Raw genomic sequence first — 57,671 nt, forward strand, 5'->3', positions numbered from 1 at the left:
AAATGGCTATTTAAATCCTGAAACCATATTGTTAAATCAGAAATGTCCATATCACATAATTCAGTGATATTTTTTTCGTTAACTCTAAAAAACAGCGCTTCTTTTTTAAGACGTGAACCTTCGCAAACCGGACAATTTATTTCATCCATAAAATCTTTTGCCCAACGTTTTAAAGCTGTAGAGGAACTTTCATCATATTGATTTTTAATGAAATTTGAAATTCCTTCAAAATCTATTTTATAATCTCTGGCTACGCCAAGATCTTTTGAGCTAATTGTAAATTTATCTTTTCCGCCATGTAAAATCATAGTCATGGCTTCTTCTGGAATTTTTTCAATTGGATCGGTAATTTTAAACCCGAATTTTTCACCAATAGTTTCTAATTGCTTGAAAATCCATGAAGATTTGTATTCACCTAGCGGAGCAAAACCGCCTGCTTTGATCGATAATTTAGGGTTTGGAATTATTTTCTTTACGTTGATTTCGTGAACAGTTCCCAATCCATTACAATGTGGACAAGCACCTTTTGGAGAGTTGAATGAAAATAAATTTGGCTCCGGATTTTGATAAGATATTCCAGTTGAAGGACACATTAAGTTTCTACTGAAATAACGCACTTCATTAGTATCCTGATCTAGAATCATCAGTACATTTTCGCCATGATGCATGGCAGTATTAATACTTTCAGCCAATCTTTTTTGATTGTCGGCAGTATCTTCAATTTGCATTCGGTCTACTACAATTTCGATATCATGGGTTTTGTAACGATCCAGTTTCATGCCTGAAACTAAATCCTGGACGTCGCCATTTACTCGAACCTTCAGAAATCCCTGTTTGGTAATTTGTTGAAATAATTCTGCATAATGTCCTTTTCTGGCTTTAATAACTGGAGCAAGAATGTTGATTCGTTTTCCGTTATAATCCTGAATGATTAGATCTTTGATTTGTTCATCAGAATAAGAAACCATTTTTTCGCCTGTATTATAACTATATGCATCTGCACCACGGGCATATAAAAGACGAAGGAAATCGTATATTTCAGTAATCGTTCCTACGGTAGAACGCGGGCTTTTACTGGTTGTTTTTTGCTCAATTGCAATTACTGGCGAAAGTCCGTCAATTTTGTCTACATCAGGACGTTCTAGACCACCAAGGAATTGTCTGGCATAAGCCGAAAAAGTTTCAACATAACGACGCTGACCTTCGGCATAAATCGTATCAAAAGCCAAAGAAGATTTTCCCGAACCTGATAAACCAGTAATTACAACCAGTTTTTCACGCGGAATAGAAATGTCGATATTTTTTAGATTATGAACTCTTGCACCAAGAACTTCAATAGTATTGTCTTTATCTAGCATAATTTTGAGCAAAACGCAAAGTTACCACTTTGATTTGTTCTTTTTGTGCTCGAATGCAAAAGTTTATGTTACAAATAGTAACAAAAAACGCTGATGATTATCAGCGTTTTCTTTTTCGGGTTGCCATATATTCTTCGATAGCTTCTTTGGTTGTAAACCAGTTTCGGCCTTCTTTGTAAGCGTCTATTTTTCCGGTTCGTGCAAGCAAACTAACATATTCCTGACTATATGGTGATTCTGGTTCGCTCACAATATTAATTATTGGCTTATAATCATAGGTACTTCCCGGCATCGCATTTAGATAAATATTTAGGGTACGTTCTAAAGCCTGACACATCAAAAGGGTTAATTTTTGATAATTGCCATTGTTTGCCTGATTAAGCGCTTCGTAATATTTTTTCCTGTCGTTTTTAAGGATAATCGCCGGCGGAAACCCGCATCGCATTAATAACAAATTCATGCTCAAACGAACTGTACGGCCATTCCCATCAAAAAAAGGGTGTATCCATACGAGTTTATGATGATAAATAGTAGCTAATTCTATATCATTTAAACCTAACGGGTTTGTATTGATAAAGTCAATTAATTCGTCTAAATAATCTGAAACTTTATTGGCATTGGGAGGCATAAAATTGGCTCCTGAAATTCGTACACCACCGTTTCTTAACCGTCCTGCAAAATCATCTTCAATGGAACGTAACACCAAACCATGAATAGATAGTATATCAATGCTTCGAAGTTTATAGTTGTCGTCTACAATTGAATATAAATAGTCAATTGCTTTGTCATGATTATGGGTTTCAAAATGCTCACGAAGGGATTTTCCTTTAATAGTAATTCCTTCCTGAATTACCATTTGTGTCTCACGCAGGCTCATAGTATTACCCTCAATACTATTTGAATTATAGGTCCATTCCAGAGATAAACTTTCACGGATTTTATGCAGAGCAATATTGGGCAATGGTCTGCTGTTTTGCAAATCAAGCCTTTTTTGGTACAATCGGTCAAATGTTGATTGAAATTCGGGTCTGTATGTTAGGTCTATCTTCCACATATGCCCCAAAGGTATTTCTTAATATCGGATAATAAAAATTTTTAACTTATCCGATATTAGTTATTCTATTGTCATGGAGCGTAATTTCATTCTGTAGGCTTCTAATGCTATTGATTTGGAAATAAAGCCATAATATTTTTCGTTTCGTAAGACAGGCAGAAAAGCTGTTTTAGACTTTTCAAATTTACTCATTACAATTTCCATACTATCATCAGTTGTGATGGTTGCAGGTGGAGTTTTCATTACATCCTTAATCAATGTATACTTTACACGGTATGCGTTGAAAATAATCTCACGGATATCATTAAAGTGAACTACACCAACGAGATCTTTTTCATTATTAACGACTGCAAAAACCACCTGATTGGAATGTGAAATAAGATCAACTAATTTGCTTAGGTTTTCTTCGGGATGAACTGTTAAGTAATCGCATTGAATTATAGAATCAATATCTAAAGTAGATAAAATATTAGAATCTTTATTGCTGGTAAAGGCATGACCTTTTTTGGCAAGGTTTTTAACATCAAGAGAGTATTTTTCAAAACGTTTTGAGATTGCAAAACTTATTGAAGATACAATCATAAGAGGAATCATAAGTCCGTAACCTCCTGTAATTTCTGCGATTAAGAAAATAGCAGTTAGAGGCGCATGAAATAATCCGCTCAAAATTCCAGCCATTCCAACCATAGTGAAATTACTGATTGGTAATTTTGATAAACCGATCATGCTGATGAATTTAGAGAAAAAGAAGCCTAAATATGAACCCAAAAATAAAGAAGGTGCAAAGTTTCCTCCATTTCCACCACTTCCAATAGTTAATCCTGATGCAAAGACTTTCACCATCATGGTACAACCTACAAATAGAAGTAAAACCCACTGATTGTTTCTGAAATTACCAAATAAAGTATTATCAAGTATTTGCCCCGGGTCTGACTCAGATAGTGTTTTAATACTTTCATATCCCTCACCAAAAAGCGTTGGAAAAACAAAAATAAGAAGTGCAAGCAGGGAGGAACCAATTAATGCTTTTTTATAAGGACCAATTTTTAGTTTAGCAAAATAATGCTCAACTCTTTGAAAATTTCGAGAGTAGTAAACCGCTATAAAGCCTGTTAATATTCCTAAAAGCACATAAAAAGGAATGTTATGATAATTAAAAGTTTCCTGTTTTTTAAAAGACAATAAAATCGTTTCGTCTAAAACAATAGCCGAAACCAAGGCTCCGGTCGCTGCCGAGATCATGATTGGAGTAAAGGCAGAAATACTTACATCAACCAGTAAAACTTCAATCGCAAAAAGAACTCCGGCAATCGGAGCATTAAATGCAGCTGCAATTCCGGCAGCAACACCACACCCAATAAGTAAAGTTCGGTCTTTGTAAGGTAATTTATAATTTTGAGCAAAATTAGATCCAAACGCTGCACCGGTAACTACAATTGGGCTTTCAAGACCTGCAGAACCTCCTAAACCAACAGTTAGTGAGCTCGTTACAATTTGCGCATACATTTGTTTTCTCGGGATAATACTGGCTTTTTTTGCAACTGCATACAAAATTTGCGAAGTCCCTTTCTCAATAGTTCCGTTAAGTACCCTGTCAATAACAAAAACGGTCAGTACAATACCAATAATCGGCAAAATACTGTTGATGAAACTTAATTTTAAAATTCCGTTTATATAAGTTGCGAAAGAAAAAACACTGTGGGCAAAAGTTTTTAGAACAATTACCGCCAATGAGCATGAAATTCCGATAAGAACGCTTGATAAAAAAATAAACTGCTTTGGAGTCATTAATGACTGAGCCAAAGCGATAATGCTTTCCAGTTTTCTAAAATATTTTTTTAGCATTCTGTTTGTAAAAAGTTAGGGATAATGCAAATTTAGGTTTTAACATTCGAAATTGTATAATTTTCTGTACAAATCTTTACTAAAAATTAAAAACCGGCAGCAGTGTCATCACCTCTAAAGTCGGCACCTCCCTCAAGCGTTTTGTTGGGCAGGACTAAAATACAGTCTAATTTGCCAATTACAGGAGTTGTTTTTTCATTTATTAAATAACCTTTAGCTTTAAGTTTATCGATAGTAACATTATCAAAAGCATAAGGCTCAAAAGTAATTAAATCAGGTAACCACTGATGATGAAAGCGTGGTGCGTTTACAGCTTCCTGCATACTCAGATTATATTCGTAAACATTTAAAATAGCTTGTAAAACCGACGTAATAATTGTAGAACCGCCTGGTGAACCAACAACCATATACAATTCGCCTTTTTTCTCCACAATAGTTGGAGTCATAGAACTAAGCATTCTTTTTTGCGGTGCAATACTATTAGCTTCATTTCCTACTAATCCAAACATATTTGGAGATCCTGGTTTGGCACTAAAATCGTCCATTTCATTATTCAGAAAAAAGCCTAACTCATCACAGTAATATTTTGATCCAAAACCGTCATTAATGGTTGTAGTTGCTGCAACGGCATTTCCAAATTGATCTACAATAGAGTAATGGGTTGTTTCAGTACTCTCGTTATAAGTTACTTTTCCCTCTTTGATTTCTGATGAAAGACTGGCTTTTTCAGAATTAAAATTTGACATTCTGTCTTTTAAATAGGCGTCTGATAAAAGCCCGTTTATTGGGATTTTTACAAAATCAGGATCTCCCAAAAACTGGCTTCTGTCGGCATAAGCTCTTCTTTCGGCTTCAACAATTACCTGAATTGATTGTTCTGAGTTATGTCCCATTTTTGAAAGATAAAATGGTGATATCATTTTCATTATCTGTGCTAAACAGATTCCGCCACTACTTGGCGGTGCCATTGATGTAACTTTTAAATCCTTATAGTCAAACTGTAGCGGTTTTCTCCATTTGGCTTCATAAGTGGCCAAATCTTTAAGAGTGATAATTCCGCCTTTTTTTTGAAGATAAGCAACTAAAGTTTTTGCAGTTTGACCTTTATAAAACTCATCTTTTCCATTTTTAAGAATTCGTTTTAAAGTTTGAGCAAGTGCAGGATATTTAATAGTATCATTTTCTTTAAATCTTCCCGCCATCAAAGTATTTGGACCATTTACTTTTACAATAGCATCATGATACGATTCAAGTTGTTTTTGTTGTTTTTGAGTTACAATTACACCTTTTTCGGCAAGAGCAATAACAGGTTTCAGAATTTCTGACATTGGCAGAGAACCTAGTTTTTTATGAACCGCAAAAACACCGGCAATTGTCCCCGGAACTCCAATTGCTAAGGCTGTCTCGGTACTTTTTCCTTTTATTACATTTCCGTCTTTATCCAAAAACATATCTTTTGTTGCAGCTAGAGGTGCTTTTTCGCGATAATCAAGAGAACCAACCTCTCCATTGGCTTTTCTATACACCATAAAACCACCTCCGCCAATATTTCCTGCGTATGGATAAGCAACAGCAAGAGCTAATTCGGTTGCCACCATTGCATCAAATGCATTTCCGCCTTTTTTCATGATTTCAACTCCTATTTTTGATGCTTCAGCTCTGGCCGAAACTACCATAGCTTTTGAAGCAACTAATCCTGTTGGGTTTGCAGATTGTTGTGCAAAACCTGAAATAGTGATAAATGCAAATAATAAGGTAATTTTCTTCATAGTACACAATATTTGGTTCGATAAAATCAAGTAGACTCTAAAGAGTAAGTCGTTTTTGGTTAGCTTGTTCCTGAATATCCTCAAAAAAGGCGGTGAATTCCTGTTCAAACTCAGTATAAAATTCTTTGAGTTCTGCTGTTGCAAACTGCATTTTTGAAATATTTTTTGACCGTCGGTCCATTTGAGTCAGAATATGTTGAATTCCATCAATTGTTCTATAGCTCAAAAGCCAGTTTTCTCTGGTCATAACAGGTAGTAAACCTTGTATTTTTTCAGTTAAAACAGCATGATTTTCATGTAAAGAGTTATAGAATCTATCAACGAAATCTTCCAGATTTTCGTCTGAATATTTAGACCAGTTCTTGGCCAAAAAATGATCATAAACAATATCTACAATGACACCTGCATAATGATGGTACTTTTCGTGTAAACGTTTGGTACTTTGTCTGAAAACATCGTGAGAATCTGTATAAGTATCAATAAAGCGATGTAAGAGTATCCCTTTTTGTACATCTTTTGGGAAATGTTCAAATTGCTTTCCACGAATGCCATCAGCCATAAAATTGCCAATTTTTATTAAATCATTATCACCTGAAAGATATATGTGGGCTAAGAAATTCATTTTTTTATTATTCTAAGTTACTAAGGAACTAAGTTGTTTTAGTAAAAGTATGAAAACTTTTTCAGAACATTTTAAAATTAATGGATACTTCAAAAGTTGCTGTTTAAGCGTTTTGAAAATCTTAGCCCCTGTAGGTATCGGGGTAGCATCTTGGAACCGGAGTAACTTTTTTATAAAATTCTTAGTGTCTTTGTATCTTAGAAGCTTAGTAACTTTTCTATATTTGTAACTCAAATAACCATAACTCAAAAAAATGACTTTAATAAAATCTATTTCAGGTATAAGAGGTACAATTGGAGGTAAAGTAGGAGATAACCTGACTCCTGTAGATGCAGTAAAATTTGCATCGGCGTACGGAACTTTTATGAAAAGCAATAGTAAAAAAGAAAAATTAACGGTTGTAATTGGTCGTGATGCGAGGATTTCCGGGCCAATGATTCATAATCTGGTGGTTAATACTTTAATTGGTTTAGGAATTAATGTAATTGATCTGGGACTTTCTACAACTCCAACGGTAGAAGTTGCCGTTCCATTGGAGAAAGCAGACGGAGGTATTATTTTAACAGCTTCTCATAATCCAAAACAATGGAACGCTTTAAAATTACTAAATGAAAAAGGAGAATTTTTAAGTGGTGCCGATGGTGCAAAAATTCTGGAAATTGCAGATGCTGAAGCTTTTGATTTTTCTGATGTTGACAGTTTAGGCGAAATTACTTTGAATGATGCCTATATGGATATTCATATCGACGAGGTTTTAAATTTACCTTTAGTAGATGTTGAAGCGGTAAAAGCAGCTAAATTTAAAGTAGTTGTTGATGGAGTAAATTCATCAGGAGGAATTATTATTCCTAAACTATTAGAATTAATGGGCGTTGAAGTAGTAAAATTATACTGTGAACCAAACGGACATTTCCCTCATAATCCGGAACCATTAAAAGAGCATTTAACTGATATTTCTGAATTGGTCGTTAAAGAAAAAGCGCATTTAGGAGTTGTTGTTGATCCGGATGTTGATCGTTTGGCATTCATTAGCGAAGACGGAGAAATGTTTGGTGAGGAATACACTTTGGTTGCTTGTGCGGACTACGTTTTAAGTAAAACTCCTGGGAATACAGTTTCAAACATGTCATCATCACGTGCTTTGCGTGATGTAACTGTGGGACATAAAGGAAACTACGAAGCAAGTGCAGTTGGAGAAGTAAATGTGGTTGAATTAATGAAGAAGAATAATGCTGTTATTGGAGGAGAAGGTAATGGTGGAATTATTTACCCAGAGTTGCATTACGGAAGAGATAGTTTGGTTGGAGTTGCTTTATTCTTAACGCATTTAGCGAATAAAAAAATGTCGGTTTCTGCATTGAGAGCTTCTTATCCGGAATATTATATGAGCAAAAATAAAATTGAATTGACACCACAAATTGATGTTGATGCAATTTTAACAGCAATGACAGATAAATATAAAAATGAAGATATTTCGACAATTGATGGTGTAAAGATCGATTTTGCTACAGAATGGGTACATTTAAGAAAATCGAATACAGAACCAATTATTCGTATTTATACTGAAGCACCTTCACAAGATGCTGCAGACAAATTGGCTCTTCGAATCATTGATGAAATAAAAGTAATTGCAGGAATTTAATTTCTGAATTCTAAATATAAAAGCCTCTTTTGAACTATTCAAAAGAGGCTTTTTTTTATATCTTATTTTAAAAGATTATTGAACTCGGTGTTTCCATCTTTTATGTGTCCATAAATAATATTCCGGGGCTTCAAGAATTTGTTTTTCGACCTCTTTTAAATACATTTCTGTAATTTCAAAATCGTCATATTCTTTTGGATTATCAGCAAGAGAAAGAAATGTAGCCTCGTAATACCCTCTTTTTATTTTTTTTACTTTTACCATTGTAACAGCCAGATCATATTTTTTTGCCAGCATTTCTGCTCCTGTATGAACAGGGACCTCAATACCCATAAATTTTCCCGAATGAAAAATTCGATCCAGTTTTGGAGATTGATCACTGGCTAAACCATACATGCTCAAAACGCCGTCGCGCTGGTTTTGAGCCATTGTTGGAATTGCTTTTTTAGTCTCAATCATTTCGGTCTTGTATTTTGATCGAATTTTTCGAACCAATTTATCAAAATAGGGATTTGCAACTTTTTTGTAAACCGCAACTCCCTGAAAGCCAATTTTAGGATTAACAGTCATAAGCCATTCATAACTTGCATAGTGAGAAGCCATAAGAATAACACTCTTTTCTCTTTGTGCATAATTTAATACCAAATCGATATTTGTGACATGGAATCTTTTTTCCATTTCTTCCGGAGAAATACTCATAGTCTTGATCATCTCTAAAAACATATCGCACATATGGCTATAGAATTTTTTCTCAATAACTTTTCTTTCCTGATCACTTAAATGTGGCAGTGCAAGCGCAAGATTTTCGCGAACAACTTTTTTGCGATAACCCACAACATGATACACCAGAAAATAGACACAATCTGAAAACCAGTAAAATATTCTAAATGGAAGTATGGAGATAAGCCAAAGAAAAGGGTAGGCTAAAATATAAACGAGAAATTGCATGTAATTTTTTTTACAAATATAAAGTAAAAATGAATAACCAGCGATATTTTGGCTTCTTGCTAACTTGTGTTTAAGAATGACTATATTTACATTTCACAATAAATATTTTTTATGAATACCATTTTAATTGGGATTATAGTTGCCAACGCTCTTATAAGTTACAAAGGGTTTAATGATTATGCATTTTTCAGAAAATACGAATTCCACATTGGAAGCATTCGTTCCGGAGAGCAGATAAGAATGCTTTCTTCTGGATTTTTACACGTCGATATTATGCACTTAGTGTTTAATATGTTTACGCTTTGGTGTTTTGCGCCTGTGGTTACACAATGGTTAGGAAATTTTTCTTTTGTTTTGGTTTATTTTGGAAGCTTAATTTTTGGAAATCTATTAACCATGTTGTTTCATAAAAACGATTATAGTTATCGTGCAGTTGGAGCCTCCGGTGCTGTGACAGGAGTTTTGTATTCTGCCATTTTACTCGAACCTGGCATGACGTTGGGAATTTTTGGTGTGATTCCAATACCGGCATATCTTTTTGGAATTTTATATTTATTGTATTCTATATATGGAATGAAAGCTAAAAATGACAATATTGGTCATACGGCACATTTTGGAGGCGCTATAGGTGGTTATTTGATCACTTTAATAAAAGAACCATCATTAATTGTAGATCATAGCTCGATGGTAATTTTATTAGCGATTCCTATTATTGTACTTTTTGTTATGGCTAAATTGGGCAAATTATAAGGTTGGCACAACTTTTGAAAGGTCCTTATCAAATAACTTAAATATAACAAAAATGAAGAAAGTAGTATTATTTTTAACAATCATGTTTATGACTATGTCTTACGGCCAGGAAACCAAACAAATACCTCTAATTAATGTTAATGGAGAAGGAAAAGTAAAAGTAGCACCTGATCAGGTTTGTATTTCAGCTACAGTTGAAACAAAAGGTAATATTGCTAAAGACGTCAAAAAGCAAAACGACGAAAAAATGGATGCAGTTTTAAAATTCATTAAAAAGATGAATATTCCAACAGCAGACTTTAGAACGAAACAAGTTGCTTTGAATCCGCAATACGATTATGAGAAAAAGAAAACTTCTTATAATGCTACCCAAACAGTAGAAATTGTAGTAAAAGATTTGTCTAAATATGATGAATTAATGGAAGGCTTAGTACAACAAGGTATTAATCGTATTGACAGAGTATCTTTTGAATCTTCAAAAGAATTACAATTACAGGCTGAAGCCAGAAAATTAGCAATGAAAGACGCTAAAGCTAAGGCTGAAGATTATGTTTCTGTATTAGGTCAAAAAGTTGGTAAAGCTTATACCATTTCTGATAATACTCAGGTTTACCGTCCGCAACCAATGTATGCTATGAAATCTATGGCAATGGATAGTAACGGTGGTGCTGCAAATGAAACATTAGCAATTGGAGAAATTGAAATTACTGCAAATGTTAGCGTAAGTTTTGTTTTAGACTAAGCAATATAAAATTTAAATAATAAAAAATCCAAATTCCGGTTTAATCAGGAATTTGGATTTTTTGTTTTAAGAACAAACCATTTATTTAATGATCACTTCGTTTATTAGGTCAAAAAAGCAAGTCCTTTAGCTTTAAAATAACTAAACAAAACTTGTTTAGCACTACTTACCGTTTCTTCTGTTTTATAAATACTGCACCAAAACTTGATTTGCAACTTAAATTTACCTTCAGAAATAGAGTTGTAATATATTTGTGGCGTTTTTGTATTGTTTACAAGAGACATACTTTCTAAGGCCGATAATATAATTGTATTAATTTCATCTGGCGTTACATCGCCATTGATTTCGATGTTAATATCCACAAGTTTAAAATTATCAGTGTAAGTCCAGTTGGTAATATTTTGAGATAATAAGTTACCATTCGGAATAATAATTTCTGCGCCATTTGGAGCATTGATTTTTGTGGTACGCAATCCCATAGTTTTTACGCGTCCCGATTCTGAACTGATATCAATCACGTCTCCAATTTGAATAGGTTTGTCAAAAATCAGAATAATTCCTGAAACAAAATTATTTACTACATTTTGAAGACCAAGTCCAACACCCACACCTAAAGCTCCCAGTAATATACTTAATTTATCTAAAGGCATTCCAGAAGCTGAAACCGCTAAAAGATATCCTACTATTAATACAAGAAGCCTTGTGATTAGTAATTTAGAATGTTGCCTTTTGTTAATGTTTTCTTCATTTTCGTCGTCGATTTCTCCAAAAAAGTAAGCAACATATTTTTGTAACAAATGGGCAGCCCAAATAATTATAAAAAATAAAACAATATTACCCAAAGTAAAGGTTATGCTTCCCACAGTATTCGGACGATCTAGTAAAGTGGTCAGGGAAGTTCTTAATGATTCCCATATATTAAGATTCGATGCGATTACAACCAGCCACATATAGCTAATGATAATGATGAAAGGTTTTTTTAGGGTATCGGACAAACTCTCGTAATCAAATATTTTTTCTATACCACGTTTTACTCTGGTGGTATAGATTTGTAATAATATAATCTCTAAAATTATTTTAAGAAGGACACTTAATGCTACTATCTGAGTAAGAGATATAAAAGCAGTTAAAGTTAACATGTTTGAAAGGGAAACTCTTCCAAAAATGTTATAGAGTATGGAGAGAACATTTAATAGGATAAAAATGTTGCTTGCCCATTTAAAAAAAGCTTTAATGTATAATTGGTCTTTCATACTCTTAATCTGAACCAAACCATAGCGTATTCCAAAAAGATTAATTACAATAAAAGAACAACGCTGAAGGAGTCCAACTCCAATAAAAAGATCCAGAAAACAAAGAGTAGTAAACAATCCTAAAAGCAAAATCCAATTTCGCATTGAATTTCCTGACCAGTCCTTTTTAAATATTACAGTTAATACACCAAGAAGCAATAGTTGTAGTAACTCTAAAAATAAAGCTGGCGCATATAAATTTGTGACAACCGCTATGTTTAAACCGATTACAGCAACGGGTAAAATTACTCCTCTGTTTAAATATTTAAAGTTAAAGAGCGAAAGATTTTCGATATGACCATTATTCTTTAAATATTTTAAATTACGAAAGATGTACCAGGCTAACAATCCCATAAAAAATAGCAGCGTAATAAGGCCTCCGGATTTATAACTTAAATAATATGCGGCAATATTTTCTTCAATAATGATTTTTGACTTAATGTTTTGCGAAACTACTTTTTTAGTAGCAGTATCAGCATTCCATATTGATGGATATTCTTTCTTTAAAATACTAATTCCCGATTTTTCAAGCTTTGTTTCTACAGTTGCTAATGCATTAGAAACGTCAATTTTGTGTTCAACAGTCAATCTTTTTTTGTCATTTAAGATACCCTGATTTTTGGTCATCAGACTGTCTGTTTTTAAATAGGTTTTCTTGAGATTGGCTAATTCTGTTTTAAATTGCTTTCTGCGAATAGTATCTTTTAATAGCGTAAATAAAGTTTTGTCTTTGCGCAGGTCAATAATACGGCTTTTAATTTTTTCAAGATTTTCATTATGAGAATTTATGGCTGTATTTTGCTCGTTTAATTCCTGCTCAATTTCTTTTAGAACAACACGATACATTTGTTGGTTACGCACATTTGGATTAGCTCCTTTTAAACTTGCTAGTATCAGATCAAGTTTGCTTTGAGTTCTTTTAATATCACCAAACAGATGAAATGTAGTTCCGTCAAAATCGGCATCGTTCGCAGCCGATTCCAATACTTCAGCTACTTTTTCAATAGCGATTAGATATTCGCTGTCTGTGGTACTTTCCTCAAAAAGTTTAGCACGGTTTTCTGCTTTATTGGTTGGTGTTTGAGAATAAGAAATCGATGCATGAAATAGCATCATTAGTAGGGCGAATAAGTGAAGATAACTTCTGTTTACATTCATAACTTGGGGTGATTTAAGGTCTGCAAATTTACTTGTTTTTTCTGTAGAATACATTCAAAACTGGAATGTTAAAAATTAATGGGTATTCAGTTTATGCACAGAATAGATTTAGTTTTTTTTGAAAAGTATCAGAGTATAATTCTGTAATAACCTCGCGATTTTTTTGCGAGTTATGAAATTTAAAAGTAGTTTGTTTTCTAATCTGGTCTTTCAAATTTAGAAAAATTCTTACATCTTTATAAAAAAGCTTAGAAGAGTTAACTGTCTTAATTTTAGAAATTTATAGTTATCTAAAAATTTTAGTTAACATTTTTTTTGCAAAAAAAATAATTAAAATTTTTGAGTTCACATTTTTAATATACTTTTGTTCTATCAAATTAGTAGAATTTAAAAATATAAAAACTTGAATACTTAAAATTAAGCCCGGCCTTTAAAATTTCCAACTTATGAGTTGTTACAGCTCAAAATCTTCACTCTTTAATTCTTGAAAAATTTTGCTTAGTCGAATCCTTAAAGCATTAGGAGGGAAATCCGATGAAGACCAAATCAAATAATAATAATCCAAAATAAATGATATGATAAAACGAATGTGTTGCAGATAAAAACCATTTCTGCGGGAACAGAAATGGTGAAGCTTAAAGAAATTGTACATCTCTGAAAGGAAAGCAAAAGTGGATTAAATCTGTTTTCGGCTTACCTTATTTATTAAACTAAAACAAAGTAATGAAAAAAAAAATAGAAAGATATGCATGGTTGTGTGTTTTGTTAATTTCCATAGGAGTTAGCGCGCAAGAGACGAAACCATTAATCCAGTCCAAACTAGAGGGAACAGTAATCGATGCGATAACAAAAGAGCCAGTTATAGGTGCTTCTGTAAATATCAAAGGAACAACACACGGGGTTGTAACAAATTTAGATGGAAAATTCTTTTTCCAGACAGGACAAAAATTTCCTTATACTTTAATAGTAAGTTATCTGGGATATAAAAAAGCAGAAATTGTAGTAAATGAAAATCCAATTAGAATTAGTCTTACGCAAGAACAGAATGCACTTTCAGAAGTAGTAGTTACAGCATTAGGCATTTCAAAAGAAAAAAAATCTTTAGGGTATACTACACAGTCACTTAAAAACAAGGATTTAGTAAATACAAAAGAATCAAATTTTTTGAATAGCCTTACAGGTAAACTGGCAGGAGTACGTATAACTAATTCGCAGGGAGATATGGGATCTTCACGTATCATTATTCGTGGTGAAACCTCTATTGCTGGAAATAACCAGCCTCTATTTGTGGTAGATGGTGTTCCGGTAGATAACTCGCAATTAGGAAGTACTGGTGGAGCCACTCGTGATTTTCGAAATGCAATCGCCGATTTGAATCCACAAGATATTGAAACATTGACTGTATTGAAAGGTCCTAATGCGGCCGCTCTTTATGGATCACGTGCTGCGCATGGTGTTGTTCTTATTACTACAAAATCAGGAAAAGGTCAAAAAGGGCTTGGTATTAGCTTTAGTTCTGGTATAACCCTTTCTCAGGTAGCTACTTTACCTTCTTTTCAAAATTCATTCGGACAAGGATCGAACGGAAAATTTAGCTACGTTGATGGTAAAGGAGGAGGAGTCAATGACGGAGTTGATGAAAGCTGGGGTCCAAAACTAGATGGTCGCCTTATTCCTCAATTTTATTCGAATGGTCAGGCAGTACCTTTTGTAGCTCATCCTGATAATGTAAAAAACTTTTTTAATACAGGTCTTACTTTTGATAATAGTATTTCGGTGGCTAAATCAGATGAAAAATCAGATTTTCGTTTAGGAGTAAATAATCAAAAACAAACAGGAACTGTACCTAATAGTGAGATAAACAAAACAAATTTTACTATTAGTACTAATTATGAATTATCTAAAAGTATAAAAGTAGGTGTAAATGCTAATTATATAGTTACTAATGCTCCGGCTCTTCCAGGTGGTCCTTCAGGAGGGCGTGCTGCGGGAGTAATGCTTCAGTTTCTTTGGTTCGGACGTCAGGTCGATATCAATGATCTTAACAATGACTGGAACAAAAACTGGAATAACAGTTATTACAGCAATCCATATTGGAATGCCTATTATAATACGACAAGCCAACAGCGTAATCGTTTAATTGGAGATGTTCATTTAGATGCAAAACTTGCCGAGGGACTTAATTTTAAATTCCGCACGGGAGTTGATTATTATAATGATCGTAGAAAGTACACCATTAAGTATGGTACAAATGGAACCCCTTTTGGGTCATATGCTGAAGATGCTTATACAGTTAATGAACAAAATACGGAAGGTATTTTTACTTATACCAAAAAATTAAACGATGATTTTAGTCTGGATGCACTGGCAGGATTTAATATACGTAATCATAGTGATGCAAACAATTATCAAAAAGCACCACGTTTGGCTGTGCCTGATTTATATACACTGACCAACTCGCGTGATCCGTTAACGTCATCAAATTCATTATCAAGATTAAGAGTTTATAGTGCTTATGCTTCAGCACAATTTGGATATAAAAATTATGCTTTCTTAAATGTGACTGCTCGTAATGACTGGTCATCAACATTGCCAAGTAGTAACCGTTCTTATTTTTATCCTTCTGTTAATGGAAGTGTGGTATTATCTGAAGCTTTGAATCTAAAAAGCAATACGCTGGATTTCTTAAAATTGCGCGGAGGATGGTCTGAAGTAGGTAATGATGCAGATCCGTACCAATTAGCAACAGTTTATAATTTTCAAACTGCATTCGACGGAAATCCTATTCAGACTTCTTCGCAAAAGAAACTTAATGAAAATCTGAAACCAGAAACAACCCGTTCTACAGAATTTGGCTTAGAAGCTTCTTTTTGGAAAAACAGATTGCATTTTGATGTTGCTTATTATAACACCAATAGTTTGGATCAGATTCTGGAGATAAAAACTACTACTGCCAGTGGTTATAATACACAGTTAATCAATGCAGGTAAAATAAATAACCATGGTGTAGAAATTCAATTAGATGGTAATCCGGTTCAAACTCAGGATTTCAAATGGAACGTAGCTGTAAATTATTCAAAGAATATTAGTAAAGTAGAGGTTTTGGATTATGATAAACAGATTCAAAACTATACAATTGGATCTTCAGGAGGTGTTGATGTATTGGCGTCAGTAGGTCAGGCTTATGGAGCACTTTACGGTACAGCTTATCAACGTGATGCAAGTGGAAATATAGTAATAGGAGCAAACGGGTTACCAAAAGCTGATCCGCAAAAGAAGGTATTAGGGCATTATACTCCGGATTATTTAGCTGGTCTTACGAATACATTAACCTATAAAAATCTTGAGTTTTCATTCCTGGTTGATGCCAGTGTAGGAGGTGAGCTTTTCTCAGGAACAAACAGAACAGGAAATTATACGGGTGTATTGGCTCAAACGATGCCTGGTCGTGATGCTGCCAATGGTGGATTAAGTTACTATTATCCGGCAAACAATACCACTAATCCCAAGACACTAGTAACAGGAGGGACTGCCCCAACTGGAGTAACAGTATATGATGATGGAATGATTTTTAATGGCGTGTATGCTGACGGAACTCCAAACAAACAGGTGATTAGTGCACAGGAATATTACAAAGCATCATACAATATCAGTGAAGCTTACATCTATAGTTCAACTTTTGTAAAAATGAGAGAAATAAAACTGGCTTACAATTTCAATAAGTCATTTGCTAAGAGACTGGGATTAGAAGGAGCAAGCATTACTGCAGTTGGTCGTAATCTGTTTTTTATCTATAAAGATGCACCAAATATTGATCCTGAAACAGCTTTCAATACTGGAAATGCACAAGGCTTAGAGAGTTTAGCTTTGCCAACGACAAGGAATTTTAGCCTTAATGTTAACCTTAAATTTTAAAAATACAGAATCATGATAAAAAAAATAGTCTATATAACACTGTTTGCATTGTCACTCACTTCCTGCAATGATACGCTGGACGATATTAATAAAAATCCAAATGCAACTGAAACACCATTGGCTCCTTACTTGTTAACAGGAACATTAAAGCAAGGGGCTGACTTATATTGGGGAGCAGATAATAATTTTAATTCGTCTTTATTGTTTGTTCAGCATTGGGCAAAAATCCAATATACAGAACCAGATAGATACGATGTGTCTAATACGTCTTTTACTTCCTTATGGAATACAGGATATGCAACCTTGATTACCGATTTGAACACAATTCTGAATTTCCCGGAAGCACAGGCAAATTCAAATTATAAAGGAATAGCACTTACTTTACGTTCCTGGACGTTCTTATTATTGACCGACGCTTATGGAAGTATTCCTTATAAGGAAGCAGGTCTAAAAGTGACACCGGCATATAATACACAAAAGGAAGTATATATAGGATTACTTGAAGATTTAAAACAGGCCCAGTCTTTGCTAAATACAGCAAACGGATCAGTAACGGGTGATTTGGTTTATAAAGGTGATATTGTGAAATGGAAAAAACTGGTAAATTCACTTCGTTTGCGTATAGCATTAAGAATTTCAGATAAAGAACCAGGTTTAGCTAAACAAGCTGCGATTGATGCTACAAATGATACTGCAGGATTAATTAGCAGTAATAGTGAAAATTTTAAGTTTACTTATATTACTTCTCCTCAGCAAAATCCGGCTTCGGCTTGGTTTGAAACCCGTGATGATTTTCGTATTTCAAAGACCATGGTAGATAAATTAAATGAGTTATCAGATCCGCGCTTACCAATATATGCTCAATTACCATCAGATGCGAGCGTAGGCAAGTATGTTGGAGGAGCTAATGGATTATCAAATAGTGATGCCAATAGTCAGGGATTTGCTAAAACTTCAAAACCTGGGACGTATTTCCTGACTTCGACATCACCAGCTATAATTGTTTCTTATTCCGAAACATTATTCAATCTTTCAGAAGCAGTTGCACGTGGTTACATTGTGGGAGATGCAGAGCAACTTTATAAAAGTGCAATTACAGCATCATTCAATCAATTCGGAGTAACAGATGCAGCCATTGTTTCTAATTATCTTAATCAGACAATTGTAAAGTATGATGCAACAAATTATGCAAAATCTATAGGAACTCAAAAATGGATCGCATTCTTCGGACAAGGTCTTGATGCCTTTGTGGAGTGGAGAAGATTAGATTATCCAATATTGAAAGCTGGTCCGGCTACAGTTTTGGACGGGCAGATACCTTCTCGTTTCTTTTATCCGGGTACAGAGCAATCATTAAATGGTAAAAGTTATCAGACAGCAGTATCCGCTCAGGGAAAAGACTTGCTTACAACGAAGCTATGGTTTGATGTAAAATAAGTCTAAAGGAATATAGAAAACATCTAAGGAAAAATTGAATTTTCGCTAGACGCTTTTTTAGGAATACCTATATAGTATATAAGAGTAAATCTCATTTCCACAACCCGACAGTTTTTAGAAACCTGTCGGGTTTGTTATTGTAGATATATAAGTATAAAGTTCTACTATTATATATGTGGGTAGAAGTTTGTCGGATTGAGCAGAATCAAATAGTTTGGAATTTGCACTTTAATAAGGAGCTTTTTCCTGCTATACGTTCCAATCTTTTATTTAGAACCCCTAAATAAAAGGATTTCTATGACTATCGGGGCTGTTTGGATTGTTTTGAGAATAGATTAGAGGATTAGCTGGTATAAGAGAGAGATAAAAAGATAGAAAAAAGCGAGGATAAGGATTAAAAAACATGAAAACTCATCAAAAAGTAAAGACTGAAACAGGCAAAAATTACCAAAACCACAGCTAAAACAAGAAAAACCTTACACATAATAGAAAAAGTATGATTTGTAAAGTATGTGTTATCAGAGCATTAAGAAAAAGGATAAAAAAAGGACAAAAAAAGTGGTTAAAAAGTATTGTAAATGCGGATAAAGGTTCTACTTTTGCACCCGCAACAACGACAAACGTTCCCTGAAATACTGACAAGCTACTAAAACAAACGGAAAGAAATTTTCGAAAAAAAGATTAGAAAAAGCTTGTGAGATTTAAAAACGGATGTTACATTTGCACCCCGCAAAATACGGAAAGTTCATTGACAGATTGGTAAATTGGGAAGTATAAAATGGAAAGAAATTTTCAAAAAAAAACTTCAAAAAACATTTGCCAGTTAGAAATAAGTTTTCTACTTTTGCACCCGCTTTGAGAGACAAGCGAAACAAAAAGAAATACACGTTCGTAGACATATTGAATTGACAGCCGTTCCGATGAAAATCGGAACAAAAGAATAAGAGTAATAGAATTGAGAGATTCGAAAAGAACCACTAGATAATACATCGCAATATAATATAAAAAATATACGATGAAGAGTTTGATCCTGGCTCAGGATGAACGCTAGCGGCAGGCTTAACACATGCAAGTCGAGGGGTATATGTCTTCGGATATAGAGACCGGCGCACGGGTGCGTAACGCGTATGCAATCTACCTTTTACAGAGGGATAGCCCAGAGAAATTTGGATTAATACCTCATAGCATAGCAACTTCGCATGAAGTCACTATTAAAGTCACAACGGTAAAAGATGAGCATGCGTCCCATTAGCTAGTTGGTAAGGTAACGGCTTACCAAGGCAACGATGGGTAGGGGTCCTGAGAGGGAGATCCCCCACACTGGTACTGAGACACGGACCAGACTCCTACGGGAGGCAGCAGTGAGGAATATTGGACAATGGGCGCAAGCCTGATCCAGCCATGCCGCGTGCAGGATGACGGTCCTATGGATTGTAAACTGCTTTTGTACGAGAAGAAACACTCCTACGTGTAGGAGCTTGACGGTATCGTAAGAATAAGGATCGGCTAACTCCGTGCCAGCAGCCGCGGTAATACGGAGGATCCAAGCGTTATCCGGAATCATTGGGTTTAAAGGGTCCGTAGGCGGTTTAGTAAGTCAGTGGTGAAAGCCCATCGCTCAACGGTGGAACGGCCATTGATACTGCTAAACTTGAATTATTAGGAAGTAACTAGAATATGTAGTGTAGCGGTGAAATGCTTAGAGATTACATGGAATACCAATTGCGAAGGCAGGTTACTACTAATGGATTGACGCTGATGGACGAAAGCGTGGGTAGCGAACAGGATTAGATACCCTGGTAGTCCACGCCGTAAACGATGGATACTAGCTGTTGGGAGCAATTTCAGTGGCTAAGCGAAAGTGATAAGTATCCCACCTGGGGAGTACGTTCGCAAGAATGAAACTCAAAGGAATTGACGGGGGCCCGCACAAGCGGTGGAGCATGTGGTTTAATTCGATGATACGCGAGGAACCTTACCAAGGCTTAAATGTAGATTGACCGGTTTGGAAACAGATCTTTCGCAAGACAATTTACAAGGTGCTGCATGGTTGTCGTCAGCTCGTGCCGTGAGGTGTCAGGTTAAGTCCTATAACGAGCGCAACCCCTGTTGTTAGTTGCCAGCGAGTCATGTCGGGAACTCTAACAAGACTGCCAGTGCAAACTGTGAGGAAGGTGGGGATGACGTCAAATCATCACGGCCCTTACGCCTTGGGCTACACACGTGCTACAATGGCCGGTACAGAGAGCAGCCACTGGGCGACCAGGAGCGAATCTATAAAACCGGTCACAGTTCGGATCGGAGTCTGCAACTCGACTCCGTGAAGCTGGAATCGCTAGTAATCGGATATCAGCCATGATCCGGTGAATACGTTCCCGGGCCTTGTACACACCGCCCGTCAAGCCATGGAAGCTGGGGGTGCCTGAAGTCGGTGACCGCAAGGAGCTGCCTAGGGTAAAACTGGTAACTAGGGCTAAGTCGTAACAAGGTAGCCGTACCGGAAGGTGCGGCTGGAACACCTCCTTTCTAGAGCCTCGAATGTTAGTGCTTGCACACGTTGAGGAAAAAAGATGTGAATCGAATGGATCTGAATATTAAAATTCAATTACTCTTGCTGTTAATTTAAAAATAATGAAAATTAAGTAAAACAGAGTCTCGTAGCTCAGCTGGTTAGAGTACTACACTGATAATGTAGGGGTCGGCAGTTCGAGTCTGCCCGGGACTACTATTTAACTTAAAACAAAGGAAATTTTAGAGGTTGAGACCTTATGAGCAATAATTCATAACTCATAACTAATAACTCATCACTAAGAAAATGGGGGATTAGCTCAGCTGGCTAGAGCGCCTGCCTTGCACGCAGGAGGTCAACGGTTCGACTCCGTTATTCTCCACGATTTTAGTCATAAAGATTAAAGTCATAAAGTCCAAAGTGATTCACTTGACGACTTTTGACTTTTGACCTTCGACTAAATAAAGTTCATTGACATATTGAGATAAGAAAATAATAAAAAGTAGAAAGCGTTTTTTGTTATTAGTAGTAATACAAATAATAAAAGACAAAAAAAAACGGTCATAATTAAATTTATGATTGGTACAATAAGCAAAATAAGGGCGTATGGGGGATGCCTAGGCTCTCAGAGGCGAAGAAGGACGTGATAAGCTGCGAAAAGCTGCGGGGACGAGCACACATCGATTGATCCGCAGATATCCGAATGGGGCAACCCACTATGTTGAAGACATAGTACACCGATAGGTGGGCAAACCCGCTGAACTGAAACATCTAAGTAGGCGGAGGAGAAGAAAACAAAAGTGATTCCGTAAGTAGTGGCGAGCGAACGCGGATTAGCCCAAACCAGTGCTGTTACGGCAGTGCTGGGGTTGTAGGACCACGACATTTCTTGCACAAAGAATTAGAATCTACTGGAAAGTAGAACCATAGAGGGTGATAGTCCCGTATAGGTAATGAGTGTAAAGGATAGTGGTATCCTGAGTAGGGCGGGGCACGTGAAACCCTGTCTGAATTTGGCGGGACCATCCGCTAAGGCTAAATACTCCTGAGAGACCGATAGTGAACCAGTACCGTGAGGGAAAGGTGAAAAGAACCGTGAATAACGGAGTGAAATAGATCCTGAAACCATACGCTTACAAGCGGTCGGAGCCCTTTCGTGGGGTGACGGCGTGCCTTTTGCATAATGAGCCTACGAGTTAACGTTGCTGGCAAGGATAAGTGATTAAGTCACGGATCCGTAGCGAAAGCGAGTCTGAATAGGGCGCTTTAGTCAGTAGTGTTAGACGCGAAACCGTGTGATCTACCCATGGGCAGGTTGAAGCTGTGGTAACACACAGTGGAGGACCGAACCGGTTGACGTTGAAAAGTCTTCGGATGACCTGTGGGTAGGGGTGAAAGGCCAATCAAACTCGGAAATAGCTCGTACTCCCCGAAATGCATTTAGGTGCAGCGCTGATGATAGTTATATAGAGGTAGAGCTACTGATTGGATGCGGGGGCTTCACCGCCTACCAATTCCTGACAAACTCCGAATGCTATATAATGTTTCACAGCAGTGAGGGCTTGGGTGCTAAGGTCCAAGTCCGAGAGGGAAAGAACCCAGACCATCAGCTAAGGTCCCCAAATATATGTTAAGTTGAAAGAACGAGGTTTGTCTGCCCAGACAGCTAGGATGTTGGCTTGGAAGCAGCCATTCATTTAAAGAGTGCGTAACAGCTCACTAGTCGAGCGGACGAGCATGGATAATAATCGGGCATAAACATATTACCGAAGCTATGGATTTACAGTCTGACTGTAAGTGGTAGGGGAGCATTCTAACAGGGTTGAAGGTGTATCGTAAGGTATGCTGGACTGGTTAGAAAAGAAAATGTAGGCATAAGTAACGATAATGCGGGCGAGAAACCCGCACACCGAAAAACTAAGGTTTCCACAGCTATGCTAATCAGCTGTGGGTTAGTCTGGTCCTAAGGCGAACCCGAAAGGGACAGTCGATGGCTAACGGGTTAATATTCCCGTACTACTAATTACTGTGATGGGGTGACGGAGTGATGAAAGCGCCGCGAACTGACGGAATAGTTCGTTGAAGTACCTACCTATAAGAGATGCAGGCAAATCCACATCTTTTGGGGAAATACGATAGTACTCGGAGTCTTCGGACAAAGAGATAGTGCGCCTAAGGGCTTCCAAGAAAAACCTCTAAACTTCAGGTAATTAGTACCAGTACCGTAAACCGACACAGGTAGTTGAGGAGAGAATCCTAAGGTGCTCGAGAGATTCATGGCTAAGGAATTAGGCAAAATAGACCTGTAACTTCGGGAGAAAGGTCGCCAGCGCAAGCTGGCCGCAGTGAAGAGGTCCAGGCGACTGTTTATCAAAAACACAGGGCTCTGCAAAATCGTAAGATGAAGTATAGGGCCTGACACCTGCCCGGTGCTGGAAGGTTAAGAGGAGATGTTATCTTCGGAGAAGCATTGAATTGAAGCCCCAGTAAACGGCGGCCGTAACTATAACGGTCCTAAGGTAGCGAAATTCCTTGTCGGGTAAGTTCCGACCTGCACGAATGGTGTAACGATCTGGACACTGTCTCAGCCATGAGCTCGGTGAAATTGTAGTAACGGTGAAGATGCCGTTTACCCGCAGTGGGACGAAAAGACCCTGTGCACCTTTACTATAGCTTAGTATTGACCTTGGATAAATGATGTGTAGGATAGGTTGGAGACTGTGAAGTGGCGTCGCCAGGCGTTGTGGAGTCATTGTTGAAATACAACCCTTTGTTTATCTGAGGCCTAACCCCGCGTTGTGGGGGACATTGCTTGGTGGGTAGTTTGACTGGGGTGGTCGCCTCCAAAAGAGTAACGGAGGCTTCTAAAGGTTCCCTCAGTACGCTTGGTAACCGTGCGTAGAGTGCAATGGCATAAGGGAGCTTGACTGAGAGACATACAGGTCGATCAGGTACGAAAGTAGAGCATAGTGATCCGGTGGTTCCGCATGGAAGGGCCATCGCTCAAAGGATAAAAGGTACGCCGGGGATAACAGGCTGATCTCCCCCAAGAGCTCATATCGACGGGGGGGTTTGGCACCTCGATGTCGGCTCGTCACATCCTGGGGCTGGAGAAGGTCCCAAGGGTTGGGCTGTTCGCCCATTAAAGTGGCACGCGAGCTGGGTTCAGAACGTCGTGAGACAGTTCGGTCTCTATCTACTGTGGGCGTTAGAAATTTGAGTGGATCTGATTCTAGTACGAGAGGACCGAATTGGACAAACCTCTAGTGTATCTGTTGTCCCGCCAGGGGCACCGCAGAGTAGCTACGTTTGGAAGGGATAAGCGCTGAAAGCATATAAGCGCGAAACCCACCACAAGATGAGATTTCTTTTAAGGATCGTGGAAGATGACCACGTTGATAGGCTATAGATGTAAAGGCAGTAATGTCATAGTCGAGTAGTACTAATAATCCGTAAGCTTATGTACACCCTTTTCCCGAGAGCGAAAGCTCTCGGGAGGAAACTTTCTAAATACTTTTATGTTTCTTTATCTCAGTATGTTAAGATATTTGCAGCGAAGCTGCAGTTGACAGTTGATGGTTGGTAGCCCGTGGAAACACCAACAACCATAAACCAACAACCGCCAACAATGACCTTAAGGTGGTTATTGCGGCGGGGCTCACCTCTTCCCATCCCGAACAGAGTAGTTAAGCCCGCCTGCGCAGATGGTACTGCAGTTATGTGGGAGAGTATGTCGTCGCCTTTCTTTTAAAAAACCCTTTATCAATTGATAGAGGGTTTTTTATTAAAATTTTTGTATTTATAGTGATATAAATATTTGGTACCTTAGCTCAGATGGTAGAGCAATGGACTGAAAATCCATGTGTCCCTGGTTCGATCCCTGGAGGTACCACATCATGCTCGGATGGTGAAATTGGTAGACACGCTGGACTTAAAATCCAGTGAACAGCAATGTTCGTGCGGGTTCAAGTCCCGCTCTGAGTACTAAAAACTTCAATTGGCTTCGCTAATTGAAGTTTTTTTTTGCGGTAAAGTAGAACCGCAATTTTAATTCTAAAATTGCGGTTCTTAAAAATGGTATAAAGATTCTATTTTCCTGAAATCAATGCCATAATTTTGTCATATATGCTGGTGTTTTGATAGACACCTATAAAATTTGAGGCTCCGGGGCCATAGGCAAATACAGGAACAGGAATTGCGGTGTGATCATTTGTGCTAAAACTTCCGTGTACATATCCTTTTTCTATACTTCCATCTATTAATGATAATCCTCCGGTTTCGTGATCAGCCGTTACAATTAATAAGGTTTCTGGATTTTTGTCTACAAATTCCATTGCTAGTCCTATTAATTTGTCGAAATCCAGCATTTCACGAACCACATATTCTACATTATTCTGATGCCCGCCATAATCAATTTGTGCGCCTTCTGCCATGATAAAAAATGGATTTTTTGTTTTTGAAAAAGTGGATGTTGTTTTTGCAAAAGATTTAGTCAGGAAATCTCCTCTTCCATTTTTTATAGAAACTACCGCTTTATCTTCTAATACCACAAATTTGTTATTTTTGATAGTATCTAAACTTAAAAAGTTATCAGTGAATGTATACCCTTTTTCGATCAAAGTTTTAGACAAGTCCTTGCCATCTTTTCTTGATTTAAATTCATTTTGTCCTCCTCCAATTAAAATATCCGAAGGATTTGCTAAAAAATCATTTGCTATAGGTTCGCTATAACTCCTTTCTGGTTGATGGGCATAAAAAGCGGCAGGAGTTGCATCTGTAATATTTCCGGCAGAAATGATAGCGGTTTTATAGTTTTTCTTTGCTAATTGCTGGGTGATTAATTCCAAAGGTTTTCCTTTCTCGTCAACACTTATAAATCTATTGTTGGTTTTATGTCCCGTTGCCATTGCTGTTGCACCCGCAGCAGAATCTGTAATATAACTGTCTGAAGCTTTTGTGATTGAAAGCCCTTGGTTTGGAATATTAAAAAGGCTCAATTGCCCTTTATTAGCGGTATAACCAGCATAAATCTGAGTTAGTCCCATTCCGTCACCAATAAGGAGGATAATATTTTTTGGTCGTTTACTTTTGAATGCATTTTTAGGAGCATAAGTCTGATGAAACTCTGTATTTTGGTAAAACGTAGTCTTAATGCTATTGATAAATTGTGTTAGTTCTGTAACTTTATCTGTTCCAATAAAATCAACTTTTAAATTCATCAAAGTCATATAGGTATTAACATTATCTTGTGTCGACCAGAAGCGTATTTTTTTGTTTTGACCATGTACTTTCTTTATAATTGATTGAATTTTTTCTGAATCAGCTTGCGTTAAAACTCCTTTTCCATTCCACGGGGTGATTTCTTTTAAATCTTCGCTAATCATTTCAACACGTGCTAATTGATCTGGTGAATATTCTTCATTTAGCCTTCCGTCAAAGTATATAAAATCAGGGTAAGCTGTCCAAAGCACGGGTAAAGGTCTGTTTCCTGAAATGACAATTTTTATATTTTTGTTAGAAGTGATATCAGGAAAGGTCTTTAACTGCTGTGTAATTGTTTTTAAAGTAGAGTCGGCATCAGACTTAATATCAATCATTAAAATCAAAGGTTTATTGCTTGGATAGGCTTTCCCTTCTAATGTTTTTAATTTAGATGAAAGTGGCTCCAGATATTGACTTTTAAGTGTGTTGTAAGTTTTTATTTCTTTTGAAGTATGAGCCACATACAATTCATTATTGACTAAAAAAACATCGGTTTCTATAACACCGGTTTCATTAGAATAGGCTTCGTAAAATGGTAATTTACTTTCATAATCGTTATGAGAATGAATATTAGATGAACTGTACTCCTGTGATTGGGCAAAAAAGAAAAAGTGGAGGCAAAAAAGGGTGATTATTTTTTTCATTGAAAATGGAGTTGATTTCATAAAAGCCGTAGGTAACTTTATGAAAAATTAGATTAGAATATGAATAAGCTTATATATGTAAGCCAGTCCTGTATAAAGGGCTGGCTTAAGGATTATTGTTTAAATATGTTTTATTTTTTACCACAACAGGCTTTATGCAAACCTGTGCAGTAAAAAAATAAACAACAACATGAAACTACTTTATTACCAACCCTGGTTTTGAGTTAATGATCCTTTGCTTACCGCAATTTCATCAGGTGGTATTGGCCAAACGTGGTGAATTGCCGGATTAAAATTACGAGCTGGATAAATTACAGTTCCGTTATAGTGATGTAATGGTTTGGCATACGTTTCCTTTGCGTCTCCCCAGCGTACTAAATCAAAATGACGATCTGTCCATTCGCCCGCTAATTCGCATCTTCTTTCTCTTTTCAAATCAGTTATTGTGGCTCCGGAAATGTTTGCAAGTCCCGCACGGTGACGAATCATATTAATTTCGTTATCTGCATTTTGACCTTTCATTAATTTAGCTTCTGCCAGCATCAAAATCACATCTGCATATCGTAAAAGCGGTACATTTAAAGTTGTTGAAGGTTTATCTCCGTTTGCATTGACGTAACGAATATCGACAGCTCCTGAACCAGTTTTGGGATAACTGAAAGGCTCCATATATTTTTTGAACTGATAACCCGTTCTATTGCTTGAACCTACAGTATATTTTCCTTCATTAAAAGTTACTTCTTCTCCAAAATATACAAATTTGTCTCCTTTTTGCAGAATAGTAGCACTACGACGTTTGTCTGTGGCATCGTAGGTATCAAACAATTCTTTTGTTGGGTAGAAGTTTCCCCATCCATTATAAGCTCCCCATCCTTTATCTTCCAGACATACTCCCGGGAAAATAGATCCTAAAGAAGTATTGTCTGCACTTGAGGTCACTGACCAAATATACTCTGTCGACCAGTTGTTTTTAATTTTAAAAACATCTTCAAAGTTATCTAATAACTTATGTTTTCCGCTGTTTACAATCAAATTGGCATATTTAATCACATTATCCCAATCTTTAGCATATAGATAAGTACGAACTAAATATCCCCAGGCTGCTGTTTTATGAGCACGACCATAATTATCTGGTGTTAACTCATTAAAGTATGGAAGCAAATCGGCAGCTTTGATTAAATCTGCAGCGATGTAAGCATAATTTTCGGCTACGTTTTTTGCACGGGGAACATAAACGTTGGTAGGATTTTCTCTGTCCTGAATTGGAATTCCTGCACGGTCATCTCCATAATGATAAGCTAATTCTAAATGCATTACAGCATGATTAAAATAAGCTTCGCCTAACATTCCGTTTCTTGTTTTTTCATCCAAAGGAATATTTGGAATGTTACGAATTACATCATTACAACGTTTCATGATTTCGTAATGCAATCTCCAGATATCTTTGGTATCTGATTCTGCCCCATCAACAATAAAGTTTTTAATACGTTCTGCATTTTGTCTTGGTTTTGTTCCAATGTCATCGCTGGCATTGTTAAGCCAGAAAAAACCACGGCCGTACATATTATCATCTGAGTATAAAGCATACACTGCATTTACACCTGCCTTTGCATCTGCGGGAGTTTTCCAGAAATTCCCGCTTGAAGGAGCTCCTTGTGGAATCACATCAAGTTCGCTTTCACAAGCTGAAGTGCTTACCAGCAGTACAAAACTTAATACTAAAAGAGTTATTTTTTTCATTTTGTTGGTTTTATATTTTTAAAATGTTGCGTTTAAACCCGTCATATAAATGCGGGAAAGTGGATATTTTCCTAAGTCCATTCCGAAATTGGTAAGCCCAACCTCTGGATCCATTCCTGAATATTTGGTAATTGTAAATAGATTTTGACCTGAAATAAAGAATCTTAGTTTTGCTTTTCCGTTTAACCAGTTTTCTTTAATCGTATAACCAATAGAAAGGTTTTTTAATCGTATGAAAGAGGCATCTTCGATATAAAAGCTAGAGATTCTTCCAAAGTTATTATTGTTGTCTGTTGCTGAAAGTACCGGGATATCAGTGTTAGTATTTGTAGGTGACCATGCATTTTTTGATTCAGCTAATAAATTATAACCTGGGAAAGAACCATTTAAACCTGTATGTTTCACAGCATTAAAAACGCTGTTTCCGGCTGCGCCACTAAAAAAGATGTTTAAGTCGAATCCTTTGTACTTAAAATTAGAATTTAAACTGTATGTTGTTTTTGGAAAAGGACTTCCCAATACTTCTCTATCATTATTATTAATCACACCATCGCCATTAAGATCTTTAAATTTGATATCTCCGGCAACGGCATTTGGCTGATAAACCTCTCCTTTGGCATTTACATAGGCTTTTGCTTCTGCGTTACTTTGAAACAATCCATCTGTTGCATATCCGTAAAAAGCGCCAACCGGGCTTCCTACCTGATAAATATTAGCCAATGGTAAACTTCTAACACGGCTTAAATTTAGAGGCTCAAGAGAAGTCAAATCATCTTTAATAGATACAATTTTATTGCTTAAGAATCCGGCGTTTGCTGTTACATCAAATTTAAATTCACCTCGTGTTTTTTGGTATGTCAAACTAACCTCGATACCTTTATTTTCAACATCTCCGGAGTTTACAATTCTTCCTTGTGGAGTTCCGGAAACACCAGGTAATTGATCACGAACAAGCATGTCTTTATTTGTTTTCACGTAAGCATCAACAGATCCTAAGAATGAATTATTAAACATAGTGAAATCTAAACCAATGTTTGTCTGTTCAGAGCTTTCCCATTTTAAATTTGGGTTTGAAAGCTCTCTTTCAGAATAACCATAGTTAATTACAGGAGTTGCGCCTATTAAAGCTGTAGTCTGAGTTAAAGGCACACTAAACTGGTATGGTCCGAGGTTTCCTAAATTTCCTATTTCTCCCCAGCTTGCACGTAATTTCAAACTGCTTACAATTGGATTAATACCTTTCATAAATCCTTCTTCAGAGATTAACCATCCTGCAGAAACAGATGGATAAACTTTCCAACGGTTTTCTGATAAAAGCTTTGATGTTCCATCGCGACGTACAATTCCCGAGAATAAATATTTTTGATTGAAGTCGTAATTGATTCTTCCAACATAAGATGAAATAATTTCGTCAGACAAACCTGCTCCAGTTTGCTGTATTAATTTAGCATTCAATAAATAACGCTGTGACGGATCTTCATTATCAAATCCTGTTCCTTCCACAGTATAAAAATCTCTTTTAGTTTCCTGATACGTATATCCTGCTAAAGCTTTAAAGTTGTGCTTTCCAAACGATTTCTCATAAGAAATTGTTTGTTCGCTTAATAAATCACTTATTGTCAAAGATTTTTTAGTCAGACGGTTAAAATCGAATATTTTCCCGGGCTCTGTAATTTTTACTGTGAAATCTGTTGCATTATCCTGTATTCTTGTATATCCCCAGTTTGATTTTACTTTCAAGCCTTCGATGATTTCCCATTCTGCGTAGGGATTAATCAAAATTGTGGAAACAGGATTTCTGTTGTCGAGTCTTTTTAAATAAGCTACCGGATTGATAACGTCTCCGTAAGAACCAATATACTTTTCAGGAACACCACCAAATTGTCCAGAACCGTCTTCTCTGTAAATTGTAGCATTGGGCGGATAAAAGATAGCTCCTAAAATTGCTCCTGTGTATGCACTTGATGTATTAGCACTCTGACCATTTGTTAATGAATAAGATAAATTTTCACCCAATGTAAAGTTTGGTGCCAATTTAAAAGAAGAGTTTGCTCTGACAGTATAACGTTCTGAATAGGTATTTAGTAAAATACCTTCGTTTTTTCTATAACTACCAGAAAGAAAGAAATTTGATTTTTCTGTTTTTCCATTTACAGAAAGAGATAAATCCTGAATTTCTCCTGTATGAAAAATTTCATCCATCCAGTTTGTTTTTGTTGTTCTTGCTGTTGGTTCAAATGCGGGATCAAAAGCTGGAATTCTTGGTAGTTTGGCATTATCTCTGGCAATATTCATCGCATCTGCATATTCCGCTGCATTCAAAACATCTAATTTTTTTGCAACATTTTGAAAACCTCCCTGATAATTTACATTCACATTTATACGGTCTGAAATTCCTTTTTTAGAGGTAATTAAAATTACTCCTCCAGAAGCTCTTGCTCCATAAATTGCCGCTGAAGCCGCATCTTTTAAGACACTGATCGAACCAATATCATTAGGGTTTATGGTGTTTAGAGAACCGCTGTAGATAATTCCGTCTAAAACAATTAAAGGTGTTTCAGCATTCAAAGAACCAATACCGCGAATATTAATAGTTGGTGATGCAGTTGGATCACCTCCGTCGCTAATTACCGTAACACCGGCAACGGTTCCCTGCAATAATTCGGCAGCATTGTTGTAGGTTCTGCTTGAAGTTTCTTTCATAGAAACCGATCCCACAGCACCTAAAACCTCATTTTTTTTCACACTTCCGTACCCCATGACAATCACTTCCTGAAGTTGTTTTACATCAGCAGCCAGTTTTACAGTTATGCTTTGAGAACGGGTCACTTTAACTTCTTGTGTGATATAGCCAACATAGGAAAAAATAAGTGTTGCTTCTGAAGCGTTGATTTCCATTTTAAATGTTCCGTCAAAATCTGTAGTAGCTGCAACATCAGAACCTTTATCTTTGATTCCAACACCCGGCAATGGCATATTGTCGTCTCCACCAAAAACAGTTCCTGAAACAATAATTTTATTTTGATCTGAAACAGTAACTTTCTGACTTTTTTTGATTACAATATTGTTGTTTACAATTTCGTATCGAAGCACAGAACCACAGATTTTATCCAGCGCTTGTTCAAGTGTTACATTGTTTAGTTTTAGACTTAATTTCTGATTCGTATTTACCTGACTGCTTTCGTACATGAAATGCACATCAGCCTGATTTTCAATTTTATGAAAAATATTTTTTATACTTTCATTTTCAACTTTTAGAGTTACTCTTTTGCTAATGTCAACATTCCCGGCATTTACTGTTAGTGACGCAAAAAATAAAGCAATAAACAGGAATAGCTTAATTCCGATTGTCTTTATGATTTGGCACTTCACGTTAAGCCGTACTTGTTTTTGATTCATAATTTTTAGTTTTAATTGTTTTGTTTATCGGGTTTCTACGTAGTTTTTTTAAATGCATTTACTCTATTTTATAGACTCCTGCGTCCATTTTATAAGTAGCATTGATGATATTGCACATCAGTCCAATGGTTTGATCAGCAGTTAGTTCCTTAAAATAGGCGCTTATCTTAAGGTCGTTTAAATTTTTATTTTTGATTTCGATGGCCACATTGTAATTCCGGTTTATAGTGGCTACAACTTCTGGCAGAGGTGTTTCTTCAAATACCATAATGTTTTTCCGCCATAGCGAAATAGTGTTTACAGGAACATCTTTAAAGGCCTGAAGTTTGTTGTTTTGGGATTTAAACACCACTTTTTGCCCTGGGGTTACATATACATTTTCTTCTGTAACGGTTGATTTTACATTCACTTTTCCAGTCAAAACAGAGACTTCCTGTGTTTTTTGGTCAGGGTAAGCCTGAACATTAAAACTGGTTCCAAGAACTTTGGTATCCATTTTATTGGTATGAATGATAAAAGGATGTTTCTTGTCTTTGGCTACGTCAAAAAAAGCTTCACCACTTAGATAAACTTCTCTGGTATCTCCTTTAAATTCTTTAGGATATTTTAGAACACTTCCTGCATTTAGCCAGATTTGCGTTCCATCGCTCAATTTTATTTCGGCATGTTCACCTAATTTTACGGTAAATTGTTTCGTTTCAACCGATGTTGCTGATTGATAAAAAAACAGGGATAACCCGATTAGGAAAACTAAAGACGCCGCAACTGTCCAGTTTTTATATTGAAGAGAAATCACATTGTTGGTTTTCTTAATATCTCTTAATTCTTTTTTTAGTTTCGAACGATCGGATTGAATCATTTCCATGTTTTCAAAAAAATCATCTGTACGATCGTACCATTTGTTCCACATTTCTTGTCCTTTCGGAGAGTATTTTCCGTCTAAAAAATGTTTTATTTCTTGTTTTAATTTATCAGGCATTATAATTTCTTTATGTCTTTAATAGTATGTCTTTGGAATTGTAATTTCGGGTAGGCGCAGGAGGTTACGCTTTTGTTAAGAAAAAAACTGAACTCTTAATCTGAATTTTATTTTTTAATTGAACTCGCCTAAATAAGTGCGCATGAATTTGAGGGCGTACGTAATATGATATTTTACAGTTTCGATTGAAACATTGAGCTCTTCTGCAATCTCTTTGTTTGTATAGTGTTTTATGCGGCTCAGGATAAAAACTTCTTTTGATTTTTTGGGAAGGAGCATTGTTGCTTTGTCAACTGCTTTTTGCAATTCTTCATAATAAATAAAATCTTCAGTTGCATTGTGACTGGAATATGAAACTGTATTTTTATCTAAAACTTCTTGTATATACTGATCGTTGATACTGTGTGATTTAATATAATCCAGAGTCATGTAACGCACTGAAGTGTAGATGTATGCGGCAAAGCTTTTTTGAATTAAAATTGTCTTTCGACGCTCCCAGATACTGGTAAAAACTTCCTGAACAATTTCTTCTGAGATGGCTGTCGATTTCATTCTGAGGTATACAAATCGAACAAGGATATCGCGATATCTAAAATAAAGTTCATCAAAAGCTTTATCCTTGCCCGATTTTAATAATTCGACAAGATCTTCGTCTGTAAACTTTTTATACATGATACATCATTTTGATATGAATAATCAACTGATTCGTGCAGGTTGAGGCACTTTTTCTGATTTCGTTTGGATAATGATCGTGCAGTTTCAAAAATGACATATACAAAGTATTGGGTTCTTCTTATATGTCTTCAAAATTAAAGATGAGGGTAGGTCTAATAGGTTACGTTTACATTAATAAAACCACCTTAAAACAAAACATATTATTAACATTTGAAATCAAATGTTAGCTAAAATCGATGGTTAATGATTGGTGCTATAAAACAATAAAACCTGCAGATCAATAGATTTGCAGGTTTTTGAAAAGATTAAAAAAAATGGCTTTTGCTTTTGATCTTTCTCTCGGAATTCAGGAGAGTCATTGACAAAATGTGAACTATCATAAAAAGGCATCTGTTTTTATACTTCTGGCCTTGCATGATTTGTAGTATCTATAAAGAAAATTATAAACAATCATTTCATGCATTCTGTTTTTTGATTTAAATAATCTAACCATTGACATGTGTATATAACTAATCAGGAGGTTGTTTAAATTTATTTGTAATACATTGGAATTATTATAGTCTAAAATTGTGTGTGCCAAAGATTTTATTTGGCTGTTAAAATCCTCCAGAATGCCAGTTATTTTATAGTATTCAGAATCTTGCTTTTGTCTAAGAGTCATGATTTCTTCTATTTGATACCTGTAATTCCGGTATTTAAAATCGATTTGCTTATTTAGATCTTTATTTATGCCGAATTCTTGCCCAAATCCTGTTTTAAGATGTTCAAACAGAATTAATTTATTCTCTAATGAGTATTCGAAATTATCTAAAAGATTATCAATATTTATTAAAGCAAAGAGCCATCTTAGTTCATCATCCTCACCTCCAATTATTTCAAGAGCATTCACAATTAATATACTGTCGTGAAAGAACAGGCTTTCAGAAAGTTCAATAGTGTTTTCTCCATAACGCTCTAATTCTCTTTGATAAGTATCGGTTTGTACTTTCCATATTAAATCTTGATTTGCTAAGTCATTAAAATAGGGCAAAAGTTTGCTCATAATGATTTCAAGATTACTTTTATCAATACAATGAAAACGAACCCTTAAATGATGTTTTGGGTCCGAATACCTAATGAAAAACCATTTGTCAATAATGTTTTCCTGAATCAGATCGTTTGCAACTGCATTAATGATTTCGACTAGAATAAAATCTGCTGTTTTTGTCCCTGTATATATTTTATAATAGAGCCAATTGTCTCCGGTTATAAAATTTCTTTGTACTATTTTAGTCATTCTTTAATTTTGAACTATTGTAAAATGATAGTATAATCTGGTTCGTATGGTGTTGATTATCATCGTGATTTTTTACAATTCCTGATTCATTAAACAAGAATTCTTTAATTTTAAAACTTCGTTTATTTTTCACTGTGTTTAAAAACATTTTTAGAGATAATAAATTTTCCAGATTCACCAGTAACTGGTTATCAGACTCAATAAACATAACATATTGCGGTATTTTTTTTTCATTTCTAAATAATCGAAAATCTTGAATCAATTCATAATCCGTTTTATTTTTATCAAAAAACATAGCAATATCTGATTCTTTTAGATTCCAGACAGCCGGAAATAAAATCAGATTTTCATATTCAATTCGTGGAATAAACTCATAATCATTAGCAAATGGACCTAAATTCATTCCTATGCCTGATCTTTTGTTTTGTGACTGCATGTCGGATAAAAAATGGTAAATTGGCAAAGAACCTGATGTGTAATTATGTGAATTTGAAAGGCGGGGAAGAACTTCTCTGTTATGATTTACGGATCGTAAATAAATGTCTTTCTGGTTTTTTACAGAAATGTACAAATCGTTGATTTTTAACTGATTTTCAATAGCTAAAGTAGATTTTGATAGATATGGAATTTCAAATTCTCTAAAATGAGGACGAAGTAAAACATTGCCTACTCTTGAGTCTGGCAAATGATTAATTTCTGCAATAATCTTGGTCTCATTCATCTCTTTCTCTAAATTAGTTATACTTAGTGTATGCTCTTTTAGAGTTGCATCACCATGGCAAAAACGACCCAAAAGATTTGCTGCACTTGAATTTCCGGCATCGCTTACAATTATTTTCTCTTCACCATTAATGATTACAATTTCTATCATGCTTGATATTGTATCCGGCAAATCTGTCCAGTTTTCTTCCAATTCTTCAAAATCCTTATCACTAAGTATTATGCTAAAGGTTTTGTTAACAAAAGCTTCCGTAATTTTTTTATGAAAGATTGAATTTGCTTTAGACCATTGAATTTGTTTAAGGGAATTTAGATCTTCTTTTGAGTGAAACATTAAATCATCTATTAATGGGTTACTGTCTAAAATTTCCTGATTTTGGATATAACCAATTCCCATTTCTACATCTAATGCTTTTGCTAACGAAATCTCTCGATCTTCAAAACGTTCATAAAAGGCATCTTTAAATTTATGTAATGAAGTTTCTTTTGGAGGTGAAGTAAGCTTATTGAATATAGACATTCCTCGCTTTACCGAATCAACTATAGAATTGCTAAGTAAGTTTGATGTTGTACTTAATGTTACGTCTGTCTGAAATAAAAACTTAATGTCAAAATCAGTTCCCAGTTCTTTTATAGAGTTACTGATGTCAATATATTTCTTTGGATTGTTTCCTATTCTATTATCCATTTCTGATAAACTAGCTTCTATATAATTTATCAGGTTTATCAATTCATCAGTATTTTTTATTTTTAATAAAACACTTTTAATATGGTCTAAAAATTCAATTCCGGTAGCAGATGGTTCAAGCTCACTTATTAAGATTTGGCTGGAAATTAATTCATCAACAAAACAATTCACTTCTTCAAAAGAATTTTCATCGTCTACCAATAAATCAATGATATCTTTCATTAACATTCCTTTTTCAGTAGCTTTTAGAATTTTTTGAAGATAGACCGAATCATCAACAGCCATCATATTGTGTTGTCTTATACTGTTAATATATTCAAATTCAACGTATCGAAGGTGTTTTCCAGACTTATAAATGCTTGTATTTGGGAAAAATAATATTTGTTTTTTTATATTTTCAATTTTTACAAGATCCTGAGACAACGCTACGAGGTAATTCATATCTAACCTGGTATGCCTTCTATTATTAGAGATATTATCAAGTCTAATTTTTGTAACACTATCAATTGTACCCATACTGCATCCGGCAAATACCCCAAAAGGTGTTGCTCTTGACGACATTCTGGACACATATTTAAGTAAAGAATATTTTAGTCTTTCAATTTTATTGGGATCTTCAATTTTATTATTTAGCCATTTTTCTAATTCATTAAATAAAATTGGTGTGGCTAAAAAGACAGCTTCCTTTATTTCAGCTCTGTCAAAGAGTTTTTTAAATTCATCGTCAGATATATTTTGCTGTGAAGTTAGTTCTTCAAAGAAGTTAAAAGGTAAAAGCGGTGCTCTGAGAACGAAATTTGGAAATGATTTGTATGTGTTTTTTTTTGACATTTTTGCGTTAGTTATTATTTACATCTAATAAGAATAAATTATCCCATCCGCAATCATCAAATTCCAGTAAATAGTCTATTAGAACCATACCAATTCCAATTACTCCGTCCAACAATCCTATTGAATCAATATAGGTTCCGTTTCCCTGATATTTTTGATAGCCGGCAATACCTTTTTCATTTTCTCCAAATTTCAAAACTGCAGAGGTTAATTTCTCATATTCGTGATAAAACTTCTCATCTTTAGAAATTAAATACCATTTTTTATGAATATATGCTATGCTTGAGAGGCCATGACAAAAGCAGGCATCATAACCATTTGAACTTGAAAACATCTTTTCAAAAGTATTTCTGTGCAAATTTTTGTATGCTAAAGCCAATGCCTTTTCTTTTAGTGCTTTATCATTTAGAATATACGCCGCTTTATAAAGACCTAAAGAAATGGTCTGATCTCCGTAACACCAGCCAAGAGTGGTGTTATAAACGGCAGTTATTTTGTTTGTTGCGATACTTGGAAATTGGGATAAATTATTCTCATTGTTGTTTTCAAATTCTAAAACACAAGTAACACTTTTGTTTAATGCTTCCCAGACTAAATTATTTTGAGGGATTTGTTCTAAAAATTTTGAAAAAATAATCATATAAGAAATATGTCCATGCGCTAATCCACAATTTGTTACATGAGTATCTTCGGTTGTATTATAAAGATCTTTGACGCTATTGGTTTTTTCAATATCAGCTAAAACAATAGTAGCAAGTATTTCAAATAGCTGGATAAGTTTCTCTTTAAACGGGAAGTTTTTGTCAGTAGTAAGTCTTTCAATTAAATAAAAGGCAGCACCAAATGAACCGTGTAAGAAATCAATGTCCTCAATAATTCTGGTGTGATTAATATAATAATCTGCAACTGCCTCATCAATAGTTAAAAGGGCATCTTCAACGTCAATTAACGATTCAGAATTTAAAACACCTTTATTTTTAATAAAGCTAAATACATGTGCAACTCCAACTAATCCATTACAATAAGATAATGGTACATCAGTTTCATTGATAATTTCGATAGTTTTCGAAATTATATCATGAATTTTGGTTAGATATTCCTCCTCATTGGTTAATTTGTATTGCAGATAATAAAACATAGGTAATGATCCTATTCCATTGCATAATGAAATATTAGAATTATGCTCCATATTTAAATCAATGCAATCGCTTATCACATTAATTTTATTAATTATTTGATGCTTCATTACTTAAAAAAAATTGAAAACGGAATAAATAATATTGTTTGAAAAGTAAATTATGGGAGTATATATTTATAAAGCAATGTTCTATTAAAAAAAGTAATGAGGTAATAAAACCTCATTACTTTTTAAATGTCCAGAATTATAAATACTATTTATTAATGCTTACTATCTAGGATTAGGGCATTGGTAACAAGTATTTTGATCATTATTTTTAGTCTCACAACTAATCTGAAAAGTGTTGTCATTAGATGTACACCAGCCACATGTAAAATTATGCTTTGTACTGTCACCAGTGTAACCACCTCCAACTACTGCTTTTGCCTGAGCGTTTGTCAAACGAGAAATCTTCATTTTGTTTAATTTCATTGTTATTATATTTAAGGATTAATATTAATTAGTTTTATTTCTGAACAAATTCTAACGCTTTTTCGAGAATTTCGTCTCTTCCTTCCTGAATACCTTTAATAGTGGGACGCACAACAACGTCAATTTTTATCCCCACTCTTTGGGTTTCGCTTTCGTCCGGATAAAATACACCTAGTCCGGTAATGACTGATTTGTAGCCTAAAAATTCGTTATGGGAAACATTACCATCTGCCCCGGAAGTCTGGGTGCCTATTGTTGTTACATTATCTCCTGTCTGTAGTAACATAGTCGCATATTCACTTGAACTTTGAGTACTTTCATTAACTAAAACAACGACTTTACCAGCATAATAGTCATTGCTTTTGGGTGGAATTGTTTCGGTTGGTTTCCAAATAAACCTTCCTGGATAAGAAAGATCTGGTTTTATCAATTTTGCATACTCTTTTTTAGTTTGAATCAATCTTCTTGCGATCATATAGGGAGTAAACTTCATGTATTCTCTATAATCAATTATAATTGCTTTTGTTGATTTAAGATCTGACATCATTTTATCAACATCCTTCATTTCTAAATAACTCATATCAACATAGCCGATATTATGATCTAAAATTTTATATTTTTCTTTATTTTTAGGGAATGGACCTCTCAAATTCTTTATATCATAGCGTCCGAAATTTTTAACAATTTCGTTATCTCCACGTTTAATATTTAGCTTTATAGAGTCCGTAGCTCCAGCCGTTGCAAAAAATCCATTGTGAGTATCCTGCACCTTTTTGTTTGATCCTCTATTGTAGATTTTATTTACTGCAATTAATTTACCTACATCTATTCCTCCTGCTTTTTCTATTACATCTCCAATTTTTAAATCATTTAATTTTGCTAAGGAATCTTTATAAAAACCAGTAATTACCAATTTATCTTCTACCATATTAAAATATGCCGGACTGTACTTTCTTCCAAAGTAATCCTCTATAGGGTCTGTGTATAAAGTTGCATGCGAGTCGTTAACCTTGACAACTGTTTCCAGCATTGCTAAATGATATTCAGTTTTGTTTTTTGAGTTTTTGAATTTAGGAATCATTTTTTGCAGTACATCATCCCAATTTTCATCAGTCTTATATTTATAAGGATAAAAATATTCAACAACATTCCAATATCTAAACAAACTTAACAATCGATGATTTTCATCTGGAAATTCAAAATTCTCATATTGTAGCTCATTGATTATTTCTACATTACCAGCGTTTGCTGTAGAGACATAATGATTTTTTCCCTGAAATCGATTGTCTTCTATTTGCTTTAATTTTTTTGAAAGGTCATTAGAAAATACCTCAGTATTTTGTGTCCAGGAAAGATTGAAATTTTTATCAAAATATTCTTTTGACTTAGCATCTTTACAGGAACTGCAAGTTTTGATTTCTCCCAGAGAGTCAATCCAGTCTAAGTAGATTTTAGATATAGCCTCGTTAGTTGTTGCTTTTTCAATTTTAGGAATAATAGTCAATAATTGTTCATCCCAGTTAAAATTTCCTTTGGCAACATTAGGATGATAGTATTTAAGAAATCCCCATACTTTACAAAGATTAGATAAGTTTTTTGTTTCATTTTTATCGAACACTGAAGATTCGATATCCTGACTATTTACAAAATGCAGATTGCAAATCAAGGTAACTAGTAACAGGATATATTTTTTTTTAAAAACTTGCTGCATAGACCTAATTAGTAATTGGAGATGTGAATATTTTTTTCAAAAGTATTTATTGTGTAATCAAAAACTTACCTATAAATATGCAGATTTTAGTACTAAATTATCCAGATGTAATTGCTAAATTGTTTTTGTACAATGATAAAAAGTGCTAAAAATGCAGATTTACTCTTAAAAAACAATTGAAATCTATCTTTTGGGTAACATTGTATGCTTTAGAGATAATATAAGATTAATATATAGATGAAAAGCGAAAGATATTTGCCGCTTAATTAATTTTTATAGATCGATATACTTGTATGCAACAACTATAAGTAAACTCTCATTGATAATACAAGATTTCTTATCTAAGATTAATTAACTGACTTATATGAAGATGAAGTTTTTTTAGTTTCCCGTATGAAAAAAATAAGCTTAATTAATGTTTTTATTGGAGAAATCCCCTGGTTTTTTGCATTCTTCTTAAAGTCATGTGAGGCTAATCCAACTATAGATTTTTTTATTTTTACGGATCTTGCTATCGATTACCCAGTGGCTCATAATGTTAAAATTATTCCTTTTTCATTGGACGATTTTAATCAATTGGCAACAAAAAAACTTGGATTTGATATCGATGTAAAAAAGGGCTATAAACTTTGTGATTTTAGACCTGCTTTCGGGATTTTGTTTTCTGATTATCTAACGGATTATGATTTTTGGGGTATTACGGATATCGATGTAATTTACGGGAGAATACGTGAATTTATTACCGATGAAGTTTTAGAGGAATATGATGTTATTTGTGTGCGACATGCTTTTATTACTGCTTGCTGCATGTTCTACAAAAACAATGCATATGTAAATAATTTATTTGCAAAAAGTAAAGATTATAAAATGATTTTTACGTCACCTAAAAATTATGCCTTTGATGAAACCAATTTTGAAAATGCGAATAGTTTTCGTGAGATACATGATATTTTTAAAAAGAATTGTGAGATAGAAAGCATTCAGCATGTAATTGTAAAAGAAGGAGATCTGGGAAATCTGAAAGCCCATTTCGATTTATTACTAATAGACGGAACTCCTGGAAAATTGAAATGGGATAACGGTATCTTTTCCTACGATGGTAAGTTTGAATTTATGCTGTATCATTTATTATATTACAAATGCAATATTTTTGCTAATAACTCCTTAAAATGGAGTCAGATACCGGATGTTTTCTACATCGATAAATTTGACTACAGAAAAAGCAATTCAGTTTGTACTCGTTTTAAAGTTTTTTATAATAACAATTTGAAACCATTTCTCTGGAATTTAGGAAAAAAAGCGGATTGTCTTTTATCCTATATCTTATTTAGGAAAAAAGTTAAAATGATGGAAACGGGAGATTATTATTATCATTTAGATAAACAAAAATTAGTCATTGGAAGGCATGATAACGGAGTGAATTTCATGATCATAAAAGGCTCTTCAGTTATTACTATATATGAAATGACTTTTAATAAAAATTACTTTTTTAATATATACCATGGGCTGATGATAAAAATTGATAGAAATCAATCTGCCCCATATAATAAATTTGATATCGTGTGCAGTACAGGTCACAGTAAGGCTTATGTTAAACTTGAGAAAACTGTTTAAAATTGATTTTTTTATTGTAATCAATTGAAATGTAAAGTAAACGGGTGCACTTATTTGAGAAACATGTTGCTCTAGAACGTTCGATAAATGATTTATTCATTCATTCATTAAAAATAACTAATACTAATCTTTACCTAAATACAATTCTTTTTATGAAAATACTCCTTGTAGGACCCGGAATCATGCCAATTCCATCAGACGGCTGGGGTGCTGTTGAAACCCTTATCTGGAACCAAAAAATATATTGTGAGGCACTTGGTCATAAAGTAGATATTTTAAACAAAAGAGGATTGGTTGCTGCATTATTCGCAAAACCCTGGAGTTATGATATTGTTCATGTTCATTTTGATCCATTGGCGAAATTTTGGAACACACTTTCGGTTCGTTTAAATTTTAAATTAATTGTTACAAGTCATTATGGCTATGCCGCTTACCCTGAAAAATGGCATTATGGTTATCAAAATATTTTTAAGGTTTTAATGAAAAGTGAAAGATTAATGGTTTTAAGCGAAGATATATTAAACGTCTTTAGAAGAAATGGATATAAAGGAAAGATTGATGTACTTTCTAATGGAGTTGAAATTCAGCAATTTGTTTTTAATAAATCAGCCTTGTTAAAGAAAGCAATTTGTTTAGGTCGAATGGAAAAAAGAAAAAGACAAGTAGAAGTAGCCCAAAAAATTTCAGAAAAAAGAAATTTAGTTTGTGATTTTGTCGGACCACTAAACTCCCTTGTGTTTAAAACAGGCAATCAATACGTCAATTATTTAGGGGAATGGGATAGGGCTACAGTTCATAAAAATCTAACAAATTATTCCTGTTTAATTTTATTTAGCGATGGAGAAGCGCACCCCTTAGTCATAGTAGAAGCTATGGCTGCCGGACTATCTCTTGTCATTTCAAAAGAAGCCTCTGCCAACTTAGATCTGAATCTCCCTTGGATATATTTATGCGATACTGTTGATGAAGTTGCGGAATATGCAGAAAAAGCAATAACCGAAAACGATCTATATCGGGCGCAAATACGAAAGTATGCCGAAGAAAATTTTGATTACGCAGTTATCGCTCAGAAATACATTCAAATAATTAGTTAGATCTATAAAATATTTTCTGTCGAATAATTATGCTGCAATAAAATGCAAAAAACTCATTAAAATTTAAGTAATAAAAAAATTGACTTCTTTTCCTTTTTTCAAGCAGGCAGATCATAAAGATTGTGGGCCAACATGTCTCAAAATAATAGCTAAACATTACGGTAAAACTATCAATATTCAAGAGTTAAGGGATCTTAGCGAGACAACTCGTGACGGAAGTAATTTGCTCTTTTTGAGTGACGCAGCCGAGAAAATTGGTTTTAGAACTTTAGGAGCAATGCTCGATGCAGAAAATTTAAAAAAAGTTCCGTTGCCTTGTATCTTACATTGGAATAAAAATCATTATGTAGTCCTTTATAAAATTAAAAGTGACAGATGTTACATTTCAGATCCCGCCTTTGGCCTAATCGAATACAACATGCCGGACTTTATTAAATTTTGGATCGGGAATAATGCTAATGAATTAACTAAGGAAGGTGTAGCATTATTGATTGAAGCTACGCCTAAATTTTTCCAATCCGATTTTGATAAAGAAGATAAGAAAGGGATAGGATTCATTTTAAATTAACAAAGTAAAAATGAGATTGTAAACCATTTTATTGGTCAGTCAATTCCAGTTCATCCAAAGTTCCTTTGACAGATTTTAATTCTTTTAAGTTTGCCTCTATATTTTTAATGTTACTGTTTAGCTGTTCTATACTTACTTTGGGCATTTCAATTTTTTTACCTTTTTGTACTAAACTCAGGACATTAACTTTTAAAACTAAATCATAATCAGAAAGATTTGGATTTAGGATAGGATATGTTGAAAAATCCCATAGTTTAGAATTGGTTTCTTTAGTTTGCCCTAATAAAATTTGTTCTGTAATTATTTCTCCGTTTTCAAGGATACTTTCACCGTCTCCGTAAGTAACAATTTCAGATGTAATAACTTCACTATTTGACTTTTTAAGGACTTCAAATTGAATTGTTTTGCTTCCGACTAGTTTATTTTTGCCTATATATTGATAATCGATTTCCAGTTCGGGAATCGTTTCATCAAAAAAATTGGTTTTGTTTATTTGTATAGCGTTTATCTTAAATAAATTCAGGGCGTTTTTAGTTTTTACAATTTCTTTTTTATAAAGATTTAAGCTATCAATTTCATGGGTTAATTTTTCGATTTCCTTTTTGTTTCGATCTTTTAAAATATCTTCGGCTAAAGTAATAACAGAAGAAAATGAAAGACCATCAATCATCTCCAAAGAAATTTTGTTGAATGATTTTTGGTCGTACTTTTTTGGAGCTTCCCATTTTAATCTCATTGCTTCCAAAGCAATTACGCGCATTGCTTTTTCCAGATTAGTTTTTTCGTTTTGGTTGAGATTTTTTTCGATTTTTGCTCTTGAAACCTTGAAATTTTGCTCGTTTTTTCCATCAAATTTTTCTTGGCAGCTAAATGAAATAAGGGATATAAATAGCAATACGATAATAGATTTTAATTGTTTAAAGAAGGGTTTGTTTTTCATTGTAAAATACTTAATCTGCTTGTTGAATAATTTCGTTTAAAAATTTAGAATAATCAAAATTATCAAAGCCTACTGGTGATTTGAGTTTTATATCGTAAGATTTTGCTGTTGACGGCATATCGTCTTCCATTGTATGAATAGTAGTTTCTTCAAGTGTGCCAGTGTTTTGATTTTTAGGCTTATAAATATATTCAGTATGTGAACCGGCTCCCATAAAATAACCAGTAAATTCGTGTAATTGCAAATCGTTATTTTTGAAAAGGAATTCAAAAGAAATATGCCCGTTAGGACCAATAGAACTTAAGTCAATTACAATTTTATTTTTTTCGATGGACACATCTTCCACATCAAAAGTTTTATAATTATCAGTATTATATTCAGGTGGCATTATAGTATAACTTTTTTTGTATAACTCAAAACCTTCCTTTTTGCCCAATAAAATTAGGGTAACACGTCCAAGAGATTTGTCTTCTTCGCCTTCCTGCAGAATCAAAACTTTATCTTTAAAATCATCCTGATTAAGAAGTCCAACAGCCTCATACTGGATTATATAATTATAGTCTTCTAAAAATTCAGTTATTTCGGGACCTAATGTATCTTTTTTTATCACTACTGATTCCGGTACAGTTGTCTGCTTATCCGATGATTTTAATACAGATTTCTTTTTTACATTATTGTCTGAAGATTGCCCGTTCTGACAAGCATAAGCAAATATTAATAAGCACAAAGAGATATTAATTTTAAAGTTTTTGCAGATCATGATTTTGAGTAAAAAGCAATATTATTATATACAATATTAGAGAAAAAAAGATTGAATGTTCAGGTAGATATAAATTCGCAGTAAACTGAGACAGATTTGATACTATTCTTTTTAAATGCGTTGCAATGATTTATAGTTGTACAGCATTTGGAATGATGATCTTAGAGAAAAAAAAATCAGGAAATACAGCTTGCTTTAGGCATTAAAATAAAAAGTATATATTCGTGTTGTAGATTTTACTCCAGTAAAAATCATTTTCGGGGCAATAATTTATTTAACCACTATTTTATATGAACCAAATACGAACCTTGATTATAGAAGATGAACCGGCGATAAGAAAAGAATTGCAGTGGTTGGTTTCACAAGAAGAATCCTTAAAGTTAGAAGCAGTGGCCGGTTCTGTAAAAGAGTCATTGCAAATCATAAAAAACACAGAGCTTGATTTAATTTTAATGGATATTCAATTGACAGACGGTACTGCATTTGATATATTGAATCAGTTAGAACAGCCTTCTTTTCATATTATTTTTATCACAGCTTATAATCATTTTGCCATAAAAGCGATTAAGTATGGTGCACTGGATTATCTTTTAAAACCAATTGATAGCGATGAATTTGCAGCTGCAATCCAAAAAGTCAGCAAAGTCAAGCAGATTGATTATCTCAGACAAATTAATTTTTTGAAAGAATATAGTGTTTCAAAATCTATTGATATGAACTCCAGTATTTGTATCACGTCTTTAGACTGTATGCAGATAGTCCGGTTGAATGAAATTGTACATCTTTCAGGTGAAGGATCTTATACCCAAATTCATCTTGAAAGTAAAAAAATAGTAACTGCTTCTAAACCTTTAAAATACTATGAAGATATCCTGCCTGGCGATTTTTTTATAAAAACACACCAGTCCTATATTGTCAACAAAAACTTTATTGACAAATACATGAAAACGGGTATAATCATTATGAAGAATTCTTCTGAAATTCCTGTTGCAACTCGTAGAAAAGAGTTTGTGATGGATCATTTAAATCCTTTGAGATAATGAGCAAAACGGTATGGTTTGTATTGCTGATCTTATTTTCATGCCAGCAGAAATCGGAAAAAGTAGTGATACATCCGGAAAAAATGCTGGAAAAAATACAAGTAATCAGTGATAGTCTGGATCAAAGTCCCCAAAGTGATAAACTTGTTTTTTGGTCCGGCAGGCTAAAAGAAAAAGAGTATTCAAAAACAGGCCCGGCTTTAGCTTTTATACATTACAATCTTGCTAAAAATTTTGCAAAGACTAGTATTGACAGCTCTAAAAAGCATATCAATATTGCTTTAAATTTAATCGAAAAGGAAAAAGAATTTAATGCACTTAAATTTACGATTTACAATGGTGCTGGTTTAATATCGGAACACGAAGGGAAGTTTTATCAATCGATCTATTATTTCAATAAATCGGCTGCTATAATCATGAGTGACGATTCGCTTCAATGCAAACCATTAGCAAAAGTGATTTGCTTACTTAATGCGGCTCAGGATAATAATAAAATTAGCCAGTATCCAAAATCTATTGAGCAGAATCAGCTTGCTTTGAAAATTCTAAAAAAGCTGCCGGAAGATCATTACAAATACAATTTCAGGGCATATTCGCAATTGTTTACAGCCTGCGAAGAAAGTAATACCTATAAGTCAGATTCGCTACTTTTTTATATTAAAAAACTAAAGCAAATTTCTGTAAAAACAAATGATCCTATGCAAATTAGATTTACCAATGAGCATATGGCACATTATTACACATTGAGTAACAGATATAATCAAGCGATACATTATTACAATTTGGTAAAACAATATGATGCAGGAATTTTATTAGCCGATCCAGAAAATCCAATCGCGATTAAAAACCTATACACCACTATAGCCAATCTTATTGATTTGCATGTTCAGACCAAACAATTTACTGATGCAGAAGACCTAATTAAGCAGGCAGATAAAATAGAAGAACAGCATTTGCAGATATTATCTTATTATGAAAAGAGCCTTAATAAAAAAGCAAAAATGCATTATTATTTAGCCAAAGGAGATAATTTTAAAGCTCAAAATGAAGCCAATCAGGTATTAGAATTAAAAGATAATATCCTGAGAAATTCGGGTATTCAGGCTACAGAAGAAATGGCCACGATTTACGAGCTCCAAGCCAAAGACAAGTCTATTTATGGGCTTAATAAAACAATTGATTATACTACAAATCGTCTGGAGCACAATAAACTACTATTGTTTATTGTTGGATTACTGGCGTTGCTGGCAGTTTCATGGATATTTCTGCTTTATTTTTTCCAAAGGCAAAAAAGACAAAAGCAGGAAAAAGAGAAAATTTTACTGCAACAGCAATTGCTTAGAACACAAATGGAACCTCATTTTATCTTCAATACGTTATCAGCATTGCAAAGTTTTATCAGGTTTGACGAGAAGGATAAATCAATAAAGTATTTAAGTCAATTCAGTAAATTACTCCGAAGCTCTTTAGAATTAAGCCGAAAAAATTATGTTCCGCTTGACCAGGAACTTGAGGCTATAGAGAACTATTTGAGCTTGCAGCAAATGCGTTTTGAATATGCATTTATTTACGAGATAATAACACCAGATACAGATACTACGGCAGTATTAATTCCTCCTATGCTCATTCAGCCCTTCGTCGAAAATGCCATTATCCACGGTATTAGCAATCACTCTGATAAGGGATCAATAATAATAGAAATCCTTTCGCAGGAAAATCAATTGCTGGTAAAAATTACTGATAATGGAAAAGGATATCAGGACAAACCAAATATAGAGGTTGATCATCAGTCGTTATCGGGTATTATAGCCCGGGAACGTTTGGAGATTTTGGCCCGGGAGAACAAAATAAAGACCAATATAGAAATTATTTCCAATGAGAACGGAACTACCGTTTTGCTGACACTTCCTATTAAAAATTAAAGGTATTAATGCGAATTTACGAAGGATCTTTACGAATATCGAATTATATTAGGCTAATTTATATCTGATTAAATTTACAATATCTTTTTTTTAAAATTTGTATTCTAATATTATTTAGTTGTAATATTGTACATAAAAACTTATAAAGTAATATAGGTTAACATGCGAAAAAATGATAAAAAGAAATCTTTTTTTATTTGTTGCAACAATTTTTGTAACAAGTAGTGCATGGGCAAAAGCAAAGATTCCATTTGGCAGAATTGACAAAATCGAAATTGTAGCAGATTTGCCTGACACTGCAAAATATGTAGCAAATGCTGGCTCAAAAGAATACTTAGATTTGGCACGAGTTCATCAGGAATATAATATTGCCTGGATAATTCCTGTCTGGATTACGCAAGAACCAAAATTAGTGTTGACTCATAAAGATAGTGACGAATTCTATGAATTAACAAATGTAGAGCTTGACCAAATTATAAGTGATAATAAATTAAACAAGGAAAGTCTTGTAGAACTTGGACTTTATACAAAATATGGCGGAAAGCTCATTTTACTATTGATTATCGGACTTATTGTATATGGAATTTTTTCTAAAGACAAACCTAAAAACGTAAAACCAACAAATATTTAAAATCAAATTAACAAAACAAAAAATTTATGAATCCATTATTTTTAATTCCAGTCGTATTGGTAATTGCAGGTGTAATTTTTATGATTTATATGAACAAAAATCATAAGGCTGCAAAATCAGAAATTGATTTAGATTTTGAACGAACTAAATATGACCAATACAAACAAGAACTCTTAGCTCAGGATTTTTCACAATTAAAACAATGGATGAAAGGTAAATCTATTGATGCGTTTACGTCTGCATCTGTGCCGCAATCGACAAGTAATAAAGTCCAGGAAATCGTATCTGATGGTTTAAAAAATGTTGCATTGTCTGCAATTGGTGTAAAACTTAAAAGAATAGAAACGGATTGCTTTTGGGCTTTGAGCGGAAACGATTTGCATTTCTTTAGCACTAATACAGTAGGCGAATTAGATGAACATATTATTTTTGATAATTTCAGAATTGAAGATGCTAAACTTGAATATGGTGGTATCCTGAAATCACAATTAGGTGTTTATTCTAAATCTTCAGAAGAATATTTGCCAAAAACACATATCATCACTTTTAATATTGACGGTAGTCCGTTATCACTTGAAATTCACGATAGACTTAATTATGTAACCGACCCAACAGATATGTTAAATTTGAAAAAGCAATTAGAAACAAGAGCAAAATATCAGGTAGTGGGCGAAAAATTTGTAACCATTTTACAAAACAAAGTTCCTAATTTAAAAATGGCTTAAATAGTTATGGGATTTTTTTCAAAAATTTTAAACTCATTTAAAAGCATAAGATTAAATAAAAAAAATGAAGTAAGAGGCTATTTATTAGACCACTTACTTATTGGTTCAATGTATGCCGAACAACAATCGGCATACTTGAATTCTTATGAAACAGGTTTAAACAAATCCGATATCGATAAATTAGTTGAAACTTACTGGGGCATATATAATAAAGATCAGGCGATTGAAATTCTTCAAAGTTTGCACAACAGGAATCAAGATGAATATATGGATGTCGTTTATAAAGCATTTGAGGATAGAGAAAATTATGTCGACATTTTAAAATCAAACCTGCCAAAAGAAGACGACGTATTTGATTATTATTTGAACCTGTTTAGAGCGCTAAATAATATTGTTCCGGAACTAATTGAACAGAAAATTATGACCACTTTTTCTCAAATAAAAAAGACAAAAGATAGTGGTTGGAATTATGGAAGAAGTGCTTTTTTAGCACGCTGTTGCTATGAATTAGGTTATCTTTCAGAAAATGAACTTAAAGAATATTTAGCAAAATCATACACAGATTTAAAAAAATACTGCAGCACCTGGCAAGAATATACAACGAGCTATATTTTTGGAAGAGCAATTTGGGGTGGCACAAACAACAATGGAATGGTGCAAATTGCAAATGACTTGTTGAATAACGACAATAGTCCGCTTAAAAATAAAACATACCTCTAAAAAGATACCGATTGCATAATAAGGGTTTTAGATCACCTTATCGCACACTCAGGAATCTAAAATAGTATAAAAAACAAAATCATAAAACATTAAAAAGGTGAAAAATAAAAAATCACTAAACTTTTTTTGGGGAATTATAGGAACCATTTTAGGATGTACATTGTTTAAGCAGTTTGACTTTGAAAATCTAAAATTTAAACACACTGGTTTAGCCATTGTTTACATTATCACCTTTGTGTTTTCAATTTATTTTCTAGTAAAAAACTACAAGCAAACTAAGTAAAATGAAGAGAATAATTTATCTTTTTATAATTGGACAACTATTAATAATAAGCTGTAATGATAAATCACAGAAGAGAAATAAATTAGAAATTAAGTCAAGTACAAAAAGAGATAATTCAAGAAAAAAAAGTTTACAAACTGTTCAAATAATTAATAAAGATAGTTTGGATATTTCCTTCATAGGGAAAACAACACAAGAATTAAATAAGTATAACTTTCATGTGTGTTTTGGAACAATGCTTGAAGGATATTCTGAAAATGAAGAATATGCAGTTTCAGAATATTCTTTAAATATTGGTAATTGCAGAAATGGAAAAAGTAAAATAACGATAGAGAAATTCATTAATTATTATGACGAGGTAAAAGCAAATTTTGTAATAAAAGATGAACTAATTGTCAAAAGTAGTTACCCCAAAAAATGTTATTCAACAATTATTTTAAAATTAGAAAATACTGAAGAAAGTAACTATTTAATTGAATACGAAGATAATTCAAAGGCAGTTCTAACAAACATTCATAGACTTTGGGAAATAAATTTGAATGAAATGAAATTTATTAAAATTGAAAAACCTGAAAATTTTAAATGTAATAATCCGGGTTTTGCAGATGGAATATAAAGCTGCTAGTCACAAACCAGGTGTGACACCAGAACGCAAGCAGTAATTTTGCCACCGAACATAAAAATGAAAATACGCAAATTCATATTAATTAGAATTACGATATTATTAATTGCTTTCATAGTAATTTACAATGGAGCGTATTATACTTTGTCGGAATATTTGCAACAAGATAGATTTAGTTTTGTTGCTGAAGTTGATAGAATTTTTGAATTAAGCTTAATGTTTTCAATTTTATTTTTACTATTTCTACTACTAGAAAGCTATATATTTAACAAACGACGACAAACTAGTTTGCGTAATGCAGCAATGATTTTCAGTTTATTTATAATCATTTTGGTTATTGCTTTGTGTTATGCGAATGGAATTTTTTACTGAAAAATAAATTATGCAAAAACTATCTTCACTCATTCTTCTGATATTTTCAATTAAATCATTTGGACAAACTCTGAAAGATTGCTCGACTTGCTCAACAAAAATTATTAAAGAAGAACAAGTCAAAGGTTTAAGTATAGATGAAATTAGACTTTTAACAAACGACTTATTTGCAAGAGAAGGGTACCTTTTTACAAATTTAAAATTTCAGGACTATTTTGCAGACAAAAGCTGGTATAAGCCTGTAAAAAATAATTCAGACATTAAGTTTAACGATATTGAAAAGCAAAACATTAAACTTTTTCAGGCCAAAGTGAAAAATTTAGAAGAACAACGAAAAGGCATAGTTGCACAATTAAAACTATTCAAAAATAATGTTCTATTAAAAGACAATCTAAACCTACAAAAGTATTTTAGCTATAAAGCAGAAGATAAGTACGACACCGAATATTTGCTAAGTGTTATGAAAAAGATAGACTTAGAAGATATCAATTGGTATAAAAATGAGGGTATTCATAAAGTACTAGTCGATAATGGTTTTGTTGTAATAGAGTATAGTGTTAAGATTGAAAATGATAAGGTTTCTATTTACTATAATTTTATGTCAAATTCTGAAATTATCAAAGACCTTGACATTTATACAGATTATCATTCAGAAGGTGAACATCTATATAATTGGCAATTTGAATATAAAAATAACCAACTAAATTTTATAAGATTAGCAGTAGCCGGATAATAAAAACACAAAATGAAAATATTCAATTAGTACAGATTTAAAAAGAATCTTCACAAATATCAAATTATTCAGGACTAATTTATAACTGCTTAAATTAACATTGTCTTTTTTTTAAAATTTGCATGCTAACAGATGGTTAGTGATCATAAAAAATGTATTAAAGTGAATAAATATGTAAAAGGTTGTTTGTTTTTTTTAGGAATAGCTGTAATTATTATTTTAATGTTAGTTGGCTGGATCTATTATGGTATGGTTACAAGTAATGAAAGACAAAATCAAGATGATAAAGATTGTGAAAATATTGTGTTCATAACGGATAACCCATTGATTGTAATTGAAAATGCGACAGCGTCATATAATGCCGATATTAATTTAATCTTAATGGATAAAAATGACACTATCGAAAAGAAGGTAATACGTAATATGGCTTATAATAAAATTGAATTTAATATTCCTTTTAAAAAGTTTAAAAAGACAGATAAAATTTTAATTGTAACTAAAAACAAAAATTACATTATTTCTCAAATGGGATATTTTAATGATGGACATTGGGGAATGTTTGGCTATTTAGGAGGGAAGTGTGAGTTTTTTTATAATAGCGAATTAGCTAAAAAATAAAAAAGAACCCTGGGCTTGCAATTGTAAATTTCGATTGTTTTAAACTATATGAAAGAATTTTAAAATGAAGAAAACAATCATTATATCAGTTTTATTTGCATTCTATGCTTGTGCAAACAAAACACCTAAAGTAACAGAAAATCAATCGTTGCAAAAAAATACCTCGGCCCATACATTTCATTCAAAAAGAATTAGAGATAGCATTTTTTACAATGTAATCGAAATAACTGATAATGATGTGGTAAAAAACGGCACTAAGTATCTTTTTAATGTGGAAATTCCAAAATCAGAAGAAACACCCGTATTATTTGTTTCAGCAAGAGTTCCATTAGAAATTTTGTCGGGAATTTATCCCGAATTTCCAAAGTTGATAGTAATAGCGCCCAATTGGAATCTTTACGATGAAGTTTCAAAACAAATGCCATCTGATATTGGCTGTGCAGAACCAAGAACGAGTACTGTTATTTATGAATTTAACAGAGAGAACAAAATGTTATTGAAAGACAGTATCATTGTCATGGACACTTTTCCTGAAATGAGATTTAAAACAACAAGTAAATGAAAAAACTAATCCCAATTTTAATCCTGTTAAATGTAATTTTTATCAGTTGTAAACAAGAAACAAAGACACTTACAATTGAGCCTGAAAAAGCAAAAACAATTGAGCCGAAAAAGGAAAGTTTACAAATAACGGATATTGATTCTTCGCAATTTCCAAAATCATTAAAATACGAGGGATTCATAAAAAATGCCGTTCGTTGGAAAGATAAATTAGGTGATAATATTGTAATAACCACAGAAACAGGGAGCCACAGAAATGAAAAATTTCAGCATGAGTTTGATGATAGCGGAGATGCTGAATTATTTGCTCATCATTTTTTAGTAAAAAATAACCAGGTAATTCAAATCTGGAAAGTATATGATTACATCGATGATTGTCCGGTGGATATTGTGGCATCATTTGTCAAAAACTCCTTTAAGATTACCGATTTAGATAATAATGGAATTGCTGAAATTTGGTTAATGTACAAAATTGTATGTCATGGAGATGTGAGTCCTTGCGAAATGAAAATTATCATGTATGAAGGAAAACAAAAATTTGCCATGCATGGCGAAAACAAAGTTCAAACAGGAATTGATGATAATGGAGAAAAAACTTTTGAAGGGGGCAACTATAAACTTGATGCAGCATTTGAAATAGGCCCGAAAGTTTTTAAAGATTTTGCATTAAACTTATGGAATAAAAACATCATTTAATGCTTTTTGAATACTTTGATTAATATTGATTATACAACTGATTGACGAAAAAAACGGAGTAAAAAAACGCATTGATAGTACAAAAAAAACGGATATACAGAGTTGGGTTTTGTTGTAGAAAAGAAATAATTTTTCATAAACCTGCTTTCCGGAATTAAAAAAACAATTGACTAACAACTAAAAGAAGAACAATGAAAAATAACCCGATATTATTTTTATCAATTATAACCCTCTTAAGTTTCGTTTTACAATCTTGTGAGAATAAAACAAAAAGTACTGCCGGGATAAAAAAAATAAATCAAAATAAATCTGATACTAAACAAACTGGTGCTAAAATTATTCAGGCTAAAGAAGAAGTTTTTAAAGATACTTTTGAATTTGTAGAATACAATGACGATTTTGACTATACATCTATTCAGGTAAAAAAAGAAAATGAGTTACTCGGTTTTGTAAATGATAAAAATGATGACAGGAGTTTATTAAGAGGTGATATTTGTGAAATTCAGTGGAAAAAAGACACCATTTATGTTGCAGGAGATGGAGATACTCCAATGCTTGAGGATTGGTTGATTTCTGTGAGGAAAATTAAAGACGGAAATGTTTCTAAAATGAGAAAAGAGTATAAAAAGGAACTAAAATATCATTGGAGTAAAGAGGATAATTATTCGCAGAGCTTTTTAGACAAAATCTATCTATTGACGGAATATTACATTGCCAACTCAAAAAACGAACTTTTGCAACTTCATATCAAAAATAAAGAGCAAATTAATTATTCAATAGAAAATCAAAAAAGGGAAGACAGGGATTTTACAATTATGGGAATTGGTTACGAATTTGAGAATCGTTCCAATATTTTTCAATGGCTGTATTATGATAACGAAAATGGGAAACTTTACGAGTATGACTTGCCAAATGATGCATTAAATGAATTTAATTAAAAACTTTCGTTAACAATCATAATCACTAACTTAGGATGAATAAAATTTTAACAGTGCTTACAATTTTACCGTTCATGATTTCTTGTCAAAACAAGCAAGAACAAGAAGAAGATGATTTAAAAGAACTTCAAAAGCAACCTATAGAATTTAACGAAAAAATTGTAGACTTCGTTATTGAAAATTCTAATGACAAGTTTATTGAACTTCCAAATTTATACAATTCATTGCCGAAAGAAATGGTGCCAAATGACAAAGATGAAAAACTCATATTGGTTCAGATTTTGAAAAGAAAAGGTTTTGAAATTACAAATTGGGAACGTGGAAATCATCCATTGGGGCCAAGAATAGTTGTATTTAATTTAAAGAAAGATCGTTGTGAATGTGAAGTGCAGAAAATATATTATTCTACTGATGCTTTGCCGGAAGAAATTTATAAGACAACTGAAAGAATTAAATGTAAAAAGGAACCAAAGACAAAGTAAAATAAACTTATTTTTTTAAATTTTATCATTAGATGTATTACGCTAACCAAAATCACGATGAAATATACAGTTCTTTTATTCAGCTTTGTTTTTTGCCTGTTTCCGTTTAAAGATTTTGATATACAATGGGTTGAAAATCTTGACGGCGATTTTTCTTTTTCAAAAACACACAGTTTAAAATGCGAAGCCTGGTGTTATGAGTATTCTGGTGCTACAGAATTGGTAGCAAAACGATTGAGTAAAGACACGATCGAATGTTATACTTTGGCCAATACCGCGACACATTCTACGCTTAATTTTTATATTATTAAGAATGTCATCAGTAATCCACGCATTGAATTAAATAGTATTGTTGATGGAAAATTAACCTATTTGTGTAATGAGGGAAATATAAAAATTGACAAAAAAGCAATGCAAAAAGGAATCTTAAAAGCTCAATTTGATATGAAGTTTGACCATCCGGAAAATCCGGATAAATTAATGTTCTGGAAGGGAAAAATCTATACCAAAATAAAATCTATACCAATCAGAAAATGAAAAATATTTTAGTTCTGTTTTTTCTTTTAATTGGTCACATTATGGGGGAGTTGGGTTGAAAAAAATAAAAAGCAAAAAAATAGTACCGATCACATAAGGAAAAAACAAATGAACAGGAAAATTTATATAGCATTAGGCATAATAGTAGTACTTGTCGCTGTAGTGGCAATAGGAAACGTAATTTTAAGCGGATTAAGCGGCATGGGAAATCCAACCGGGGGGAGAGGACCAAATTATCCTTATTTTATTACTACCGAACCCACAACTATTAAAAAAATTGTAGTGCCAAAAGGAACAAAACTAACTTACGAAGAACAGTTTTTGAAAGAAGGTGAACAAGATGAAATAATGAATGAAAATAAACTCACTATGGTAGAGTTGCCAGAAGGGAAAACGATAGATTGGGGTGGTATTCCGGTGTTTATGATTATAAAATTTTTTAATCCTGAAATGCAGGGATATTCGGTATATGCAGATTTTAGTCAATTAAAAAAGGATAAAAAAACGAAGTTCTCCGAATTGTGGCAAAGCTGTAATAATGATTTAGGGCTTTTAATAAAAAACACTGACGATTGGACTTTTAACACAAAAAACATTCGTGATATATCCGATTGTGGTGTAAACTATCAGCGTTATTTCAGGAATAACAAAGAGCAGCAACAGTTTCTGGATGAACTTTATAGCGAACTTAAAAAGGTTAATTTTAAATAAATGATAAAAGAATAGTACTGCTAGCAGTTTTACCGAAAATTAAAATTAGAGTTTACATGAAAATCCAGAACCATTAATACAGATTTTAAAGAATTCTTCACGAATTTCTAATGATCTCAGGCGAATTTATATCGACTTAAATTGATGTGCATTTATTTTTCAAATTTGTATTGAAGATAAGGGTTTACAGAATTTTGTAAAAGCAGATGTTATAGATTATAATGCTTGCAAAAATGAAGATTAAAAGTGTAGTACTTCGATTTTTACCCGAGCACAAAGTCCTGAAACGTTAAATATATTATATGAATATTTTTATGAGAATGAGTTCCTTTAGATCTGGACAATCAGCCAAGAAAAAGAAGATAAGGTTAAAGCGTTTTTTCAACGATTTAACCAATCTCATAATGATAATAGTGTTGTTGTTATTGACAAGCTGCTCAGAGATTAATACCACAAATACAAATGAAGTTTTTAGATATTGGGATGGAAAAAATCCACCATCTGATATTCAAGTATTACGGGGTCAATA

Annotated in this window: 41 protein-coding genes, 4 tRNA genes, 3 rRNA genes and 1 pseudogene (2 of these 49 cut by a window edge); 30 read left to right on the top strand and 19 right to left on the bottom strand. The window is 33.6% G+C overall.

Annotated features, from left to right (window positions below; all coding sequences use genetic code 11):
- The 5 genes from uvrA to OLM51_RS10425 form a co-directional block, all read right to left on the bottom strand.
- On the bottom strand, positions 1 to 1,358 hold the beginning of the coding sequence (gene uvrA / locus OLM51_RS10405) for an excinuclease ABC subunit UvrA (RefSeq protein WP_264554243.1). It extends 1,474 nt beyond the left edge of the window; 1,358 of the gene's 2,832 nt are visible here — the first part of the coding sequence; its start codon is at positions 1,356 to 1,358; its stop codon lies off the left edge, out of view.
- Positions 1,359 to 1,458: 100 nt separating this feature from the next.
- Positions 1,459 to 2,412 carry a Fic family protein gene (locus OLM51_RS10410; RefSeq protein WP_264554244.1) on the bottom strand — a complete coding sequence of 318 codons (954 nt, stop codon included), beginning with the start codon at positions 2,410 to 2,412 and terminating at the stop codon, positions 1,459 to 1,461.
- A 60-nt stretch (positions 2,413 to 2,472) separates the two neighbouring features.
- Entirely contained in the window at positions 2,473 to 4,257 is a 1,785-nt protein-coding gene (locus OLM51_RS10415; RefSeq protein WP_264554245.1) for a chloride channel protein, read from the bottom strand.
- An 86-nt stretch (positions 4,258 to 4,343) separates the two neighbouring features.
- The gene (gene ggt / locus OLM51_RS10420; RefSeq protein WP_264554246.1) at positions 4,344 to 6,026 is read right to left on the bottom strand and encodes a gamma-glutamyltransferase; all 1,683 of its coding nucleotides are present in this window, start codon (positions 6,024 to 6,026) and stop codon (positions 4,344 to 4,346) included.
- Between the two features lie 37 nt (positions 6,027 to 6,063).
- On the bottom strand, positions 6,064 to 6,648 hold the full coding sequence (locus OLM51_RS10425; RefSeq protein WP_264554247.1) for an ACP phosphodiesterase: 585 nt from the start codon (positions 6,646 to 6,648) through the stop codon (positions 6,064 to 6,066).
- 253 nt (positions 6,649 to 6,901) lie between these two features.
- Between OLM51_RS10425 and glmM the strand changes: the two genes are divergently transcribed.
- Positions 6,902 to 8,290 (top strand): phosphoglucosamine mutase, encoded by a 1,389-nt coding sequence (glmM, locus tag OLM51_RS10430; RefSeq protein WP_264554248.1) that lies wholly within the window; start codon positions 6,902 to 6,904, stop codon positions 8,288 to 8,290.
- A gap of 75 nt (positions 8,291 to 8,365) precedes the next feature.
- Here the strand turns inward: glmM and OLM51_RS10435 are convergent, their stop codons facing one another.
- Positions 8,366 to 9,238, bottom strand: coding sequence for a lysophospholipid acyltransferase family protein (locus OLM51_RS10435; RefSeq protein ID WP_264554249.1), 873 nt, complete (start codon positions 9,236 to 9,238; stop codon positions 8,366 to 8,368).
- Positions 9,239 to 9,349: 111 nt separating this feature from the next.
- On the opposite strand from OLM51_RS10435, the gene OLM51_RS10440 reads away from it, so the two are divergent.
- Both OLM51_RS10440 and OLM51_RS10445 read left to right on the top strand, forming a co-directional pair.
- A complete protein-coding gene (locus OLM51_RS10440; protein WP_264554250.1) occupies positions 9,350 to 9,988 on the top strand; it encodes a rhomboid family intramembrane serine protease in 639 nt (212 codons plus the stop codon).
- A gap of 52 nt (positions 9,989 to 10,040) precedes the next feature.
- Positions 10,041 to 10,730: an SIMPL domain-containing protein gene (locus OLM51_RS10445; protein ID WP_264554251.1), complete on the top strand. Its 690-nt coding sequence runs from the start codon at positions 10,041 to 10,043 to the stop codon at positions 10,728 to 10,730.
- 104 nt (positions 10,731 to 10,834) lie between these two features.
- Here OLM51_RS10445 and OLM51_RS10450 read toward each other — a convergent pair whose 3' ends face one another.
- Positions 10,835 to 13,180: a mechanosensitive ion channel family protein gene (locus OLM51_RS10450; protein ID WP_264554252.1), complete on the bottom strand. Its 2,346-nt coding sequence runs from the start codon at positions 13,178 to 13,180 to the stop codon at positions 10,835 to 10,837.
- Between the two features lie 723 nt (positions 13,181 to 13,903).
- On the opposite strand from OLM51_RS10450, the gene OLM51_RS10455 reads away from it, so the two are divergent.
- The 9 genes from OLM51_RS10455 (at position 13,904) to OLM51_RS10495 (ending at position 25,025) form a co-directional block, all read left to right on the top strand.
- Positions 13,904 to 17,095 carry a SusC/RagA family TonB-linked outer membrane protein gene (locus OLM51_RS10455; RefSeq protein ID WP_264554253.1) on the top strand — a complete coding sequence of 1,064 codons (3,192 nt, stop codon included), beginning with the start codon at positions 13,904 to 13,906 and terminating at the stop codon, positions 17,093 to 17,095.
- Between the two features lie 12 nt (positions 17,096 to 17,107).
- Complete coding sequence (locus OLM51_RS10460) at positions 17,108 to 18,532, top strand: SusD/RagB family nutrient-binding outer membrane lipoprotein (RefSeq protein ID WP_264554254.1); 1,425 nt, start codon at positions 17,108 to 17,110, stop codon at positions 18,530 to 18,532.
- A 1,012-nt stretch (positions 18,533 to 19,544) separates the two neighbouring features.
- Positions 19,545 to 21,058, top strand: a 16S ribosomal RNA gene (locus OLM51_RS10465).
- A gap of 125 nt (positions 21,059 to 21,183) precedes the next feature.
- Positions 21,184 to 21,257, top strand: a tRNA-Ile gene (locus OLM51_RS10470).
- A gap of 92 nt (positions 21,258 to 21,349) precedes the next feature.
- Positions 21,350 to 21,423 (top strand) — tRNA-Ala (locus OLM51_RS10475).
- A 203-nt stretch (positions 21,424 to 21,626) separates the two neighbouring features.
- Positions 21,627 to 24,507: ribosomal RNA gene (locus tag OLM51_RS10480) — 23S ribosomal RNA — on the top strand.
- A 169-nt stretch (positions 24,508 to 24,676) separates the two neighbouring features.
- Positions 24,677 to 24,786, top strand: a 5S ribosomal RNA gene (rrf, locus tag OLM51_RS10485).
- The 16S, 23S and 5S rRNA genes sit together here with 4 tRNA genes alongside, the layout of an rRNA operon.
- A 74-nt stretch (positions 24,787 to 24,860) precedes the next feature.
- Positions 24,861 to 24,933, top strand: a tRNA-Phe gene (locus tag OLM51_RS10490).
- Between the two features lie 6 nt (positions 24,934 to 24,939).
- A tRNA-Leu gene (locus OLM51_RS10495) sits at positions 24,940 to 25,025 on the top strand.
- Between the two features lie 104 nt (positions 25,026 to 25,129).
- On the opposite strand, the gene OLM51_RS10500 is transcribed toward OLM51_RS10495, so the two are convergent.
- The 10 genes from OLM51_RS10500 to OLM51_RS10545 form a co-directional block, all read right to left on the bottom strand.
- Entirely contained in the window at positions 25,130 to 26,947 is a 1,818-nt protein-coding gene (locus OLM51_RS10500; protein ID WP_264554255.1) for an alkaline phosphatase, read from the bottom strand.
- 204 nt (positions 26,948 to 27,151) lie between these two features.
- The gene (locus tag OLM51_RS10505; RefSeq protein ID WP_264554256.1) at positions 27,152 to 28,687 is read right to left on the bottom strand and encodes a RagB/SusD family nutrient uptake outer membrane protein; all 1,536 of its coding nucleotides are present in this window, start codon (positions 28,685 to 28,687) and stop codon (positions 27,152 to 27,154) included.
- An 18-nt stretch (positions 28,688 to 28,705) separates the two neighbouring features.
- A complete protein-coding gene (locus tag OLM51_RS10510; RefSeq protein ID WP_264554257.1) occupies positions 28,706 to 32,086 on the bottom strand; it encodes a TonB-dependent receptor in 3,381 nt (1,126 codons plus the stop codon).
- A gap of 58 nt (positions 32,087 to 32,144) precedes the next feature.
- Complete coding sequence (locus tag OLM51_RS10515; protein WP_264550576.1) at positions 32,145 to 33,065, bottom strand: FecR family protein; 921 nt, start codon at positions 33,063 to 33,065, stop codon at positions 32,145 to 32,147.
- Between the two features lie 114 nt (positions 33,066 to 33,179).
- Positions 33,180 to 33,737: an RNA polymerase sigma-70 factor gene (locus OLM51_RS10520; protein ID WP_264550577.1), complete on the bottom strand. Its 558-nt coding sequence runs from the start codon at positions 33,735 to 33,737 to the stop codon at positions 33,180 to 33,182.
- Positions 33,738 to 34,116: 379 nt separating this feature from the next.
- Positions 34,117 to 35,016, bottom strand: coding sequence for a thiopeptide-type bacteriocin biosynthesis protein (locus tag OLM51_RS10525; protein WP_264550578.1), 900 nt, complete (start codon positions 35,014 to 35,016; stop codon positions 34,117 to 34,119).
- Positions 35,009 to 37,255 (bottom strand): lantibiotic dehydratase family protein, encoded by a 2,247-nt coding sequence (locus OLM51_RS10530; RefSeq protein WP_264550579.1) that lies wholly within the window; start codon positions 37,253 to 37,255, stop codon positions 35,009 to 35,011. Before OLM51_RS10530 ends, OLM51_RS10525 begins: the two co-directional genes overlap by 8 nt.
- Before the next feature lie 7 nt (positions 37,256 to 37,262).
- A complete protein-coding gene (locus tag OLM51_RS10535; protein WP_264550580.1) occupies positions 37,263 to 38,501 on the bottom strand; it encodes a lanthionine synthetase LanC family protein in 1,239 nt (412 codons plus the stop codon).
- A 162-nt stretch (positions 38,502 to 38,663) separates the two neighbouring features.
- Positions 38,664 to 38,864, bottom strand: a complete 201-nt coding sequence (locus OLM51_RS10540; RefSeq protein WP_264550581.1) for a hypothetical protein — start codon at positions 38,862 to 38,864, stop codon at positions 38,664 to 38,666.
- Positions 38,865 to 38,898: 34 nt separating this feature from the next.
- Positions 38,899 to 40,575, bottom strand: coding sequence for a S41 family peptidase (locus OLM51_RS10545; protein ID WP_264550582.1), 1,677 nt, complete (start codon positions 40,573 to 40,575; stop codon positions 38,899 to 38,901).
- A 393-nt stretch (positions 40,576 to 40,968) separates the two neighbouring features.
- On the opposite strand from OLM51_RS10545, the gene OLM51_RS10550 reads away from it, so the two are divergent.
- From OLM51_RS10550 to OLM51_RS10560, 3 genes and pseudogenes are all read left to right on the top strand, one after another.
- Positions 40,969 to 42,189, top strand: coding sequence for a DUF6625 family protein (locus OLM51_RS10550; protein ID WP_264550583.1), 1,221 nt, complete (start codon positions 40,969 to 40,971; stop codon positions 42,187 to 42,189).
- 152 nt (positions 42,190 to 42,341) lie between these two features.
- The gene (locus OLM51_RS10555) at positions 42,342 to 43,283 is read left to right on the top strand and encodes a glycosyltransferase family 4 protein (protein ID WP_264550584.1); all 942 of its coding nucleotides are present in this window, start codon (positions 42,342 to 42,344) and stop codon (positions 43,281 to 43,283) included.
- A gap of 79 nt (positions 43,284 to 43,362) precedes the next feature.
- Positions 43,363 to 43,839, top strand: a pseudogene (locus tag OLM51_RS10560) (cysteine peptidase family C39 domain-containing protein); the annotation flags it as partial.
- Between the two features lie 40 nt (positions 43,840 to 43,879).
- Here OLM51_RS10560 and OLM51_RS10565 read toward each other — a convergent pair.
- Together OLM51_RS10565 and OLM51_RS10570 are read right to left on the bottom strand one after the other, a co-directional pair.
- Complete coding sequence (locus tag OLM51_RS10565) at positions 43,880 to 44,791, bottom strand: DUF6694 family lipoprotein (RefSeq protein WP_264550586.1); 912 nt, start codon at positions 44,789 to 44,791, stop codon at positions 43,880 to 43,882.
- A 10-nt stretch (positions 44,792 to 44,801) separates the two neighbouring features.
- Positions 44,802 to 45,518: a hypothetical protein gene (locus OLM51_RS10570; RefSeq protein WP_264550587.1), complete on the bottom strand. Its 717-nt coding sequence runs from the start codon at positions 45,516 to 45,518 to the stop codon at positions 44,802 to 44,804.
- Between the two features lie 323 nt (positions 45,519 to 45,841).
- Here OLM51_RS10570 and OLM51_RS10575 point away from each other — a divergent pair, with 323 nt between their 5' ends.
- From OLM51_RS10575 to OLM51_RS10645, 15 genes are all read left to right on the top strand, one after another.
- Positions 45,842 to 46,591, top strand: coding sequence for a LytR/AlgR family response regulator transcription factor (locus OLM51_RS10575; RefSeq protein ID WP_264550588.1), 750 nt, complete (start codon positions 45,842 to 45,844; stop codon positions 46,589 to 46,591).
- Positions 46,591 to 48,513, top strand: coding sequence for a sensor histidine kinase (locus OLM51_RS10580; protein ID WP_264550589.1), 1,923 nt, complete (start codon positions 46,591 to 46,593; stop codon positions 48,511 to 48,513). Before OLM51_RS10575 ends, OLM51_RS10580 begins: the two co-directional genes overlap by 1 nt.
- A 172-nt stretch (positions 48,514 to 48,685) precedes the next feature.
- On the top strand, positions 48,686 to 49,144 hold the full coding sequence (locus tag OLM51_RS10585) for a hypothetical protein (protein WP_264550590.1): 459 nt from the start codon (positions 48,686 to 48,688) through the stop codon (positions 49,142 to 49,144).
- A 26-nt stretch (positions 49,145 to 49,170) separates the two neighbouring features.
- The gene (locus OLM51_RS10590) at positions 49,171 to 49,869 is read left to right on the top strand and encodes a hypothetical protein (protein ID WP_264550591.1); all 699 of its coding nucleotides are present in this window, start codon (positions 49,171 to 49,173) and stop codon (positions 49,867 to 49,869) included.
- A 6-nt stretch (positions 49,870 to 49,875) separates the two neighbouring features.
- Positions 49,876 to 50,589, top strand: a complete 714-nt coding sequence (locus OLM51_RS10595) for a DUF1266 domain-containing protein (RefSeq protein ID WP_264550592.1) — start codon at positions 49,876 to 49,878, stop codon at positions 50,587 to 50,589.
- A gap of 284 nt (positions 50,590 to 50,873) precedes the next feature.
- The gene (locus OLM51_RS10600; RefSeq protein WP_264550593.1) at positions 50,874 to 51,488 is read left to right on the top strand and encodes a hypothetical protein; all 615 of its coding nucleotides are present in this window, start codon (positions 50,874 to 50,876) and stop codon (positions 51,486 to 51,488) included.
- A gap of 388 nt (positions 51,489 to 51,876) precedes the next feature.
- Positions 51,877 to 52,599 (top strand): YARHG domain-containing protein, encoded by a 723-nt coding sequence (locus tag OLM51_RS10605; protein ID WP_264550594.1) that lies wholly within the window; start codon positions 51,877 to 51,879, stop codon positions 52,597 to 52,599.
- Between the two features lie 162 nt (positions 52,600 to 52,761).
- Positions 52,762 to 53,217 (top strand): hypothetical protein, encoded by a 456-nt coding sequence (locus tag OLM51_RS10610; RefSeq protein WP_264550595.1) that lies wholly within the window; start codon positions 52,762 to 52,764, stop codon positions 53,215 to 53,217.
- 64 nt (positions 53,218 to 53,281) lie between these two features.
- Entirely contained in the window at positions 53,282 to 53,779 is a 498-nt protein-coding gene (locus OLM51_RS10615; protein WP_264550596.1) for a hypothetical protein, read from the top strand.
- Complete coding sequence (locus tag OLM51_RS10620) at positions 53,776 to 54,474, top strand: M949_RS01915 family surface polysaccharide biosynthesis protein (RefSeq protein WP_264550597.1); 699 nt, start codon at positions 53,776 to 53,778, stop codon at positions 54,472 to 54,474. Before OLM51_RS10615 ends, OLM51_RS10620 begins: the two co-directional genes overlap by 4 nt.
- A 191-nt stretch (positions 54,475 to 54,665) precedes the next feature.
- Positions 54,666 to 55,412, top strand: a complete 747-nt coding sequence (locus OLM51_RS10625) for a hypothetical protein (RefSeq protein ID WP_264550598.1) — start codon at positions 54,666 to 54,668, stop codon at positions 55,410 to 55,412.
- A gap of 35 nt (positions 55,413 to 55,447) precedes the next feature.
- Positions 55,448 to 55,894 (top strand): hypothetical protein, encoded by a 447-nt coding sequence (locus tag OLM51_RS10630; protein ID WP_264550599.1) that lies wholly within the window; start codon positions 55,448 to 55,450, stop codon positions 55,892 to 55,894.
- A gap of 57 nt (positions 55,895 to 55,951) precedes the next feature.
- Positions 55,952 to 56,431 (top strand): hypothetical protein, encoded by a 480-nt coding sequence (locus OLM51_RS10635; protein ID WP_264550600.1) that lies wholly within the window; start codon positions 55,952 to 55,954, stop codon positions 56,429 to 56,431.
- A 108-nt stretch (positions 56,432 to 56,539) separates the two neighbouring features.
- Complete coding sequence (locus OLM51_RS10640; RefSeq protein ID WP_264550601.1) at positions 56,540 to 57,142, top strand: hypothetical protein; 603 nt, start codon at positions 56,540 to 56,542, stop codon at positions 57,140 to 57,142.
- 404 nt (positions 57,143 to 57,546) lie between these two features.
- A protein-coding gene (locus OLM51_RS10645) for a hypothetical protein (RefSeq protein ID WP_264550602.1) crosses the window boundary here: on the top strand, positions 57,547 to 57,671 show its 5' end (the start). It continues 262 nt past the right edge of the window; 125 of the gene's 387 nt are visible here — the first part of the coding sequence; the start codon lies at positions 57,547 to 57,549; its stop codon lies beyond the right edge, outside the window.

Source organism: Flavobacterium sp. N2038, from assembly GCF_025947185.1.
In the GTDB taxonomy this organism is placed as follows: domain Bacteria; phylum Bacteroidota; class Bacteroidia; order Flavobacteriales; family Flavobacteriaceae; genus Flavobacterium.

Coding starts and splice junctions, on each gene's coding strand:
- OLM51_RS10410 (WP_264554244.1), bottom strand. CDS start 2,412: ATGTGGAAGATAGACCTAACATACAGACCCGAATTTCAATCAACATTT.
- OLM51_RS10415 (WP_264554245.1), bottom strand. CDS start 4,257: ATGCTAAAAAAATATTTTAGAAAACTGGAAAGCATTATCGCTTTGGCT.
- ggt (WP_264554246.1), bottom strand. CDS start 6,026: ATGAAGAAAATTACCTTATTATTTGCATTTATCACTATTTCAGGTTTT.
- OLM51_RS10425 (WP_264554247.1), bottom strand. CDS start 6,648: ATGAATTTCTTAGCCCACATATATCTTTCAGGTGATAATGATTTAATA.
- glmM (WP_264554248.1), top strand. CDS start 6,902: ATGACTTTAATAAAATCTATTTCAGGTATAAGAGGTACAATTGGAGGT.
- OLM51_RS10435 (WP_264554249.1), bottom strand. CDS start 9,238: ATGCAATTTCTCGTTTATATTTTAGCCTACCCTTTTCTTTGGCTTATC.
- OLM51_RS10440 (WP_264554250.1), top strand. CDS start 9,350: ATGAATACCATTTTAATTGGGATTATAGTTGCCAACGCTCTTATAAGT.
- OLM51_RS10445 (WP_264554251.1), top strand. CDS start 10,041: ATGAAGAAAGTAGTATTATTTTTAACAATCATGTTTATGACTATGTCT.
- OLM51_RS10450 (WP_264554252.1), bottom strand. CDS start 13,180: ATGAATGTAAACAGAAGTTATCTTCACTTATTCGCCCTACTAATGATG.
- OLM51_RS10455 (WP_264554253.1), top strand. CDS start 13,904: ATGAAAAAAAAAATAGAAAGATATGCATGGTTGTGTGTTTTGTTAATT.
- OLM51_RS10460 (WP_264554254.1), top strand. CDS start 17,108: ATGATAAAAAAAATAGTCTATATAACACTGTTTGCATTGTCACTCACT.
- OLM51_RS10500 (WP_264554255.1), bottom strand. CDS start 26,947: ATGAAAAAAATAATCACCCTTTTTTGCCTCCACTTTTTCTTTTTTGCC.
- OLM51_RS10505 (WP_264554256.1), bottom strand. CDS start 28,687: ATGAAAAAAATAACTCTTTTAGTATTAAGTTTTGTACTGCTGGTAAGC.
- OLM51_RS10510 (WP_264554257.1), bottom strand. CDS start 32,086: ATGAATCAAAAACAAGTACGGCTTAACGTGAAGTGCCAAATCATAAAG.
- OLM51_RS10515 (WP_264550576.1), bottom strand. CDS start 33,065: ATGCCTGATAAATTAAAACAAGAAATAAAACATTTTTTAGACGGAAAA.
- OLM51_RS10520 (WP_264550577.1), bottom strand. CDS start 33,737: ATGTATAAAAAGTTTACAGACGAAGATCTTGTCGAATTATTAAAATCG.
- OLM51_RS10525 (WP_264550578.1), bottom strand. CDS start 35,016: ATGACTAAAATAGTACAAAGAAATTTTATAACCGGAGACAATTGGCTC.
- OLM51_RS10530 (WP_264550579.1), bottom strand. CDS start 37,255: ATGTCAAAAAAAAACACATACAAATCATTTCCAAATTTCGTTCTCAGA.
- OLM51_RS10535 (WP_264550580.1), bottom strand. CDS start 38,501: ATGAAGCATCAAATAATTAATAAAATTAATGTGATAAGCGATTGCATT.
- OLM51_RS10540 (WP_264550581.1), bottom strand. CDS start 38,864: ATGAAATTAAACAAAATGAAGATTTCTCGTTTGACAAACGCTCAGGCA.
- OLM51_RS10545 (WP_264550582.1), bottom strand. CDS start 40,575: ATGCAGCAAGTTTTTAAAAAAAAATATATCCTGTTACTAGTTACCTTG.
- OLM51_RS10550 (WP_264550583.1), top strand. CDS start 40,969: ATGAAAAAAATAAGCTTAATTAATGTTTTTATTGGAGAAATCCCCTGG.
- OLM51_RS10555 (WP_264550584.1), top strand. CDS start 42,342: ATGAAAATACTCCTTGTAGGACCCGGAATCATGCCAATTCCATCAGAC.
- OLM51_RS10565 (WP_264550586.1), bottom strand. CDS start 44,791: ATGAAAAACAAACCCTTCTTTAAACAATTAAAATCTATTATCGTATTG.
- OLM51_RS10575 (WP_264550588.1), top strand. CDS start 45,842: ATGAACCAAATACGAACCTTGATTATAGAAGATGAACCGGCGATAAGA.
- OLM51_RS10580 (WP_264550589.1), top strand. CDS start 46,591: ATGAGCAAAACGGTATGGTTTGTATTGCTGATCTTATTTTCATGCCAG.
- OLM51_RS10585 (WP_264550590.1), top strand. CDS start 48,686: ATGATAAAAAGAAATCTTTTTTTATTTGTTGCAACAATTTTTGTAACA.
- OLM51_RS10590 (WP_264550591.1), top strand. CDS start 49,171: ATGAATCCATTATTTTTAATTCCAGTCGTATTGGTAATTGCAGGTGTA.
- OLM51_RS10595 (WP_264550592.1), top strand. CDS start 49,876: ATGGGATTTTTTTCAAAAATTTTAAACTCATTTAAAAGCATAAGATTA.
- OLM51_RS10600 (WP_264550593.1), top strand. CDS start 50,874: ATGAAGAGAATAATTTATCTTTTTATAATTGGACAACTATTAATAATA.
- OLM51_RS10605 (WP_264550594.1), top strand. CDS start 51,877: ATGCAAAAACTATCTTCACTCATTCTTCTGATATTTTCAATTAAATCA.
- OLM51_RS10615 (WP_264550596.1), top strand. CDS start 53,282: ATGAAGAAAACAATCATTATATCAGTTTTATTTGCATTCTATGCTTGT.
- OLM51_RS10620 (WP_264550597.1), top strand. CDS start 53,776: ATGAAAAAACTAATCCCAATTTTAATCCTGTTAAATGTAATTTTTATC.
- OLM51_RS10625 (WP_264550598.1), top strand. CDS start 54,666: ATGAAAAATAACCCGATATTATTTTTATCAATTATAACCCTCTTAAGT.
- OLM51_RS10630 (WP_264550599.1), top strand. CDS start 55,448: ATGAATAAAATTTTAACAGTGCTTACAATTTTACCGTTCATGATTTCT.
- OLM51_RS10635 (WP_264550600.1), top strand. CDS start 55,952: ATGAAATATACAGTTCTTTTATTCAGCTTTGTTTTTTGCCTGTTTCCG.
- OLM51_RS10640 (WP_264550601.1), top strand. CDS start 56,540: ATGAACAGGAAAATTTATATAGCATTAGGCATAATAGTAGTACTTGTC.